This is a genomic window from Paenibacillus sp. 79R4, from assembly GCF_013393165.1.
Classification (GTDB): domain Bacteria; phylum Bacillota; class Bacilli; order Paenibacillales; family Paenibacillaceae; genus Fontibacillus.
Genome location: NZ_QJOT01000004.1, coordinates 230687 through 288240, shown reverse-complemented (window position 1 = coordinate 288240; position 57554 = coordinate 230687). Strand labels below are relative to the sequence as shown.

General features: G+C 48.7%; 65 protein-coding genes (2 of these 65 running past the window's edge). 59 read left to right on the top strand and 6 right to left on the bottom strand.

What is annotated here, in order from left to right:
• The 9 genes from yidD to DMN77_RS07295 all read left to right on the top strand — a co-directional run.
• On the top strand, positions 1–30 hold the final stretch of the coding sequence (yidD, locus tag DMN77_RS07335) for a membrane protein insertion efficiency factor YidD (RefSeq protein WP_179014194.1). Its footprint begins 234 nt before the window's first position; the window shows 30 of its 264 coding nt (coding positions 235–264); its start codon lies beyond the left edge, outside the window; its stop codon occupies positions 28–30.
• Positions 31–411: 381 nt separating this feature from the next.
• Positions 412–2418 carry a methionine--tRNA ligase gene (gene metG, locus DMN77_RS07330; protein ID WP_179014192.1) on the top strand — a complete coding sequence of 669 codons (2007 nt, stop codon included), beginning with the start codon at positions 412–414 and terminating at the stop codon, positions 2416–2418.
• Positions 2419–2736: 318 nt separating this feature from the next.
• The gene (locus tag DMN77_RS07325) at positions 2737–3738 is read left to right on the top strand and encodes a metal ABC transporter substrate-binding protein (RefSeq protein ID WP_068781865.1); all 1002 of its coding nucleotides are present in this window, start codon (positions 2737–2739) and stop codon (positions 3736–3738) included.
• A gap of 50 nt (positions 3739–3788) precedes the next feature.
• Positions 3789–4547: a metal ABC transporter ATP-binding protein gene (locus DMN77_RS07320; RefSeq protein WP_179014190.1), complete on the top strand. Its 759-nt coding sequence runs from the start codon at positions 3789–3791 to the stop codon at positions 4545–4547.
• Between the two features lie 71 nt (positions 4548–4618).
• On the top strand, positions 4619–5422 hold the full coding sequence (locus DMN77_RS07315; protein WP_068781864.1) for a metal ABC transporter permease: 804 nt from the start codon (positions 4619–4621) through the stop codon (positions 5420–5422).
• A gap of 94 nt (positions 5423–5516) precedes the next feature.
• Positions 5517–6230, top strand: coding sequence for a cytochrome c biogenesis CcdA family protein (locus tag DMN77_RS07310; RefSeq protein ID WP_179014189.1), 714 nt, complete (start codon positions 5517–5519; stop codon positions 6228–6230).
• 285 nt (positions 6231–6515) lie between these two features.
• Positions 6516–6941, top strand: coding sequence for a transcriptional regulator MntR (gene mntR, locus DMN77_RS07305; RefSeq protein ID WP_068781862.1), 426 nt, complete (start codon positions 6516–6518; stop codon positions 6939–6941).
• Positions 6942–7085: 144 nt separating this feature from the next.
• The gene (locus tag DMN77_RS07300) at positions 7086–8711 is read left to right on the top strand and encodes a family 10 glycosylhydrolase (protein ID WP_179014187.1); all 1626 of its coding nucleotides are present in this window, start codon (positions 7086–7088) and stop codon (positions 8709–8711) included.
• A 96-nt stretch (positions 8712–8807) separates the two neighbouring features.
• Positions 8808–9785 carry a patatin-like phospholipase family protein gene (locus DMN77_RS07295; RefSeq protein WP_179014185.1) on the top strand — a complete coding sequence of 326 codons (978 nt, stop codon included), beginning with the start codon at positions 8808–8810 and terminating at the stop codon, positions 9783–9785.
• A 216-nt stretch (positions 9786–10001) separates the two neighbouring features.
• On the opposite strand, the gene DMN77_RS07290 is transcribed toward DMN77_RS07295, so the two are convergent.
• Both DMN77_RS07290 and DMN77_RS07285 read right to left on the bottom strand, forming a co-directional pair.
• The gene (locus DMN77_RS07290; RefSeq protein ID WP_179014184.1) at positions 10002–10328 is read right to left on the bottom strand and encodes a hypothetical protein; all 327 of its coding nucleotides are present in this window, start codon (positions 10326–10328) and stop codon (positions 10002–10004) included.
• Between the two features lie 7 nt (positions 10329–10335).
• Positions 10336–11337 (bottom strand): DUF1385 domain-containing protein, encoded by a 1002-nt coding sequence (locus DMN77_RS07285; protein WP_179014182.1) that lies wholly within the window; start codon positions 11335–11337, stop codon positions 10336–10338.
• Positions 11338–11597: 260 nt separating this feature from the next.
• Between DMN77_RS07285 and DMN77_RS07280 the strand changes: the two genes are divergently transcribed.
• The 34 genes from DMN77_RS07280 (at position 11598) to DMN77_RS07115 (ending at position 40752) form a co-directional block, all read left to right on the top strand.
• Entirely contained in the window at positions 11598–12140 is a 543-nt protein-coding gene (locus DMN77_RS07280; protein WP_068781857.1) for a YqhR family membrane protein, read from the top strand.
• 127 nt (positions 12141–12267) lie between these two features.
• Positions 12268–12705, top strand: a complete 438-nt coding sequence (gene aroQ, locus DMN77_RS07275) for a type II 3-dehydroquinate dehydratase (protein ID WP_068781856.1) — start codon at positions 12268–12270, stop codon at positions 12703–12705.
• 57 nt (positions 12706–12762) lie between these two features.
• Positions 12763–13836, top strand: coding sequence for a M24 family metallopeptidase (locus DMN77_RS07270; protein ID WP_068781855.1), 1074 nt, complete (start codon positions 12763–12765; stop codon positions 13834–13836).
• A 35-nt stretch (positions 13837–13871) separates the two neighbouring features.
• Complete coding sequence (gene efp / locus DMN77_RS07265) at positions 13872–14429, top strand: elongation factor P (protein WP_068781854.1); 558 nt, start codon at positions 13872–13874, stop codon at positions 14427–14429.
• A gap of 260 nt (positions 14430–14689) precedes the next feature.
• Positions 14690–15943: an aspartate kinase gene (locus DMN77_RS07260; protein WP_179014181.1), complete on the top strand. Its 1254-nt coding sequence runs from the start codon at positions 14690–14692 to the stop codon at positions 15941–15943.
• Positions 15944–16105: 162 nt separating this feature from the next.
• Entirely contained in the window at positions 16106–16372 is a 267-nt protein-coding gene (locus DMN77_RS07255; RefSeq protein ID WP_068781852.1) for a YqhV family protein, read from the top strand.
• A 137-nt stretch (positions 16373–16509) separates the two neighbouring features.
• Positions 16510–17508 (top strand): stage III sporulation protein AA, encoded by a 999-nt coding sequence (spoIIIAA, locus tag DMN77_RS07250; protein WP_179014179.1) that lies wholly within the window; start codon positions 16510–16512, stop codon positions 17506–17508.
• Positions 17501–18019, top strand: a complete 519-nt coding sequence (gene spoIIIAB / locus DMN77_RS07245; protein ID WP_068781850.1) for a stage III sporulation protein SpoIIIAB — start codon at positions 17501–17503, stop codon at positions 18017–18019. The genes spoIIIAA and spoIIIAB overlap by 8 nt, the downstream gene beginning before the upstream one ends.
• Positions 18020–18076: 57 nt before the next feature.
• Positions 18077–18280 carry a stage III sporulation protein AC gene (spoIIIAC, locus tag DMN77_RS07240; RefSeq protein WP_036621734.1) on the top strand — a complete coding sequence of 68 codons (204 nt, stop codon included), beginning with the start codon at positions 18077–18079 and terminating at the stop codon, positions 18278–18280.
• 10 nt (positions 18281–18290) lie between these two features.
• Positions 18291–18680, top strand: a complete 390-nt coding sequence (spoIIIAD, locus tag DMN77_RS07235; RefSeq protein ID WP_068781849.1) for a stage III sporulation protein AD — start codon at positions 18291–18293, stop codon at positions 18678–18680.
• 17 nt (positions 18681–18697) lie between these two features.
• A complete protein-coding gene (spoIIIAE, locus tag DMN77_RS07230; protein ID WP_068781848.1) occupies positions 18698–19888 on the top strand; it encodes a stage III sporulation protein AE in 1191 nt (396 codons plus the stop codon).
• A 27-nt stretch (positions 19889–19915) separates the two neighbouring features.
• A complete protein-coding gene (spoIIIAF, locus tag DMN77_RS07225) occupies positions 19916–20701 on the top strand; it encodes a stage III sporulation protein AF (RefSeq protein WP_068781847.1) in 786 nt (261 codons plus the stop codon).
• A gap of 27 nt (positions 20702–20728) precedes the next feature.
• A complete protein-coding gene (spoIIIAG, locus tag DMN77_RS07220; RefSeq protein WP_179014177.1) occupies positions 20729–21367 on the top strand; it encodes a stage III sporulation protein AG in 639 nt (212 codons plus the stop codon).
• A 282-nt stretch (positions 21368–21649) separates the two neighbouring features.
• Entirely contained in the window at positions 21650–22459 is an 810-nt protein-coding gene (locus DMN77_RS07215; RefSeq protein WP_179014176.1) for a SpoIIIAH-like family protein, read from the top strand.
• Positions 22460–22665: 206 nt separating this feature from the next.
• Positions 22666–23157, top strand: coding sequence for an acetyl-CoA carboxylase biotin carboxyl carrier protein (accB, locus tag DMN77_RS07210; RefSeq protein WP_068781900.1), 492 nt, complete (start codon positions 22666–22668; stop codon positions 23155–23157).
• A 43-nt stretch (positions 23158–23200) separates the two neighbouring features.
• On the top strand, positions 23201–24544 hold the full coding sequence (gene accC / locus DMN77_RS07205) for an acetyl-CoA carboxylase biotin carboxylase subunit (RefSeq protein WP_179014174.1): 1344 nt from the start codon (positions 23201–23203) through the stop codon (positions 24542–24544).
• Positions 24545–24659: 115 nt separating this feature from the next.
• Positions 24660–25067 (top strand): Asp23/Gls24 family envelope stress response protein, encoded by a 408-nt coding sequence (locus tag DMN77_RS07200; RefSeq protein ID WP_068781843.1) that lies wholly within the window; start codon positions 24660–24662, stop codon positions 25065–25067.
• Positions 25068–25205: 138 nt separating this feature from the next.
• The gene (gene amaP, locus DMN77_RS07195; protein WP_068781842.1) at positions 25206–25745 is read left to right on the top strand and encodes an alkaline shock response membrane anchor protein AmaP; all 540 of its coding nucleotides are present in this window, start codon (positions 25206–25208) and stop codon (positions 25743–25745) included.
• 11 nt (positions 25746–25756) lie between these two features.
• A complete protein-coding gene (locus tag DMN77_RS07190; protein WP_068781841.1) occupies positions 25757–25990 on the top strand; it encodes a DUF2273 domain-containing protein in 234 nt (77 codons plus the stop codon).
• Between the two features lie 211 nt (positions 25991–26201).
• Complete coding sequence (gene nusB / locus DMN77_RS07185) at positions 26202–26654, top strand: transcription antitermination factor NusB (protein ID WP_068781840.1); 453 nt, start codon at positions 26202–26204, stop codon at positions 26652–26654.
• A gap of 509 nt (positions 26655–27163) precedes the next feature.
• Positions 27164–28021: a bifunctional methylenetetrahydrofolate dehydrogenase/methenyltetrahydrofolate cyclohydrolase FolD gene (folD, locus tag DMN77_RS07180; protein ID WP_179014173.1), complete on the top strand. Its 858-nt coding sequence runs from the start codon at positions 27164–27166 to the stop codon at positions 28019–28021.
• A 504-nt stretch (positions 28022–28525) separates the two neighbouring features.
• A complete protein-coding gene (gene xseA, locus DMN77_RS07175) occupies positions 28526–29893 on the top strand; it encodes an exodeoxyribonuclease VII large subunit (RefSeq protein ID WP_179014171.1) in 1368 nt (455 codons plus the stop codon).
• A complete protein-coding gene (gene xseB, locus DMN77_RS07170) occupies positions 29883–30137 on the top strand; it encodes an exodeoxyribonuclease VII small subunit (RefSeq protein ID WP_179014169.1) in 255 nt (84 codons plus the stop codon). The genes xseA and xseB overlap by 11 nt, the downstream gene beginning before the upstream one ends.
• Positions 30130–31032 (top strand): polyprenyl synthetase family protein, encoded by a 903-nt coding sequence (locus DMN77_RS07165; RefSeq protein WP_372775522.1) that lies wholly within the window; start codon positions 30130–30132, stop codon positions 31030–31032. The genes xseB and DMN77_RS07165 overlap by 8 nt, the downstream gene beginning before the upstream one ends.
• Before the next feature lie 94 nt (positions 31033–31126).
• Positions 31127–33031, top strand: coding sequence for a 1-deoxy-D-xylulose-5-phosphate synthase (dxs, locus tag DMN77_RS07160; protein WP_068781815.1), 1905 nt, complete (start codon positions 31127–31129; stop codon positions 33029–33031).
• A gap of 67 nt (positions 33032–33098) precedes the next feature.
• On the top strand, positions 33099–33941 hold the full coding sequence (locus DMN77_RS07155) for a TlyA family RNA methyltransferase (RefSeq protein ID WP_068781814.1): 843 nt from the start codon (positions 33099–33101) through the stop codon (positions 33939–33941).
• 144 nt (positions 33942–34085) lie between these two features.
• Positions 34086–34571, top strand: coding sequence for a hypothetical protein (locus DMN77_RS07150; protein WP_068781813.1), 486 nt, complete (start codon positions 34086–34088; stop codon positions 34569–34571).
• A gap of 14 nt (positions 34572–34585) precedes the next feature.
• Complete coding sequence (gene ahrC / locus DMN77_RS07145) at positions 34586–35035, top strand: transcriptional regulator AhrC/ArgR (protein WP_068781838.1); 450 nt, start codon at positions 34586–34588, stop codon at positions 35033–35035.
• A 40-nt stretch (positions 35036–35075) separates the two neighbouring features.
• Positions 35076–36818, top strand: coding sequence for a DNA repair protein RecN (gene recN / locus DMN77_RS07140; protein WP_179014167.1), 1743 nt, complete (start codon positions 35076–35078; stop codon positions 36816–36818).
• 95 nt (positions 36819–36913) lie between these two features.
• Entirely contained in the window at positions 36914–38242 is a 1329-nt protein-coding gene (gene spoIVB, locus DMN77_RS07135; RefSeq protein ID WP_068781811.1) for a SpoIVB peptidase, read from the top strand.
• 289 nt (positions 38243–38531) lie between these two features.
• Complete coding sequence (gene spo0A, locus DMN77_RS07130) at positions 38532–39338, top strand: sporulation transcription factor Spo0A (protein WP_068781810.1); 807 nt, start codon at positions 38532–38534, stop codon at positions 39336–39338.
• 189 nt (positions 39339–39527) lie between these two features.
• Positions 39528–39818 (top strand): MazG nucleotide pyrophosphohydrolase domain-containing protein, encoded by a 291-nt coding sequence (locus DMN77_RS07125; RefSeq protein ID WP_068781809.1) that lies wholly within the window; start codon positions 39528–39530, stop codon positions 39816–39818.
• Between the two features lie 168 nt (positions 39819–39986).
• A complete protein-coding gene (locus tag DMN77_RS07120) occupies positions 39987–40400 on the top strand; it encodes a hypothetical protein (RefSeq protein WP_068781808.1) in 414 nt (137 codons plus the stop codon).
• Positions 40401–40530: 130 nt separating this feature from the next.
• Positions 40531–40752, top strand: coding sequence for a hypothetical protein (locus tag DMN77_RS07115; protein ID WP_229521068.1), 222 nt, complete (start codon positions 40531–40533; stop codon positions 40750–40752).
• A gap of 121 nt (positions 40753–40873) precedes the next feature.
• Here DMN77_RS07115 and DMN77_RS07110 read toward each other — a convergent pair whose 3' ends face one another.
• On the bottom strand, positions 40874–41152 hold the full coding sequence (locus DMN77_RS07110; RefSeq protein WP_068781806.1) for a DUF2627 domain-containing protein: 279 nt from the start codon (positions 41150–41152) through the stop codon (positions 40874–40876).
• A 174-nt stretch (positions 41153–41326) separates the two neighbouring features.
• On the opposite strand from DMN77_RS07110, the gene lpdA reads away from it, so the two are divergent.
• The 5 genes from lpdA to lipB all read left to right on the top strand — a co-directional run bounded on the left by lpdA (position 41327) and on the right by lipB (position 47661).
• Complete coding sequence (gene lpdA / locus DMN77_RS07105) at positions 41327–42745, top strand: dihydrolipoyl dehydrogenase (protein WP_179014160.1); 1419 nt, start codon at positions 41327–41329, stop codon at positions 42743–42745.
• A gap of 442 nt (positions 42746–43187) precedes the next feature.
• Positions 43188–44213, top strand: a complete 1026-nt coding sequence (locus tag DMN77_RS07100) for a thiamine pyrophosphate-dependent dehydrogenase E1 component subunit alpha (protein ID WP_068781804.1) — start codon at positions 43188–43190, stop codon at positions 44211–44213.
• A 1-nt stretch (position 44214) separates the two neighbouring features.
• Positions 44215–45201 carry an alpha-ketoacid dehydrogenase subunit beta gene (locus DMN77_RS07095; protein ID WP_179014158.1) on the top strand — a complete coding sequence of 329 codons (987 nt, stop codon included), beginning with the start codon at positions 44215–44217 and terminating at the stop codon, positions 45199–45201.
• Between the two features lie 385 nt (positions 45202–45586).
• Positions 45587–46948 (top strand): dihydrolipoamide acetyltransferase family protein, encoded by a 1362-nt coding sequence (locus tag DMN77_RS07090; protein ID WP_068781802.1) that lies wholly within the window; start codon positions 45587–45589, stop codon positions 46946–46948.
• A gap of 20 nt (positions 46949–46968) precedes the next feature.
• Positions 46969–47661: a lipoyl(octanoyl) transferase LipB gene (gene lipB, locus DMN77_RS07085; RefSeq protein ID WP_068781801.1), complete on the top strand. Its 693-nt coding sequence runs from the start codon at positions 46969–46971 to the stop codon at positions 47659–47661.
• On the opposite strand, the gene prli42 is transcribed toward lipB, so the two are convergent.
• A complete protein-coding gene (gene prli42 / locus DMN77_RS07080; protein ID WP_082790156.1) occupies positions 47651–47749 on the bottom strand; it encodes a stressosome-associated protein Prli42 in 99 nt (32 codons plus the stop codon). The genes lipB and prli42 overlap by 11 nt on opposite strands.
• A gap of 82 nt (positions 47750–47831) precedes the next feature.
• On the opposite strand from prli42, the gene DMN77_RS07075 reads away from it, so the two are divergent.
• Positions 47832–48956, top strand: coding sequence for a M20/M25/M40 family metallo-hydrolase (locus tag DMN77_RS07075; RefSeq protein ID WP_068781800.1), 1125 nt, complete (start codon positions 47832–47834; stop codon positions 48954–48956).
• A gap of 47 nt (positions 48957–49003) precedes the next feature.
• Here the strand turns inward: DMN77_RS07075 and DMN77_RS07070 are convergent, their stop codons facing one another.
• Both DMN77_RS07070 and mciZ read right to left on the bottom strand, forming a co-directional pair.
• On the bottom strand, positions 49004–49675 hold the full coding sequence (locus DMN77_RS07070) for a tetratricopeptide repeat protein (RefSeq protein ID WP_068781799.1): 672 nt from the start codon (positions 49673–49675) through the stop codon (positions 49004–49006).
• A 26-nt stretch (positions 49676–49701) separates the two neighbouring features.
• A complete protein-coding gene (gene mciZ, locus DMN77_RS07065) occupies positions 49702–49842 on the bottom strand; it encodes a Z-ring formation inhibitor MciZ (protein WP_082790155.1) in 141 nt (46 codons plus the stop codon).
• 115 nt (positions 49843–49957) lie between these two features.
• Here mciZ and DMN77_RS07060 point away from each other — a divergent pair, with 115 nt between their 5' ends.
• The 10 genes from DMN77_RS07060 to spoIIAB all read left to right on the top strand — a co-directional run.
• Positions 49958–50512 (top strand): NUDIX domain-containing protein, encoded by a 555-nt coding sequence (locus DMN77_RS07060; protein ID WP_195714290.1) that lies wholly within the window; start codon positions 49958–49960, stop codon positions 50510–50512.
• A gap of 6 nt (positions 50513–50518) precedes the next feature.
• A complete protein-coding gene (locus DMN77_RS07055; protein WP_068781837.1) occupies positions 50519–51727 on the top strand; it encodes an endonuclease Q family protein in 1209 nt (402 codons plus the stop codon).
• A 122-nt stretch (positions 51728–51849) separates the two neighbouring features.
• Positions 51850–52476 (top strand): stage II sporulation protein M, encoded by a 627-nt coding sequence (gene spoIIM / locus DMN77_RS07050; RefSeq protein ID WP_179014156.1) that lies wholly within the window; start codon positions 51850–51852, stop codon positions 52474–52476.
• Between the two features lie 107 nt (positions 52477–52583).
• Positions 52584–53051, top strand: coding sequence for a ferric iron uptake transcriptional regulator (gene fur / locus DMN77_RS07045; protein ID WP_179014154.1), 468 nt, complete (start codon positions 52584–52586; stop codon positions 53049–53051).
• A gap of 243 nt (positions 53052–53294) precedes the next feature.
• Complete coding sequence (locus tag DMN77_RS07040; RefSeq protein ID WP_068781796.1) at positions 53295–53531, top strand: DUF4227 family protein; 237 nt, start codon at positions 53295–53297, stop codon at positions 53529–53531.
• Positions 53532–53561: 30 nt separating this feature from the next.
• On the top strand, positions 53562–54488 hold the full coding sequence (gene xerD / locus DMN77_RS07035) for a site-specific tyrosine recombinase XerD (RefSeq protein WP_256872273.1): 927 nt from the start codon (positions 53562–53564) through the stop codon (positions 54486–54488).
• Positions 54489–54525: 37 nt separating this feature from the next.
• Entirely contained in the window at positions 54526–55353 is an 828-nt protein-coding gene (locus DMN77_RS07030; protein ID WP_068781794.1) for a purine-nucleoside phosphorylase, read from the top strand.
• A 177-nt stretch (positions 55354–55530) separates the two neighbouring features.
• A complete protein-coding gene (locus DMN77_RS07025) occupies positions 55531–56718 on the top strand; it encodes a D-alanyl-D-alanine carboxypeptidase family protein (protein ID WP_068781793.1) in 1188 nt (395 codons plus the stop codon).
• Between the two features lie 92 nt (positions 56719–56810).
• A complete protein-coding gene (spoIIAA, locus tag DMN77_RS07020) occupies positions 56811–57164 on the top strand; it encodes an anti-sigma F factor antagonist (RefSeq protein WP_068781792.1) in 354 nt (117 codons plus the stop codon).
• Positions 57161–57554, top strand: the 5' portion of a protein-coding gene (gene spoIIAB, locus DMN77_RS07015; RefSeq protein WP_068781791.1) for an anti-sigma F factor. Its footprint extends 59 nt past the window's final position; 394 of the gene's 453 nt are visible here — the first part of the coding sequence; its start codon is at positions 57161–57163; its stop codon lies off the right edge, out of view. Before spoIIAA ends, spoIIAB begins: the two co-directional genes overlap by 4 nt.

Below are 57554 nucleotides of genomic sequence, written 5' to 3'. Positions count from 1 at the left end.
AAGTATAAAGATAAGGCAGGGCGGGTATAACTTGACAGCAGAGATGTCTTTTCTTAATATAATGCTATATGTATAGATTCAATGAGTATAAACTTATTGAACTATTACCTTTATAAATGTCCAGTGAAGGGATGAGTACAGAGCGTTGCGTCCAGCAGCAGAGAACCGGGGAAGCTGAGAACCGGTCTGGAACAGCTTTGGAATATGGTCCTGGAGGAATTGCTTTCGAGCCGGGTTTAACTAGACCGGTAAGGGAGCAGCGCGAATCCGGCGTTAATGGATGGTTGCGACAGCGACCAACTGAGCCCGTTCGTCTGTAAAGGCGCGGGGAATTTGGGTGGTAACACGTGAGAGATCTCTCGTCCCATGGTGGGGCGGGAGTTTTTTTATTTTTTTTAAGGAGATGACAGTATGTCTGACAAGAAAACCTTCTATATCACGACACCGATTTATTATCCGAGTGCTAAGCTGCATATCGGCCATGCTTATACGACCGTAGCCGGCGATGCTATAGCACGCTACAAACGGTTGCGCGGCTATGATGTTCGCTATTTGACAGGATCGGATGAACATGGGCAAAAAATCGAGCAAAAAGCTCAGGAGAGCGGGAAAACACCACAACAGTTCGTCGATGATATTGTTGTAGGCATTAAAGAGCTGTGGAAGAAGCTTGACATTTCTAATGATGACTACATCCGTACGACTGAACCACGCCATAAAGAGGTTGTTGCCGAAATTTTTGATCGTCTGTTGAAGAAGGGCGACATTTATAAGGGCGAATACGAAGGCTGGTACAGCATTCCCGATGAGACTTACTATACAGAGTCGCAATTGGTGGATGTCATCAAGAATGAAAAGGGGGAAGTTATCGGCGGCAAAAGCCCGGAGAGTGGCCACCCCGTAGAGCTGGTGAAGGAGGAATGTTATTTCTTCCGGATGAGCAATTATGTTGACCGCCTGCTGAAGTATTACGAGGAAAATCCTGAATTCATTCAACCCGAATCCCGTAAAAACGAAATGATCAACAATTTTATCAAGCCCGGTCTTGAGGACTTGGCTGTGTCCCGCACTACTTTTGATTGGGGCGTTAAAGTCAAGGGCGATCCGAAGCATGTCGTCTATGTGTGGATCGATGCGCTGACCAATTATATTACTGCGCTGGGTTATGGCAGTGATAACGAAGAGATGTTCAACCGTTATTGGCCTGCCGATGTGCATCTGGTGGGCAAGGAGATCGTTCGTTTCCATACTATTTATTGGCCGATCATGCTGATGGCGCTTGATCTGCCGCTGCCGAAAAAGGTATTCGGACATGGCTGGCTGCTGATGAAAGGCGGCAAAATGTCCAAGTCGAAAGGCAATGTCGTTGATCCGAACGTGCTGATCGATCGTTATGGCCTCGATGCTACACGTTACTATTTGCTGCGTGAGGTGCCGTTTGGCGCCGATGGCTCGTTCACCCCGGAGAGCTTCGTACAGCGGGTAAACTCTGATCTGGCTAACGATCTGGGCAATTTGCTGAATCGTACCGTGGCGATGGTAGGCAAATATTTTGAAGGCAGCGTACCTGCCTATCGTCCGAATGTAACGGCATATGATGCGGATCTGGCCGACATGGCGGTGCGTACGGTAGAGAAGGTAGAGGAAGTGATGGAAAATCTGGAATTCTCCGTTGCTTTGACCGCAATCAGCGCATTTATTAGCCGGACGAACAAGTATATCGATGAGACACAACCTTGGGCGCTTGCCAAGGATGAAGCCAAGCGCGATGAGCTTGCTTCTGTCATGGTGAATCTGGTGGAATCGCTGCGGATCATTTCGATTCTGCTGCAGCCTTTCCTGACGAAGGCTCCGGCGAAAATCTGGGAGCAATTAGGCATCACTCCAGGCGAATTGACAGCTTGGGACAGCGCCAAGAGCTTTGGCTTGATTCCGGCAGGCACAAAAATAGGCAAGGGCGAGCCGATCTTCCCACGTCTTGAAGTGGAGAAGGAGATCGAGTTTATTGATAACTCGATGACGGGAGGTGTGCCTGCGGCGGCGGAAGCTGCACCTGCTGCCCACACACCGGCCGTGGAACAGCCGGAATTGAAGGAAGAGATCGGCATTGATGATTTCGCTAAGGTGGAGCTGAGGGTAGCTGAGGTGCTTGCCTGCGAGCCGGTGCCAAAAGCGGATAAGCTTCTGAAGCTGCAGCTTGATCTTGGCTTCGAGCAGCGTCAGGTTGTATCGGGAATTGCGAAGTTTTACAAACCGGAGGAGCTTGTAGGGCGCAAGGTGATTTGTGTGACGAACCTGAAGCCGGTGAAACTGCGTGGTGAGCTGTCGCAGGGCATGATTCTTGCCGCATCGCAAGGGGATCAGTTGACGCTGGCAACCGTACCTAATTCGATGGCTAACGGTGCTGTCGTGAAGTAATAGCAAGTCATAATAATACCGCCGGGGCTTAACGCCTCTGGCGGTTTTTTCTGGGAAGATAAGATCTGGAGCCGGCTCCAGATCAGGCCTTCGAATAAAACGGGTACATCTTGTCAACAAATACTGATATAGAGCGGGATAGAGCGTCTAGCGGCTCATAGATTCAAAGGGGCAGAAGCAGTCAAGACTGGCATAGTTTTGGCTGCTCTTTGTTTCCACGGGGTTTATTATTATACACAATATAGTTGACAAGACTTTAAATTTGCACATATAATCCTAATTGTAATCATTACGATTAAGTGCGGAGGTTGTGAATTCATGGTTTTAACAAGACGTAAGTTAGGGACTGCAGGATTAATCCTGCTCATGTTGATATTTATCGTTATCTTGTCGGGCTGCGGCAAAAAGAGCAATGCTGAAATCGTTCCAGGCAAGGTAAATGTAGTTACAAGCTTCTATCCTATCTATGAATTTGCCAAGGAGATTGGCGGAGCTGAAGCGAATGTGACTAATTTGCTGCCGACCGGGGTCGAGCCGCATGACTGGACACCACGAAGTAAAGAGATTCTGAACACATCAAAGGCGCAGCTATTCCTATATCATGGTGCTGGTCTGGAAGGCTGGGTACCTAACTTTCTGAAGGGGCTTGGCAGCGATGCAGTCGTGAAGCCGGTGGAGGTTAGCCAGGGCGTATCCTTAATTACCGCTGAAGGTGATGATGGACATCACCATGGAGAAGAAGCGGTGGAGCACGAAGAACACGATGAAGGAAGCGAAGCAGAAGCGGAGAGCAGCCATCATATCGATCCTCATACTTGGGTCAGTCCGAAATCGGCTAAAATTATCGCAGAGAATATTAAAAATAGCTTCATCGAAGTCGATCCGGATCACCAAGCGGATTATGAGAGCAGATATGCGGAGCTTGCCAAAAAATTGGATGATCTCGATGCGAAGTTCTCCACTAAGCTCGCAGGCACGAACAAGAAAGAAATCGTCGTATCCCACCAAGCTTTCGGTTACCTCTGCCGTGATTATGGCTTGACACAACATGCCATTATGGGATTATCACCTGATGCTGAGCCTAGAGCGCAGGATATCGTAGCTTTGTCGAAGACGGTGCAGGAGGAAGGAATCCAATATATTTTCTTCGAAGAACTGGTATCCGACAGATTGGCGAAGACATTGGCTAACGAGGCCGGAGTTAAGACATTGGTGCTCAATCCGGTGGAAGGACTGACGAAGGAGCAAGAGAAGAACGGGGAGAATTATTTTACCTTGATGGAGAAGAACTTGCAAAATCTGCTGCTCGCTCTACAATAAGGAGAGTCAGATGGTTCGTACAGAGCAGGAAGCCAGAAAGGAAATTGTCTATGAAACCAGAAATATCAATGCCACAAGAATATTGTCATGATAATGTCATTGAACTCGATCATATCTCATTTGCTTATCAAAATCAGAAGGTCATTTCCGATTTCAGCTTTGTTGTCAAAGAACGGGATTTTGTGGGCCTAATCGGCGCGAATGGCGCGGGCAAGACAACCTTGATGCGCATGATGGTGGGGCTTCTCCAGCCCAATTCGGGCGAGATCAAGCTGTTCGGTCAGCCGATTCGCCAATTCCGGGATTGGGAGCGGGTCGGTTACGTGCCGCAGAAGAACTCTTTTAACCCATTGTTCCCGGCAACGGTGCGCGAGGTGGTGTTATCGGGTCTATATAGCAACAAGAAATTGTTCCGTCGCATCGGGGCGGCGGAGCAGAAGAAATGTGATGATGCGCTGGAAGTCATGAAGATTAGCGATCTTGCAAATAAACGGATTGGACAACTGTCCGGCGGGCAGCAGCAGCGCGTCTTTTTGGCCAGAGCGATGATTAATCATCCCGATCTGCTCGTCCTGGATGAGCCGACGGTCGGCATCGATGCCCAGACGCAAGCTGATTTCTTTGAATTGATTTGCCATTTGCATGCGCATCACCAAATGACTTTTCTCATGGTATCTCATGATCTTGATTTTATTCATGGGTACATGGGCGTTGAACCGCGGGCTCACTGCGGAGCTATCGGACTTTACGTCCGTCATTCCCATGATCTTGAATGTGCGATACCTGATTTGCAGCATTCCTTATTATAAGTGATTTAACGAATAATCCTAATCATTTGAGGCTGCTGTTGTATGATACGTAAATGAGGAGATGGATTTACTTGGAAATATTAACTGCGGATTTCTTTCTAAGAGCGCTGACAGGCGGGCTGCTGATCGGTCTTACCGCCCCCCTGATCGGCATTTTTCTTGTCTTGCGAAGATTGTCCATGATCGGTGATACCCTTGCCCATGTGACGATAGCGGGCGTTGCGCTTGGATTCCTGATTGAGGTGTATCCGATCGGAGTTGGTCTTCTCTTCGCCGTTGTAGCATCATTTGCAATTGAAAAGCTGCGTAAAGCCTATAAGGGGTATGCGGAACTGTCCATTGCCATTATCATGTCCGGGGGGGTAGCGCTAGCCTCATTGTTCTTTACCCTTGGAATGGGTTACAATACAGATGTTAACAGTTATTTATTCGGCAGCATCTATACGCTTGATCAAGTTGATCTATATGTTGTTGGTGCGGTTACGCTGATCGTCATTATCACTATATTCCTTCTATTTAAAGAATACTTCCTGTTAACATTTGAAGAGGATGCAGCATCTGTCAGCGGATTGCCTGTCAAGGTCTTGAATATGCTGCTGACTGTGCTTACTGCCCTTGTAATTAGTACTGCGATTAAGATTGTTGGAGCATTGCTTGTCTCCGCTTTGCTTACGATTCCGGCTGCGACGAGCCTGCTGATTGCCAGGAGCTTCAAACAATCGGTTGTGTTCTCAGTGGTTATCTCCGAGATTGCCGTCGTCGTTGGCCTTGTCATCGCGGGAGTCTGGAATCTGGCCCCGGGTGCAACGATTGTATTGTTCCTGATTGCTATGCTCATCCTGACGATTATGGGTAAGCGCGGCTTATCCGCCTAAGTTAGGGGTGTTCGGGGTATAGCAAGTTGAGAGATCATGATAGAGAAATACGGTAAGACACCAGGAATCAAGAAAATGGAATAGGGAGGCTGTTATGACCGATATTCATTTAGGAGTCGCCTTTGCGGCAGGAGTAGCCTCTTTCATATCTCCTTGCTGCTTGCCGCTGTACCCGTCTTACTTGTCCTATATTACAGGCATGTCGGTACAGACCTTGAAGACGGAACAGAATCGCAGAGAAGTCCGCTTCCGGACATTAACGCATACACTGGCCTTCATCCTCGGTTTTTCAGTTGTGTTTTATACCCTTGGCTTTGGGGCTGGGTTGTTCGGCGAGTTCTTTAATCAATATCGCGATCTGATTCGCCAGCTCTCCGCCTTGCTAATTATGGCGATGGGCTTGTTCTTGTTAGGGATCTTTCAACCGCAATTTCTATTAAAAGAGCGCAAAATGAATTTGAAGCTAAACAAGGCGGGATACATAGGTTCTTTCATATTTGGTATCGGTTTCTCAGCGGGCTGGTCCCCTTGCGTTGGCCCTATTCTAGCAGCGATCATCGCGATGGCTGTTAGTGAACCGGGTGCCTGGTTAGGTATGATCACGGCTTATACACTGGGGTTTGCTCTCCCGTTCTTTATATTAGCCTTCTTCATTGGACAGACGCGTTGGATAGTACGTTATTCTGCGGTCGTAATGAAGGTTGGCGGCGCTCTCATGCTATTGATGGGCGTGCTTCTGTTTACGAATAAAATGACGCAAATTACCATCTGGCTGCAGTCTATTACACCGGAATGGCTCAAATTCTAGTTATCCAAAGCTATGAAACAAACGAATAAATGCGAGTTTAAAAAGCACGGTTTTCAGCAGCGAGGCGGATACTTCCAATGTGTGTTTCTGCAAACCGCTGCAGTTGGACAGAGCCAGGGCCTACGGATGAAGCGTATCTTTTCGAGAAACGCGGCTGTGAAAGCGTTTATGAACTGCCTCTTAAGAGGTCCGGACTTGCCAATAGACAAGCATAACATGTATCATTAACAGAGTAACGGGCAGATATATTCTGCTTGTGTGAACTCATGGAAAAGAGGTAGTCAGATGCCAACGCCGAGCATGGAGGATTATTTGGAGCGTATCTATAAGCTCATTGATGAGAAAGGATATGCACGGGTTTCCGATATCGCGGAAGGTTTGGAGGTACATCCTTCATCCGTAACGAAGATGATACAGAAACTGGATAAAGACGAATATTTAATTTATGAGAAATACCGTGGTCTGGTCTTGACGAATAAGGGCAAAAAGGTAGGAAAGCGTCTTGTTGATCGTCACCAACTGCTTGAAGAATTCCTCGAATTGATTGGCGTTGATGATAGCAACATCTATAAGGATGTTGAAGGAATCGAGCATCATTTAAGCTGGGACTCGATCACCTGCATCGCTTCACTCGTAGAATATTTCAAACGGGATGAGTCCAATATCCGAGAATTGCGTGAAGTTCATCAGGAGCTTCTGGGCGAATCATAACTTTAGCATCTGTCTCATTTAGGCAGATGTCTTTTGTTTCTTTAGTACCATTTTTTCGTCTGACCGCAACTCCGATCATATGATAAGCGTTAGAATTAAGAGCGGTTATTCGCAAACGACTATCATATCAATCGGAGGTAACAGATGAAATTTCGAACATGGTTTATTCCGCTGCTTATTCTATTGATCGCCTGGCCTTTTGCCGGGCCGGTACGGACGGAAGCAGCATCCGCCAGCCCGATCCAAATCTATCTAAATGGGGAGCTGCTCCCAAGCGATACTGCGCCTTATTTAAAGCCTAAAGAGAATGTCACTATGGTTCCGCTTCGCATCATTAGCGAAGGCCTGGGAGCTAGCGTGCTTTGGTCACAGGCAACAAAGACGGCGACCATTCAGAAGAATGGCAACAAGCTGGTGCTAATCACTGGTCAGCGTGTTGCCGAGGTGAACGGACGCTCGGTTACGCTCGACGTATCGGTTGAGAACATCCAGGGCCGCACCATGGTACCGATTCGCTTCGTCAGTGAGCAGCTTGGACTCGATGTAGTCTGGAGTCAGTCCCTCAAGACGGTATCGCTAACTTCCCGGGATGGAGATCCTCAGCTGCCCGGAGAGGAAGGACAGAACCCGCAGCCGCCTGTGAATCCGCCTCAGGTCAGTAATGAGCTTCGCGGCGCATGGGTCTCCACGGTGTATAATCTGGATTGGCCAAGCAGTACTTCTAACGGGAAGGCAGAATCGCAGAAGCAGGATTATGTGAAGCTGCTTGATGATCTGCAAGGAATGGGGATCAATGCCGTATTCGTTCAGGTGCGGCCATCCGGAGATGCCTTCTACCCATCGGATCTTGTGCCGTGGAGCACTTATCTGACAGGCGTCTCAGGCCAAGATCCTGGTTATGATCCGCTACAGTTCATGATTGAGGAGACTCATCGCCGCGGGATGGAATTCCACGCCTGGTTCAACCCGTTCCGGGCTAGTGTGGATACCAATACGGCCAAGCTGGCAGACAACCATGTGGCTAACGCTCACCCGGAATGGATCGTCAAGTTTGCTAATAAGTTGTATATCAATCCAGGGATACCGGATGCTCGCCAACATGTAATGGATACGATCATGGAAGTCGTGAACCGTTACGATATTGACGGTGTTCATCTGGATGATTACTTCTACCCGACAGGGGAGACAAAGACGAGCTATTTTGAGGATGACAGCACTTATAAACAGTACAATTCCAAGCAGTTGAACAACAAGGGAGACTGGCGGCGCGACAATATCAACGATTTCGTGAACGATTTGGGCAGAAGTATTCATCAGGTGAAGCCCGGTGTATCCTTTGGCATCAGTCCTTTTGGAGTCTGGCGCAACAAGAGTACAGACCCGACAGGTTCAGATACGAAGGCCGGCATCACCGCTTATGATAGTACGTATGCGGATGTAAGAGCCTGGATCCAGAATGGCTGGGTTGATTATGTAGCCCCGCAAATCTATTGGAGTATGAGCTTCAGTGTCGCCAAGTATGACACGCTGGTGGATTGGTGGGCGAAGGAGGTCGCAGGCAGCCGCGTCAAGCTGTATATCGGCCACGCGCCTTACAAGCTGGGAACCTCTGAAGCAGGCTGGAACAGCGCCCAGGAAATTATCAATCAGCTGACCTATAACCGCAGCGTACCTGAAGTTAGCGGCAGCATCTTCTTCAGCGCCAAGGAGCTGAGAAAGAATCCATTAGGACTTATACCTCTTTTGCAATCATATTATTATAATTTATAAGTTTTTAATTTCCCGATTAAAAGCAGTAGTCATAGAAACAGCCCCTATCATCATACATAAGCATTAGACTTGTGTATGGGATGGGGGCTTTTTTATATGCTGATAAACGGTGTATTTGAAGGAGGAGGCGTCAGGGGCATCTCGCTTGCAGGGGCGGTCCGGGCAGCAGAGCTCCATGGCGGGAAATTCCATAAAGTTGCAGGAACTTCGGCGGGCTCTATTGTAGCTTCCTTGATTGCGGCAGGTTATGATGCCGAAGAGATGAAGGATATTATTATGACGACGTCGTTCAGCAAATTTTTGAAACGGGCGCCCATTTTTAATATTGCGCTGATCGGACCAGCAATGAGAGTGCTATTGAAAAAGGGCCTATACTCAGGTGAAGCCCTGGAGCAATGGATCAGACAAATATTGCTTAAAAAGGGAGTGCGAACCTTTGGTGATCTGGAGAAGGGACGGCTGAGAATTATCGCTTCGGATATTACCAGCGGTAGGATTCTGGTTCTGCCGGATGATCTGGAGAAGCTCGGCATTAAGGCGGAAGGGTTTGAAGTAGCGCGCGCCGTGAGGATGAGCTGCAGTATTCCCTATTTCTTCGACCCGGTCCTGCTAAGGCTGCCTCCCAAGGCAGCGAAGGGCAAGAAGTTTGCGGAGCAATTCCTGCATATCGTTGATGGCGGTCTGCTGAGCAATTTCCCACTATGGCTGTTCGACCGCGAGACTCTCAGGAGGGGGGAGAAGCGGATTCCGACGGTTGGCTTTCAGATGGTTGGCAAGAACAGCAATCAGCCCCATCTCATCCGCGGCCCGTTCTCCATGCTGGAGGCTATGGTAGCTACGATGCTGTCTGCTCATGATGAGCGGTATATCGAGCAGACCAATCGTTACCGGACCATCAAAATCCCTACCCTCGGCATTGGCACTACCCAATTCGATATTACTCAAGAAGAAAGCCTGCTGCTTTATGAATCCGGACTCAGATCCGGAGAGCGCTTCTTCAAAGATTGGAATGACCAATATTATGAGGCGCAATTCAAAAAGTATCAGCAGGCTAATGAAATTTATAAAGATTGATTTTGATCACGAAATAAATCAAGAAGCAGTCTCGACATCGAATCTTGAATTCAACCGGTCCGAAGCAGAGGCTTACGAAGTCATGTTCCCTTACGGCAACATCTCAGTTGCTCACGTACCAACTACGTACGCTCCGCTCCTCAGTCCCTAGTTCCATCCAACCTTCACGGTGCTGAAAATCGAACTTGCTAAAATTATATTAAAGTTAATACATCCTTAATGGTACCTCGGCAAGTCGTCATCGTTTTTGCCCTTTTGACCATCGATCACTTGAAAAGGATAAGCTTTGCGCTTCTGTCCGGTTGAGGTCGAGCGGCGTTCTGCCGCTAATTTGGACATCGTCCGGGCGGAAGGCTTTACTTTGGGATTCTGTTTTCTATACTTACGCGGAGGATACTTATAGAGCAGGAATACGATTCCTACGACCAGGGCCGGGATTAAAATTCCGGTCCAATTTATTGATCCTCTGCCAAACAGTCCATCTACAATACCAAAAGCTGCGAGTGCGATCAGTGCCCAAAATATGATGGCCTGTTTCTTCATATCTACATCATCCTTTCACGGGATCCAGAGCCGGGTGATTCGGTGCTGGCTGGAGGGCTCCCTCTTGTTCAACCTGCGCATCCAGTTCGCGCATCCGGTTAAAGGAAGCGATCGATACTTCAAGCTGCTCCAGATTCGGTTCCTTGGTCGTTAACAGCTGCAGCCATAATCCGGGATAACCGAGATAACGAAGGATGGGGATATCTCTCATCGCGTTCGTAATCCGCAGCATTTCAAAGGATACGCCGATAACTACAGGCAACAGGAGAAGACGGATATAAACCCGCTCCCATAGTGTATCCCAACTAAAGATAGGCAAGGAGTAAATAACCACTCCAATAATAACCGTCAAAATAATGAAGCTGCTGCCACAGCGATAATGCAGGCGGCTGTATTTCTGTACTTTTTCTGGGATCAGCTCTTCACCCGCCTCATAGGCGCTAATGACTTTATGTTCAGCCCCGTGATATTGAAATAACCTCTTGATCACAGGGGTCTGGGACATGATCCATAAATAGGCGAGCAGAAGGACGATCTTGATAGCTCCTTCAACCAGCGTATGCAGGGCCTGATTATCAAATGCGTGCTGGAACAGAAATTGCTCGACAATCGCAGGGACAAGCGTAAAGATTATCTTCCCGACGATAAAGGAAAGTACTCCGGCGACAGCAACGCCAAAAATCATTCCCATTGACCATCCGGACTCCTCTTTCTCCTTCTGCTTGGCGCGTTCTTCTGGTTCCAGCTCGTCGTCAGCCATTGCCTCTGCCGAATAATTCAGGTGTTTAGAGCCTTTGGCACTGGAATCGATAATACTGACCAGTCCGCGAATGAGCGGGATTCTACGCAGCCGCTTCACCCAGTTCTTATCTTGTTTGGGGACTTCGAGAAATGTGATTTCTCCATCCTTACGGCGTACTGCCGTGACGTTAACGTGTTTACCGCCGAACATAACTCCTTCAATGACGGCTTGACCGCCGTAAATCGCGGGTTTTGATTCCTCAGGCAAATATTTCACCTTCCCTAAAGTATTAATTGATATTTAGTGATTCTCTCGATTCCGGCGGACGAAAAAGTATAGGTCTAACTGGAATGATTCCATTGTATCGAAATTCGCGGTCAAATTCTAGTTTGTTTAGATTAGTGCCTTTTAAATTGCGCATACTAATCCATAAACTAGGAATAAGTGTTCAAAAAGGTCGATTTCCAGCACGGTAATCAAAAGCGGGACCTTTTGAATTACCTTGTTAAGAGAAGGGAAGATGCTGTATGGACCCGCAAGGTCATAACCCTAAAAATGGGACGAATATTTGGATGTTTACATTAGAGATCGGTTTGTTTGGTGGGCTAATCTGGGGGGGAATCAAGGGAGTTTTTTATTTTATGCGCTTAACGACGGTCGTTCCCGGATTTATGGTGGAGCCTTTTTTCAAAAGCCAATTCTTGAAAAGCCAACCTGGATATTATGTCGGCTGGGGGGCTTTTATCGTCTTTTCGCTTCTGGCCACTCTGATCTACGTGCTTCTTTTCCGCAAGTTTAGCGGTCCGCTGCCGGGCATTCTCTATGGTATTGTCTGGTGGGTAATTCTGTTTGTTCTGGCCGGCCCGGCCTTGCATTTAATGGATCCGCTCCGCAAGCTGTCTATGAATACGATCATTAGTGAATTTTGTCTCTATTTGCTATGGGGGCTCTTTGTAGGATATTCTGCAGCGCATGAATACACGGATGAGAGAAAGCGTGAGCCGGAGGAAGTGATGGATAAGTCGCGCAAGAATCCTCTTAAGAAGCCTACGGAGAATCCCCAGCATTAGGGACAAAAAGCTTCTCAATTGACTCCTTCCTATGTTAAAATTACTTTTGGTTCATGTTCGAAAAGTACGGATAATCTCTTTTTGAACGGTATCGTTACTGGTTATATCAAAGGAAGGGTGATCAGCGATGTATAACATCCTGGTGCTGAACGGGCCTAACCTGAATATGCTTGGTGTTCGTGAGCCTGGAATCTACGGCTCCGAAAGTTTAAGCGATATCGAGGTCAAGCTGAGTAAGCTGGCAGAAACCGAGGGGTTGTCCCTCACGTTCTTTCAATCGAATCATGAGGGTGAACTCATCGATAAGATTCATGCGGCTTACGGGTCATGCGACGGCATTTTGATTAACCCGGGGGCGCTTACCCACTACAGTTACGCGCTGCATGATGCGCTGACTACGGTGAAGCTTCCGGTGGTTGAAGTGCATTTATCCAACATTCATGCACGTGAAGCCTTTCGCCATCATTCTGTCATTGCGCCGATAGCCATTGGACAGATTTCCGGCTTTGGATCGTTCGGATATGAGATGGGCCTGTTGGCATTGAAACGTCATCTGAGCAAGTAATGAATGCAGGATGCGCATGGATTTGCAAGAGAAAGCTGATATTAAGGAGAGTTAATTATGGTGAGCACACGTGTTACTCGGCTCCGCGAAGCGATGGCCAGCCATCAAGTGGAAGCCGTTTTAGTTACCGGTGATGTGAACCGCCGCTATTTGACGGGCTTTACCGGAACTTCTGGTTATGTCCTGGTTACGCAGCAGAAGGCTTACTTGCTGACGGATTTCCGCTACACTACGCAGGCCGCAGAGCAGGCCAAAGGGTTCGAAATCGTGAAGCATGCCCCGGTCGTTACGGATACGGTCAAGGAACTGCTTGCGACAGAGCGGATCAACCGGCTTGGATTCGAGGAGGACAATGTTGTCTTCTCGACCTACCGCAGCTATGAGAGCGGACTTGCGCCTTGCGAGCTGGTTCCTGTCAAGGGATTGGTTGAAGGTTTGCGGACGTTCAAAGATGAAGGTGAACTGGCGATTATGAAGCAGGCAGCCGATTTGGCTGATCGCACCTTCCTGCATATGCTGGATGTAATCAAGCCAGGGGTTACCGAGCAGGACATGGCGCTTGAGATGGAAATGTTCATGCGCAAGAATGGAGCGACTTCAAGCTCATTTGATACGATCGTTGCCTCCGGAGTGCGGTCGTCTCTACCTCATGGCGTTGCCAGCGGCAAGGTTATTGAGAGTGGAGATCTGGTTACTTTGGATTTCGGGGCGCTGCTGGGTGGATATTGCTCGGATATTACCCGCACGGTGATGGTGGGTACGCCGGATGCCAAACAACGTGAAATATATGACATTGTTCTTGAAGCTCAGCTGCATACGCTTGAGCATCTGCGTCCCGGTATGACCGGACGCGAAGCGGACGCTCTTGCCCGCGATATCATCACTCGCTATGGCTATGGTGAACAATTCGGGCACAGTACAGGGCATGGACTTGGGATGGAGGTTCACGAAGCCCCTAACCTGTCCATGAGAAGCGATACCGTTCTGCAGCCAGGTATGGTTGTGACGGTTGAACCGGGAATATATATTCCGGGATTCGGCGGAGTACGGATTGAAGATGACGTCGTCATGACGGAGAAGGGCAACCGTCGTTTGACGGAATCGAGCAAAGACTTTACGATTATTTCGTAGATTAATTCTTTAAGCTATTTGAGGAGGTTCTTTTAGTGATTTCAGTTAACGATTTTAAAACAGGCTTGACCGTCGAGGTTGACGGCGATATTTATACGGTGCTTGATTTCCAGCACGTTAAACCTGGTAAGGGCGCAGCATTCGTTCGCTCTAAATTGAAAAACCTCCGCAACGGAAACACCGTGGAAAAAACATTCCGTGCCGGTGAGACGATTGGACGAGCTTTGATCGAAAACCGCGATGTGCAATATTTGTATGCTAGCGGTCAAGATCATGTATTTATGGATAACGAGACTTACGATCAATTCAGTTTGTCTGAAGAGCAATTGAAATGGGAACTCAACTTCCTGAAAGAGAATATGAACGTGAAGATTGTCAGCTATCAAGGTGAGATTCTTGGGATTAACCTGCCGAACAGCGTCGAGCTGAAAGTCGTTGAGACGGAGCCTGGCATCAAAGGAAATACGGCGACCGGCGCAACCAAGAATGCGAAGGTTGAGACTGGCCTGAACGTTCAAGTGCCTTTGTTCATCAATGAAGACGACGTACTGCTCATCGATACTCGCGAAGGCAAATATATTTCCCGCGCGTAGTTTTCTGGCGTCAAGAACGGCGAAATGCTGTGGAACGATAATTTATCTCTCCATCTATTATTAGGTGGAGAGTTTTTTGTGCATATACGGATGTAAATGCAACCTTTGAATAGGAAATTCTTAAATATCTCTACAAAAAGCATTGACTTCATTCGGGTTTTCCGTATTATACTGTTTTAAAGCATTACTGAAGCAATAGAAACTAAAATGTAATGAGACAACGAAGCAAAAGAGTGTTGGATATCAGGGAGGGAGTTAGTTTGGCAGTATATGTTATGAAGTTCGGGGGCAGCTCGGTAGGAGATGCTGAGCGCATGAAACGTGTCGCCCGGCGGATTATTGAGAAGCAGGACGAAGGCCATCAGGTGATGGTTGTCGTATCGGCTATGGGAGATACAACCGATGATTTGATTGATCAAGCGAATATGCTTAGCGATAATCCGCCACAACGTGAGATGGATATGCTGCTGACGACAGGGGAACAAATATCGATCGCTTTGTTGTCGATCGCGATCCATGAGCTGGGCCGTAAGGCGGTATCCTTTACGGGGTGGCAAGCCGGATTCCGCACAGAAGCGGAGCATGGCAGAGCGCGTATTACGGATATTCGACCTGAACGTGTGCAGCGGGCTCTGAACGAGGGCAATATTGTCATCGTTGCCGGTTTCCAAGGGATGACCGAAGAGGGAGAGATTACGACCTTTGGACGCGGCGGTTCCGACACTACGGCAGTGGCGCTGGCTGCAGCGACAGCTGCAGATTATTGTGAAATATATACGGATGTGGATGGAATTTATTCGACAGATCCGAGAATCGTAAAAAATGCTCGCAAGTTAAAAGAAATCTCGTATGACGAGATGCTGGAGCTGGCCAATCTAGGCGCAGCCGTATTGCATCCGCGCGCTGTTGAATACGCCAAGCAGTTCCAGGTTCGTCTCGTCGTTCGTTCGAGCTTTAATCATAATGAAGGCACAGTCGTGAAGGAGGAAGCTACAATGGAACAAGGTGTAGTGGTGAGCGGAATTGCTTATGATAAAAATGTAGCAAGAATCAGTATTTTGGGAGTCTCCCATGTTCCAGGAGTGCTTGCTAAGGTATTTGGCTCTCTGGCCGATGCGAAGATTAACGTAGATATTATCGTACAGAGCGGCGTAGAAGACGGCAAAGCCGATTTCTCCTTTACAGTTGGCCTGGATGACCGTGAGAATGCCCTGAAAGTACTAAGTACGATTCGATCGGAAATTCCTTACGATGACGTTACTTCGGAAGACGGGCTGGTCAAAATTTCAATCGTAGGAGCCGGTATGGTTAGCCACCCGGGTGTTGCTGCTGAAATGTTCGAAGTCATCTCGCAGCAGGGTGTGAACATCAAGATGGTCAGCACCTCGGAGATCAAGGTATCCTGTGTGATCGAAGGCACGAAGCTGAATGAAGTGATTAAGGCCCTTCATACCGCTTACGGCTTGGATACGGAGAGTCAGGTATTCGTCGGAGGTCCGCAAGATCGCCGCTAGGCTCTGATAGAAGCGATTCAATATAATAAGACGAGAAATGAAGTAGAAGTCGTATGACCGAGTGATCGGTTATACGGCTTCTTTCTTTTTGAACAACCTCTAATAAAAGAAGATATTTGGGCATATGGATAAGAGAGTGCGATGGGACGAGAGGAGGTTCATATGCTTGATAAATTTGTAACCAGTATGTCGTTGATCCGGATTCTATCAGGAACGATCGAAATTATGGCAGCTTTGCTTATGCTAAGGCTAGGGCGCGTTGATAAGGCGCTGGCCGTCAACTCGGCCCTGGCTCTTGTTGGGCCAACCGTGCTGATTGTAACGACTTCCATTGGGCTCGCAGGAATGGCGGATAAGCTGTCATGGGGCAAAATGCTATGGATTGCTATAGGTGTTGGTTGTCTCTTAATCGGTATTTTAAAAAAATGATAGATTCCCCGTCATAATCATCGAGTACAAGCATACACATGAGATATGAATATTCTTCACTAGAAGCAAAGCTAGTTCTAGAGAAAATACTAAAAGCGCATGTTTAAAAAAGAAGAGCAGGCTTTGGGGGTACGAGAATGAACCCGAATTGGTTGATGGTATTTCCCGACAAACTCCGACATCTGCTGCTTAAGCTGCCTCCCTCGATCTTTGCAAAATTGGAGGAGATTCGCATTCGCGAGGGGCGCCCGCTGGAAGTCAACACGGGGGGGCGATTCTACTTCCTTACGGCGGAAGGTGGAATGACCCGGGATGCCGGCGCTGCATTCAGAACAGACAAGCAGGATAGCAAGCACCTGCTCGATCTAATTACCAACCACTCGATGTATACGATGGAAGAGGAACTGCGGCGTGGATTTATCACGATTGCAGGCGGTCATCGAATCGGACTTGCAGGGAGGACAGTGCTTAGCGGCGGCAAGGTGGAGTATATCCGCGATATTAGCGGATTTAACATCCGGATTGCCCGTGAGGTGTGCGGAGCTGCCGATCCGGTATTACCTCAGCTGCTGGATTTCAAGCAGAACAGCGTGCTCCATACTCTGATTCTGTCGCCACCCCAGCACGGGAAGACAACTTTGATCCGCGATCTTGCCAGACAAATTAGCAGCGGAACCTGGGGCCATCCGGAGGCGAGGTGGCCGGGATTAAAGGTGGCGATCGTCGATGAGCGATCGGAGATTGCCGGCAGCATGAACGGTGTTCCAAGTTATGATGTGGGACCACGTACCGATGTGATGGACGGATGTCCGAAGGCGGAAGGAATGATGATGATGATACGCTCCATGTCGCCAGAGGTGATGGTGGTTGATGAAATCGGCAGGCCGGAGGATGCTGAGGCTTTGGCGGAGGCGCTGCACGCAGGAGTTCGCGTGATAGCTACCGCGCACGGGTCGGGCATGGATGACCTGAACTCTCGACCAGCGCTCTCCAGGCTGCTTCAATCAGGTTTCTTCCAAATGTATGTGGTCTTGAGGCGCAGCGATCAAGGCTTGTCATTTCGGCTCTGGGATGGCAAGCGAAGAGGGGTTCCGCTCTATAATCCGGGAATGAAAGGCAGGGAAGCGGATGCTTAAGATGCTGGGAGCTGTACTTGTCATAGCCGCTACAACGCTGGCCGGATGGGTGCAGGCAAGGCAATACGCCAACCGTCCACAGCAGATCAGGCGCCTAATTCTCGCGCTTAAACGGTTGGAGACCGAGATCATGTATGGTTTCACGCCGCTGCCGGAAGCACTTATCAGAATTGGCGAGCAGAGCGGTGGAGCCGTCGGAGCCGTCTTCCTCAGGGCGGCGCAGAATATGAAGCCGCCGGATAACAGTACAGCGCAGGAAGCGCTGCAGCTCGCGATCGATGCAGGCTGGAAGTCGACAGCCATGAAGACGGCAGAGCAGGAGATTATGAGGCAGTTCAGTTATACGCTCGGGACAAGCGATCGTAAGGACCAGCTTGGACATATCGCCACAGCGGTCCGTCAGTTGGAAAGCGAGGAGCATGAGGCGCGTGAAGAGCAGAGCCGCTACGAGAAGATGTTCAGAAGCTTGGGACTGCTGTTCGGGGCATTTATCGTCATTGTGATGTATTGAGATCAAGTCTCCTTGTCCAATTGTCACCGGTGAAACTAATTGTGAGGTGCCATATCAATGAACATAGAAGTGAACGCAATCTTTCAAATTGCAGGCATCGGAATCATTATCGCCATGATCCATACGGTACTGAAGCAGATGGGGAAAGAAGACATGGCCCATTGGGTGACGTTGATCGGATTTGTTGTCGTGCTGTTCATGGTCATCCGCCTGCTAGACAATTTGTTCCAGGAGATCAAATCGATCTTCTTGTTCCAGTAGGTGAGCGGCTGTGGAAATGATTCAGATTGTAGGAATCGGGTTATTAGCAACAGTGCTGATCCTCGTTATAAAAGAACAAAAACCGATGTTTGCCTTCCTGATCGGAGCAAGCACGGGTATATATATCTTCTTGTATCTGATTGGCAAGATTGGCGGAATCATCGATGTATTAGAGGAACTGGCAGCCTCCTCTGGTGTGCAAATGATCTATCTGAAGACGATTCTCAAGATTATAGGCATCGCCTACATCGCTGAGTTTGGAGCACAGATTGTCAGGGATGCCGGCCAGGAGGGGATTGCTTCAAAGATTGAATTGGCGGGCAAAGTCATGATTATGGTCCTGGCCATTCCGATTATCAGCATCATCATCGAGACCGTCATCAAGCTGCTGCCGACATAGCTAAGGTGGGACCTGAGATGAGATCAATACAATTGAGCTTTGCACATAGGACGCTGATCCTGCTCGTCCTGGGCTTTTTAATCCTGTGGCCGATCCGAGTCATGGCAGAAGGGCCAGACAACAGCTGGATTGAACGACAGGCCGAACAATTGCCGACGGATGAAGTGGAATCTTATTGGCAGAAGCTGATGAAGGAGTATGGCGGTTTTTTTCCCGATCAGAAGGTTCCCTCTTTTATGGACATGTTGGTCCAGGAAGATCAGGGATTTTCCTTAAAGACAGGCTTCCTAGGTCTGATGCGATATATGTGGCATGAAGTGCTGTACAACGGACATATCCTGGTCACCATCGTACTTCTGTCGATCTTCAGCATGATACTGGAGACGCTGCAATCCGCATTTGAGCGAAAGCAAGTGAGCAAGGTCGCGTACTCGATCTGCTTCATGGTCATCCTGGTGCTGGCGATCAATAGCTTCCATGTAGCGATTAATTACGCCACGGAGGCGATTACCGGGATGATTGACTTTATGATGGCGATGGTCCCGCTGCTCTTCACCTTACTTGCTTCCATGGGAAATGTGGCAACCGTGTCGGTGACTCATCCGCTTGTTGTATTTATGGTTCATACCGTAGGCACGTTGGTTCATACCGTGGTATTTCCATTATTGTTCTTCTCGGCGGTTTTGCATATCGTCAGCACTTTATCAGACAAGTATAAGCTGACCCAACTTGGCAATTTGCTGCGAACGATCAGCATGAGCTTGCTGGGCATCCTGCTAACCGTATTCCTTGGCGTCATATCGATCAAAGGGATCGCGGGCTCCGTCGTCGATGGCGTAACGCTGCGGACGGCGAAGTACTTAACCGGAAACTTCGTTCCGGTCGTTGGGAAGGTGTTCGCTGATGCCACCGACACCGTGATCTCAGCTTCGCTGCTTGTCAAAAATTCAATCGGTCTGGTTGGGGTAATCATCCTGTTATTCTTATGTGCCTTTCCAGCCATTAAAATATTGGTTCTCGCATTAATCTTCAATCTATCTGCAGCGGTGATGCAGCCGCTTGGAGATGCGCCGATTGTGACTTGTCTCGATACGATCGGCAAGAGCATGATATACGTATTCGCGGCCTTGGCCGCAGTGGGACTGATGTTCTTCCTGGCGATCACAATTATGCTGACTGCGGGAAATGTGACGGTGATGATGAGATGAGGAACTGAGGTAAGGCGGTGAGGCAATATGGACTTCCTGGGGGAGTGGCTGAAGCAAATCATTATTATTGTTCTGTTCGCGGTCTTCATTGACCTGCTCCTGCCGAATCGGGCGATGGAACGTTATGTCCGCTTTGTGGTCAGCCTGTTGATTCTGCTAACGCTAATTGCTCCTGTAGTTCGCATCTTTACACCGGAAGCCAAGCAGAAGTTAGAGATCGCGCTTGCGGATAACCTGAACGATTCAAACAGCAGTAACACGCAGCAGAGTACGCTGGCAATCTTGCGCCAAGGCGAGGAGATGAGACAGAAGCAGGAAGCCGAAGTTCTCCAATGGACGGCGGAGGAGGCAGCCCGACAGATGAAGCAGTCGATAGAACAGGAGACAGGCCATCCCGTTAGCCGCGTTACCGTCAAGCTCGTCAATGAAACTCAGGATTCCCGCAATTCATCTGAGTTCCCTGCCCAGTCGAAGCAATTAGTCTACTCTTTAGTTGAGGTGGTCATGGCTTCGGAGAGTGAAGCAGCAAAGGGGGACGAGGAGGGGCAGTCCGATAAGAAAATTACGGTCCCGCCAGTCCATCAAGTGGAGATCGATGTTGATTTGAAATCCTCATCTTCGACTGATCGATCGGAGAACCCCAATCTGGATGACCAGACGCAGGCCGTTATGGCCGACAAGGAGGGGGCCGTCTCTGAGACTCCTGAAGCGGATCTGAAGAAGAGCGGTTCTGGACTGGAAAAACAGATCGAAGACCTGCTAGGCGAGAGGTGGGGGGTCCCTCGCGAATCAGTGACGGTAATGACGCAATAATGAACATTTATTTGTGGAGGTGAAGTGATGCCTGGATGGTTGAAGAAGCTGGAGCAATGGATCGGCAAAGGAGAAGACGGCAAAAGAGCGCAATCCTTCCGCCTCGTATTAATTCTCGGCCTTGTCGGTCTGGCGCTAATGATCATATATTCCTTTGTCAACGTGAAGCAGATTGATTCCGGCGGGGATGGGAGAGAGCCACCGGTGATGCAGAATGTCTCGGCTCCGGCTACACCGGGAGCAGAAGGGGAGGGGCCTTTTGCCGAGATCGAATATTCTCTGGAGAGCAAGACCAAAGAGATATTGGAAAAAATCGTTGGGGTGGGCGCCGTTGATGTGATGGTCACTGTGGACTCTACAGAAGAGGTTGTTGTACAGCGCAATATGAAGGATACACAGGAATTAACGGATGAGACGGATAAGGACGGCGGCAAACGCCATGTTACGCAATATACTCGTGACGGTCAGATCGTCACTTACGAATCCTCCGGCAATGAACAGCCGATTATTACGAAGAAAATCAAGCCCAAGGTTCGCGGTGTCCTGGTCGTAGCGAAGGGGGCCGAGAACAAGACGGTCAAAGGATTAATTGTAGATGCTGTGGAGAAAGGACTGAATGTTCCGGCCTACCGGATATCGGTCGTACCCCGCAAGCAATCACAATAGAAAAGGTATTCAAAAAGGCCACTTTTGATCGGAAAACCAATTGAAGCTGTTCATGGATGAGCAACCGCGACTCAAAAGCAGGTTTCCTTGCAACGCACGCTGCGCTTCTCAGACTATAGCTTTTATCGAACCTTCTGGTTACTGAAAATTGACCTTTTTGAACCTGATTGCAATGAGGAAATTTTAGAAAGTCTGGTTTTGATTATGAAGTTATTCAGGAAGTGAATTCAACATCAAATCTTGAAACACTCACTTTTAAAAATGATTAGGAGGAATTACACAATGAAATCGAAAAGACAGACAATTTGGCTCGTATCTATGCTCAGCTTGATGGTAATCTTGTCAGCTTATTATTTGTTCACAGAGGATAGCTCGACCAAAGGGAAGAGCACCGATGGCCAGGTAGCCACGATGGATCAGAATGGAGGGGCCTTAAATGGTCTTGATACTTTAAATAGTCAGGATGACATGGTTATCAATGAAGTAGAGGCAGGGCAAGCACAGGATGATAGCCTGGCTACTGATGACAATGCTGCAGGAGTGAGTGCTGATGAAGGAACCAAGGGCGGGGCTGCTGATGATGGCAAAGAACCGGCCGGGCAAGGCAAGGATAACCAAGGCAAGGATGACAAAAACAAACAGCCGGACAACGCGGGCGATAAATCGACGAAAGACAGCTCGGCCACGGAAAATACAAACGATGAAGATGTTTTGAAGCAGTTGGAGTCGCAAGGTATTTCAGGTTTGGATAATTTGACAGCCTACCAAGCAGAGCGTTCCAATAACAACAATAAGAAGTACGACGAACTGATGAAAACCATGAGTGATGAATCCAAGACCTTGGAAGAAGCAGCAATGGCTCAAAAAGAATTAAGCGCCCTGGAAGAGAAAGAAGATAAAATTTATGATATTGAAGAGAAGCTTCAGCAGCAATATTCCAATGCGATTGTTAAAGAGAATGGAGATAATTACCAGGTGCTTGTAGTCAGCGAGAAGCTCGAAGCCAAAGATGCTGTCAGTATTATGGACCTGGTCATTAAGGAATTGGGCGTATCCCAGGATAAGGTCAGCGTCCAATATGTGACCCAATAAGGGAATTGTAACCGCTAGAAATCGACTTTTTGAACCGGCATAATAAATGAAAATACGTCAAAATAGCTGAAATTACGGGAAATAATCTGGAGAGTCCAACAAAGCTTGGACTCTTTCCATTTTGATTGATTGTGATATAATACATAAAGTTATAATGCTGAATAAGGCCAAGGCTTTGCGAAGCTGAAGGAGTGATCATGAAGATGATGTTTAATTTGGATGAAATCAAAGAGTTAATTGAATTGGTGGACAAGACGTCCGTACATGAATTAGAGCTTGAGAATGAGGGCTCCAGACTTTGTATCCGTAAACCGGGCAAGACTGAAGTGGTGCATGTTCAGCCATCAGTTGAATCTGCCGTGGTTCAATCTGTAGGACCTATGTCTATTAGCGCTGCTGCAGGGATACCAGCTGCTGCCGAGCCTGCGCCTGCACGTCCAACCGAACAGGATTCGAACCTACATACCATTGTATCGCCTATGGTAGGGACGTTCTATCGCGCTTCATCTCCGGATGCCAATTCTTTTGTTAATGTTGGCGATCGGGTTGGAGAGAAGACAGTCGTCTGTATTATCGAAGCGATGAAGCTGATGAACGAGCTGGAGGCCGAAGTCAAAGGACAGATCACCGAAGTATTAGTCGAGAACGGCCAATTGGTGGAATATGGACAGCCTCTCTTTTTGGTGAAGCCTGAGTAATCGCGGCTGTATCATCTAGCTTTTCCAAGGAGGATGGAAGACTGTGAAATTTAACAAAATATTAATAGCTAACCGCGGTGAAATCGCGGTTCGAATTATTCGCGCCTGCCGCGAATTAGGAATCTCAACAGTTGCCGTATACTCTGAGGCAGACAAGGATTCTCTGCATGTACGCATGGCGGATGAAGCTTACTGCATCGGGCCAACGGCTTCGAAAGACAGTTATTTGAATCTAACGAATCTGATGAGCGTTGCAACGCTTACTGAATGCGACGCCATTCACCCGGGCTATGGGTTCCTGGCGGAGAATGCGGATTTCGCCGAGATCTGCAGCTCATGCAATTTGTCCTTTATCGGTCCTTCTCCCGAAGCGATCACGAAGATGGGCGATAAATCGGTGGCTAAGCAGACGATGAAGCTCGCTAACGTACCGGTTATTCCAGGCTCGGAAGGTCTGATCGAGGACGTGGAAGAAGCCGTTATGATCGCTCGCGATATCGGTTATCCGGTCATCATTAAAGCAACCGCCGGAGGCGGCGGCAAAGGGATTCGCATTGCCGAGGATGAATCGTCCCTGATCCAGCAGATTACGACAGCACAGCAGGAAGCGGAGAAGGCGTTTGGTAATGCGGGTGTGTACCTTGAGAAATATTTGACGGGCATGAAGCATGTCGAGATACAGATCATGGCTGACAAGCATGGCCATGCTGTGTATCTAGGGGGGCGTGACTGTTCGGTACAGCGCCGTCGCCAGAAGCTGGTCGAGGAAGCGCCTTGTCCGGTATTGTCCCCTGAGAAGCGTCAAGAAATGGGAGAGGCCGCGGTAAGAGCGGCGCTTGCTGTAGACTATTCCGGGGCAGGTACTCTGGAATTTCTGCTTGGTCCGGATGGACAGTTCTATTTCATGGAAATGAATACGCGAATTCAGGTTGAGCATCCTGTGACGGAAATGATCACGGGCGTCGATTTGATCCAGGAAATGATCTCTGTGGCAGAGGGGAATCCGCTCTCCTTTACCCAGGAGGATATCCAATTGAATGGCTGGGCGATGGAATGTCGGATTAATGCCGAGGACCCTTCGCGTAATTTCATGCCATCTCCGGGCAAGATCGGCTTCTATCTTCCTCCGGGTGGTCCTGGAGTACGGGTTGATAGCGCTGCTTATCCCGGCTATATGATCTCACCGTATTATGACTCCATGATCGCCAAGCTGATCGTCTGGGCTCCTACTCGTGAGGAAGCCATAGCCAAGATGAAGCGGGCGCTGTCCGAGTTTGTGATTGAGGGAATTCATACAACGATTCCGTTCCATCAGAAGCTTCTTGAACATCCGGTCTTTATTCGTGGTGACTTCGATATCAAATTCCTTGAAGAACACGAGGTTTAAGGTTGGACGGCTAGTTTGTCATAATGTGCTTGAAATGATATAGTATGTATAATAAGTGCGCGGTTTCTAAGACTTGGAACATAGCGTAAGACTTATTGAGAGGTGGATGAATAGAATGAGTGCATTGCCTACGGAGTTCGAACGGACTGAGATTGGCGAGATTCAGATTGCACCAGAGGTCCTTGAAGTGATTGCGGGACTTGCTACAGTGGAAGTAAAGGGCGTTGCCGGTATGAGCGGTGGATTCGCTGGAGGCATTGCTGAATTGCTTGGCAAGAAAAATTTATCCAAAGGCGTTAAGGTGGAAGTAGGCCAGCGTGAAGCGGCCGTTGACGTATCCGTGATTGTGGAATATGGCAACCGCCTGCCAGAGGTAGCTACCGAAATTCAACGCAATGTGAAGCGTTCGATCGAGACGATGACGGGTTTGACCGTAATCGAAGTAAATGTACAGATTCACGACGTTATTTTCAAGGCTGCCGAGAAGATTGAAGAAGTGGAACCTAGCCATAGGGTGAAATAATATGAAGTAACAAACCCCCGACCGTATGCGTCAGGGGTTTACTATAATTTTTGTATAAGAGAGAGCTCATCGAGCAGGTTTATTGACTCTCTCTATAAAACCTTAGTACTACCACCCGTGAAGGAGGCTATCCCTGTCGTGGCCAAAATTTTGGACAGAATCCTATTACTCATATACAGTTTATGTGTTGGAGTATTATCAATTCTAGCTATTCTACTAATGACGGGCTCGTACACGCTAACGCTTAATAAAGAGCAGGGGCACACCCTGTTGATCTCTTCGATCGTAGCGGCTTCCGTGCTGATCTTGCTTAGCATCCGTTTCTTCTACATCTCCGTTCGTCGCGAGCGCCATACGCAGTCCTCAATCGATCAGCGCACGGATTATGGTGACATCCAGATTTCCGTCGACACGATCGAGAACTTGTCCTACAAGGCGGCATCCCGAGTTCGTGGAGTGAAAGAGGTTAAGACAAGAATTAAGATTACTGAATCGGGTCTGGAGATCATGATTCGGGCTGTCGTTGACGGCGAATCATCGATTCCTGCAATGACCGAGGAAGTACAGAAGCAAGTCCACGATCACGTGGAGGAGATCACGGGTATCCCGGTAGCCTATGTTTCAGTATATATAGCTAACCTCGTCCATTCGCCTGTCATTAAAAGTCGGGTTGAATAGGAGGAGTGGCCGTGTTCTGGAAGCAATTATGGGAGAGTCATAAAGGAAGACTGTTAGGTGTAGCTTCGGCTATATTCCTGTGCCCGATCTATCTGTTTTTCGGATTTTGGAATATGATGTTCTGTGCCCTCCTGCTGTTTGTGGGTTATACGGTAGGCAAGAACAGAGATCTGGATCAAGGTCCGCTCGTTCCGTGGAAAGAGCTGAGAGAATGGCTGGCTACGCGCTGGCGCCCTTTTAAATGATTCCTGTGATATGTTTTCTCCGGAAAAGAGTTTGGTTTGTTATTTTTGTGGAGAAAACATGTTACAGGTTTTTTTTGTTTGAATGCAAGGATTATAAGAAATATAATGAGAATCGGTCGTATTTTAGTTCATAATAGATATATGGATCTGTAGCGATATGAGGCTGAACGGCTTAAGCAAGGGCCCGGGCCATTAATCAAGGAGGAAATACATGAAACGGCGGTTAGCAAGAGAAATAGCAGTACAAAGTCTGTATCATATGGAAATGAACGAGGTTGAGGCTCAGGAGGCGGTGCGGATGTTGATCGCTGAGGCTACCGGAGAGAACGAAAGTGAAGTAGAAATCAAGAATGTTGATCAGGCTGAGGAGTTCGTACTGGAGCTGGTGAATGGTACGTGGAGCCGCAAAGAAGAGATCGACCGCGTTCTGTCGGACTATTTGAAGGGCTGGCAAATCAGCCGTCTGTCCAAGGTAGATCGTCAAGTGCTCCGTCTTGCTGTTTATGAGATGGTGTACCGCGAAGATGTGCCGGGCAAAGTAGCTGTGAACGAAGCGATTGAGGTAGCCAAGCATTTTGGTACCGGCGAATCCGGCAAGTTTGTTAATGGCGTACTCGGCAAGATGGTCCATGAAATCGATCAGGTCAAAGAGAAAATGTCGTAATCAGGGCGACAGCCATAGCGATGTCATGTATCTTTGGAAAATAGGATGGCCCAGTCTAGCGCACTTTTGATGCAGTTTTCAAAACGCTTTTTGGACAACTTTAAATGCGTGAATCAAAGCTGGCTTTCAGTACCGAAGCTTAGAGTTCCGATGTGAGTTTTAAGAAACTTCATTTGAATGAAGTTAGGAATTGAGGAGCAGGGTCACACGTTTTGGGGAACACGACCTCGGAAGCTTGTGTTTGCAATGAGTGCCTGGGAAGTTTCGTAGGAACAAGAGTCCGTAAGCATCTGCCTGGCCGGCTGAATTCAAGATTCGATGGGAATAGCTTTCTGTGTTATTTCCTGTTAGATATAGAAATGTATTCGTTATTAAGGCTTTGATTGAAAGGCTATATCGCGAAAAAACCAACAATTGGATCGAGCTCGCTCATCCTTGAATGATCTCGATCGGTTTTCTTATCGCAAGCGGACTTATTGAGCAATTTCATGGGAAAAGGGGATAGATGAATGACAGCACCTATTATTAGCGGTAAACAAGTGTCTGAGGAAATTCGTGCGGGATTGCGCGCGGAGGTAGAGGCTCTGGTGAAGCAAGGACTGACGCCAGGTCTGGCCGTAGTTCTTGTTGGTGAAGACCCGGCATCACAAGTGTATGTCCGCAATAAAGAGAAGGCGTGCCATGATCTGGGCTATTACTCTGAGGTTCATCGCCTGTCTGCTTCTACTTCCCAGGAAGAACTGTTAGCGCTCGTCGATCGGTTGAACCGGCAAGCGAATATTCACGGGATTCTCGTGCAGCTGCCGCTTCCGCGGCACATCGACGAGAAGTCAGTGATCGATGCGATTGCTGTGGAGAAGGATGTGGATGGCTTCCACCCGGTTAATGTCGGCAATCTCGTCATCGGCGATGATAGTTTGCTTCCTTGCACGCCTGCTGGCGTCATCGAGCTGATCAAGCGCACCGGGATCGAGATGTCAGGCAAGCATGCGGTAGTCATCGGACGCAGCAATATTGTCGGGAAACCGGTATCCTTGCTGCTGCAGCGTGAGAATGCCACTGTGACAATGTGTCATTCGCGCACCACGAATATGAAGGAACTGACGAAACAGGCTGATATCCTCGTTGTAGCGATCGGCAAAGCAAACTTCGTGGATGCCTCTTATGTCAAACCAGGTGCAGTTGTCATTGACGTAGGTATGAACCGCCTCGATAACGGCAAGCTGGCTGGAGATGTAGATTTCGAAAGCGTGAAGGAAGTTTCCGGTCCAATTACTCCGGTTCCCGGCGGAGTTGGCCCAATGACGATCACGATGTTGATGAACAATACCCTAATTGCCGCCAAGCGGTTAGGCGGTTTGGCTTAGTAACGGCATGAAGAGCTGCCGTTGGGTTGGTAAGGATGTAGTGTCGGCATGAAGCGCGGCGTCTGAGTAGTACTATGCAGTGCTGGCATGGAGTGCCGCTATGGCGTAGTGCTATGGAGTAGTGCTATGGAGTGCCGCTACGGCGTGAGGTGTCGCTGTAGAGTGGCACAATGGCGTGGTGGTATGAAGTAGCGTTATAGAGTGGTAGTGTGGAGTACGGTATGAACTGTGCTGTAGAGAGGTACCATGATGTGCCGCAACATTTCTAACGAAACTACAGATCGTTATTTCACCAAAATCAACAGCAAAAAAATTTTAACGAAACACCATATCGTTATTCGCCCGAAATTTGGGCTTAAGACCCCAAATATGCTCAAATAGCGATACCCAGTTTCGTTAAAATTTTTGGGAGCGCTTTTGGGCTCGAATAGCGATACCACGTTTCGTTAGAATTTGTTTAGGTATCTTATTGGCTTATGGGATGGCTGGAAAGGGGGAGGCCCCATGGAGCAGCGTATTTTATCGATTAAGGAATTGAATCGTTATATTCGTATGAAGCTGGAATCGGACTCCTTACTGCAGGACGTGTGGATTCGCGGGGAAATATCGAATTTCACCCATCATTCCAGCGGACATATGTATTTTACTCTAAAGGATAAAGACAGTCGGATTAAGACGATTATGTTCGCTTCCCATAATCAGCGCTTGCCGTTTATTCCGAAGGAGGGCGCGCGGGTGATCGCTCGCGGCAATGTCTCCGTCTATGAACGGGACGGGCAGTATCAGTTCTATGCGACACATATGCAGCCTGACGGAATCGGCAGCCTGTATTTGGCTTTTGAACAGCTAAAAGGCAAGCTGGAAGCGGAGGGGCTATTTGCACCGGAACGCAAGCGGCCGATTCCTCGTTATCCGAATGTGATCGGCGTGATCACCTCTCCGACGGGAGCGGCAGTGCGGGATATTATAACGACGTTGGCGCGACGCTATCCGCAGGCAGCGGTTGTGTTGTACCCGGTGCTTGTGCAGGGCAAAGCAGCGGCTCCTTCAATCGTGAAAGCGATACGCAGGCTGAACCAAATGGGCGAGGCCGACGTCTTGATCGTCGGCCGGGGCGGCGGCTCGCTTGAGGAGCTGTGGGCGTTCAACGAAGAGCAGGTCGCGCGGGCGATCTATCAGTCGGAAATCCCGGTCATATCGGCCGTAGGCCATGAGACGGATTTCACGATCGCCGACTTTGTCAGCGACCTGCGAGCGGCTACGCCCACCGCGGCGGCAGAGCTCGCTGTGCCGCACCGCCCCGAGCTGAAAGCCCAGCTCGGCCAATGCGAGCGCCTGCTGCAGCGCAGCCTGCAGCACCAGCTGGCCCAGGCGCGCGACATCTTGCGCCGCCGGGCCAATTCGCCGGCGCTGCGGCAGCCGCGCCGCAGTTTGTTCCAGCACGCGGAGCGGCTGGATATGTTGACGACGCGCCTCAAGGCGCGCGCGTCGGCCCGCAGGGAGCTGGCGGTCAGCTCGCATGGCCGCCTGAGCGCCCGTCTCCTGCGGCATCATCCGCAGGAGACCCTGCTTTATGCGAAGCGCAGGCAGGGCGAGATGGAGCGGCAGCTGAAGCAGGCGATGACAGGAATGCTCAAGGAGAATTCTCAGCGGCTGCATTCCAGCATACGTCAGCTGGATGCCCTGAGTCCGCTTAAGGTCATGGCCCGGGGGTACAGCCTTGTCTATGATGAACAGCATAAATCGTTAATCAAATCATTAAATGATGTTGAACCAGGGGATATGGTCAAGATCAAAGTTACGGATGGCGAGTTGGATTGTCAGGTATGGGGCATGAGACGGGAAGGAGATGAGAACAATCATGACAGATAAACAGGAAATGAGCTTCGAGGAAGCGATGAATCAATTGGAGACGATCGTAAATCAACTGGAGCATGGAGATGTTCCGCTGGAGAAAGCGATCGATCTGTTCCAGCAAGGCATGCAGCTGTCGCAGCTGTGTGGTGAGAAGCTGGGACAGGTGGAGCGCAAGGTCGAGATGATTGTGGAGGAGGACGGCGAGATCCGAAAGCAGCCGTTCATTCCGCAGACAGAGGAGAGCGAGACGCTTGGGTGATACATTGATAGCACATTATATCGAAGAAATTTCCGGCTTGGTCACTTCTCATCTGCGCACCATCTTCCCTGCAGATTGGGGGATTCCCACCAATCTGCATGAATCCATGCAGTATTCCTTAATGGCGGGAGGCAAACGCCTTCGTCCGCTGCTGGTAATTGCCACCGCGGAATCGCTGGGCGGCAGCCGCGAGGCTGCTTTGCCTGTGGCCTGCGCCGTGGAAATGGTACATACCTATTCGCTGATCCATGACGACTTGCCGGCGATGGATGATGATGATTTTCGGCGCGGCAAACCGACCAATCATAAAGTATTCGGCGAAGCCATGGCAATACTCGGCGGTGATGGGCTGTTGACCCACGCCTTCTATAGCGTTGTTGAAGCGCATCGCAAACACGGAGTTCCGGCGGAAGCTGTGCTCTCCATCGTAGAGGAACTGTCGCAATTCTCAGGTCCGGCCGGTATGGTCGGGGGACAAGCTGCGGATATGGAAGGTGAACAAGGGATAACCGGCCTGGAACAGCTTCAATATATTCATAAGCATAAAACTGGAGATTTGATCGTATTCTGTCTCAAGGCTGGGGGGCGGATTGCCGGAGCTTCGGCAGCACAACTGGAAGCGCTTGAAACCTATGGACGAAATATAGGGCTCGCTTTTCAAATCCAGGATGATATTCTTGATCTGGTTGGCGATGAGAGCAAGCTGGGCAAGAAAACTCAGAGCGATGTGAAGCAGCAGAAGGTAACCTATCCTTATTTTATTGGACTGGATGCCTCTAGAGCTGAAATGGAGCGACTTACGGCCGAAGCCAGACGGATTGTGTCGACGGGCTTGATCGGCGAACCGGACAGATTGCTGCAGATTGCTGATTATCTGCTGCGCAGAGACCATTAAATTGCAGGATAATTTCATGAATTTGAGATTCCTATGGTATAATGTAGACTATTATCAACAATGAGAAATCCAGTTTAGGAAGCGGGGAAAAATAATGCTGCTTTCGCAAATAAATGATCCGTGCGATCTGAAGAAATTATCTGTCGATCAACTGCCGACTCTTGCTGAAGAGGTGCGGCAATTTCTGATCGAGAAATTGTCGGTGACCGGCGGACATTTGGCATCCAATTTGGGTGTAGTTGAGTTGACGATTGCTCTTCATTATTGCTATAACAGTCCAAAAGATAAATTTATATTTGACGTTGGCCATCAGGCGTATGTGCATAAAATATTGACCGGCCGGATGGATCGCTTCGACAGTCTGCGCCAGCACAATGGCTTATGTGGCTTTGTCAAGCGCAACGAAAGTGAGCATGACGTATGGGAAGCAGGACATAGCAGCACTTCGTTATCCGCTGCCATGGGGATGGCGCTGGCCAGAGATCTCAAAGGCGCGGACAATAAAGTCGTAGCCATTATCGGTGACGGTGCTCTGACCGGGGGAATGGCTTTTGAAGCATTGAACCATATCGGTCATGAGAAGAAAGACATGATGGTTATTTTAAACGATAACGAGATGTCGATCGCTCCGAATGTCGGTGCGGTTCATAATTATTTAACGAAAATCCGCTCGGACCGTAATTACTTGCGGGCCAAGGATGAAGTTGAACAGCTGCTTAAGAAAATTCCCGCCATCGGTGGCAAATTAGCCAAGACGGTGGAGAAATTTAAAGACAGCCTGAAATATATGATGTTATCGGGCATTTTGTTCGAAGAGCTTGGATTTAAATATTTGGGGCCGGTGGATGGTCATGATGTCGAAGGTTTGATTGAGGCCTTTACCCAGGCTAATAATGTAAAAGGCCCTGTGCTTGTCCATGTCTTGACGACTAAGGGCAAGGGTTATTCTCCGGCGGAGAAGGACTCCTTTAAATGGCATGGAATTAGCCCATACAAAATCGAGTCCGGTCAACTTCTGAAAGCGGTTGGCAATCCGACTTATACCGATGTCTTTGGTCAGACCCTGATTGAACTTGGCGAACAGGATGAACGGATTGTAGCCGTCACTCCAGCAATGCCAGGCGGCTCGGGACTAGTTAAGTTTGCCGAACGGTTCCCGGACCGAATGATAGATGTCGGCATAGCTGAGCAGCATGCGGCCACGATGTGTGCGGCCTTGGCCATGGAAGGCATGAAGCCTGTATATGCTGTCTATTCGACGTTTATGCAGCGAGCTTACGACCAGATTGTACATGACATTTGCCGCCATAACGCTAACGTGATGTTTGCGATTGACCGCGCAGGCTTTGTCGGGGCAGATGGTGAGACGCATCAAGGTGTATTTGACATCGCATTTTTGCGCCATGTGCCAAATATCGTACTGATGATGCCAAAAGATGAGAATGAACTGCGTCATATGATGAAGACGGCGCTTGAATATAATGACGGGCCCATTGCTTACCGTTATCCGCGAAGCGGGGTTCCGGGAGTACAGCTTGATGAGGTATTGACTCCGATTCCAATCGGAACCTGGGAGACCGTGCGAGAAGGAGATGGACCGATCATAATTGCTGTAGGTCCGATGATTCAAATCGCTGAGGAAGCGGCAAACACATTGAAGCGCGATGGGATTTATTTGAATATCGTCAACGCGCGCTTCATTAAGCCGCTCGATGAGACCATGCTGCTGCAATTGGCGAAGTATAACAGACAGATGATTGTGATGGAGGAAGCCTGCGATGCAGGAAGTCTGGGCAGCGCTGTACTGGAGTTCTACGCTAAGCAGGGGATCGCAGGCCTGGATATTAGCCTCATGGGCATCCCTGATCGCTTCATCGAGCACGGCAGTGTGAAGGATCAGCTTCAGGAGGTTGGTCTGACGGCGGATAAGCTGGTTGAGAAGGTCCGCAGCTATCGGGCCGGACAGAAGTTTGCTTTTACCCAAAAAGCGAATCAATAACTGACTAAGCTCTATCCGGTTAATAAACCTCGCGAGAGATGATTTTTGTATCAGTCAGGAGAATTACATGTCAGTATCCAAGGAAAGATTAGATGTCCTGCTTGTAGAGCAGGGGTATTTTGACAGTAGGGAAAAAGCAAAAGCGGCCATTATGGCCGGGTTAGTCTATAGCGGGACACAACAGCTAGAAAAGGCTGGAACGAAGATTCCGCGAGATACGGCGTTATCGGTTAAAGGAGCTGTCCATCCTTATGTTGGTCGAGGCGGCTTGAAGCTGGAGAAGGCGCTGAAATGGTTCCAGATCGAGATGACCGGCCGTGTCATGCTTGATATCGGTTCTTCGACAGGCGGGTTCACGGACTGCGCCTTGCAGCATGGAGCCAGCTATGTCTATGCTATTGATGTTGGCTACAATCAGCTCGATTGGTCGCTGCGTAATGACGAGAGGGTGAATGTGAAGGAGCGGACCAACTTCAGGTATATGACCCCTGAGGATCTGGACGGTCCAATCCCGAATTTTGCCAGCATTGACGTTTCTTTTATATCGCTCAAGATTATTCTTCCGCCGCTTCTCGAACTGCTGCAGCGTCCCGCTGATGTCGTCGCACTGATTAAGCCGCAATTCGAAGCCGGGCGTGAGAAGGTGGGCAAGTCCGGTGTCGTTCGGGACCCGAAGGTCCACATCGAAGTGCTGGAGCAGGTCCTTGAAGAGGCGCTCGGCCTTGGATATGCGCTGCAGGGACTGACTTACTCGCCGATTACTGGCGGGGAGGGGAATGTTGAATTTTTGGCGCATCTGCGCCTGACTGAAAATTCAGTCCAGGAGGCTGATTCCGAAGCAATCTTGAAGCTTGCCCGTCAGGTGGTTGAGGAAGCTGGAGCAGTGTTCAGTGTGAACCCGTCGAAATGACGGGTTTTCATTTTTTTGTGGATTAGCGGAGGATTATATTGAAAACAGAACAGATGTTCCCTATAATAGGAGGTAAATAAAATGTTGCCTTCATGACAGGAGCTGGCCTTCATTTCGTCGAATTAATCTCTGAGGTGATTTCGGATGGGAGATTACTCTGACGGTTTATTGATGCTGCTGATTACGGGAATTATTCTGTTCTTGATTTACCGGACTTTTCGTTCCTGGGTACGCAAGCCTTTTACACTCAGATCCGGCATCGGATTTGAGATGAACGAGGAGATTCTGGATCATCCGGCGGTAAATATGCTGGAACAGGCAGGTTATGAGGTCCTCAGCGACAAGCTGAAGGTTCCATTAACCTTTAAGGTGGATGAACAAGTTTTTCACAGCCGTCTGTTTATCGACTATATTGTCGTCAAGAATAGGGAATTCTATATTGTTAGAACCTCCCGAGAACGATTGCCCATCGAGTGGACAGGCAGCGGCATGCGTAAGGATTTTCTGAGCTTCCTGCTGCTGTATCCGGATTGCGCCGGGGTCTTGTATATTGATTTGGAGCAAGAGACCATCCGGGAGATCGTCTTGACAGCAGGAGAATCCGAAGAGGATGAAATAGCCAATGAATGAACATGGAGGATGTTATGAAAGGTCAACGACATATTAAAATAAGAGAAATTATTTCAAATCGGGAAGTTGAAACACAGGATGAATTGGTCGAAGCGCTTAGGGAATCCGGCTTTCAGGTTACCCAGGCTACAGTATCCCGCGACATCAAAGAATTGATGCTGATTAAGGTTCCTACAGATGACGGTCGTTATAAATATTCGTTGCCGACGGCACAGCGTTATAATCCGATCCAGAAGCTGCAGCGCGCGCTGGTCGATAGCTTCGTAAGCATCGATCATACCGGCAATCTGGTGGTCATCAAATGCTTGCCGGGGACGGCCAATTCGGTTGCGGTTCTGCTCGATAATATGGAATGGCCGGATCTTCTTGGAACGATCTGCGGAGACGATACAATTTTAATGATCTGTCGGGACGAAGCGTACAGCCATTTTGTAATCGACCAAATTATGGGTTTTATTTCCTGATTTGTGATATTGCCTTAATTGGGAAAGGGGTTGTCGTGCGTTGTTAGTCCATTTATCGATCCGGAATTTGGCGGTTGTGGAGGCAGTAGACGTCAAATTTCATAATGGATTTCATGTTCTTACCGGTGAGACAGGTGCAGGTAAATCGATCATTATCGATGCTCTGGGTCTTTTAGCTGGAGGCCGCGGCTCTGCGGATTTGATTCGCTATGGCTGCGAGCGAGCGGAGATGGAGGCTTCCTTTGACCTGCCGCCAGCTCATTCGGTATGGACCACACTTGCGGATTTCGGCATTAGTGCAAGTTCAGAGGAGCTATTGATCATTCGTCGTGAGATCAGTGCCCAGGGCAAGAGTACTGCACGAATCAATGGTCAGCTTGTCAATTTGTCCATGCTGCGCGAGGTCGGGGAGCAATTAATCAATTTACATGGACAACATGAGCATGGAACCCTGCTTCGACCGGAGCTGCATCTGGGACTGCTGGATGCTTATGGGGCTGAGGCAATCCGTCCTGTTAAGGCGAAATACCAGGATACATACTCTGCCTATGCTAAAGTCGATAAGGAATATAATGATCTTCGCAATACCAGTCAGCAAGCGCTGCAAATGCTCGATTTGTATCGCTTTCAAATTGAAGAGATCGCAGCGGCTGGATTAAAAGCTGGTGAAGATGAATTATTACTGGAGGAAAAGAACAAGCTATCCCATAGTGAGAAAATGATGGACTCGATATCTCTGGCTTATGATCTGCTTTATGGGTCCCAAGGATTGGAAGCTGTTGCGAAGGCATTAGCCAAACTGAATGACGTTGCAGGCTTCGATCAACGCGGTATCGGCCCGATGCTGGAGCAACTGCAAAGCGCTTATTATCAGCTTGAGGATGCCTCCTATAGTCTGCGTAATTACAGGGATAATATTGAATTTAATCCCGAGCGCCTGGAGGAAGTGGAGGATCGGCTTGATCTGCTGTCTTCCCTGAAGCGCAAGTATGGTGACAATGCCGAGGATATTTTGGCTTATTATAATAAGATTCTCCAAGAGACGGAGACGCTGGAGAATAAGGATGAATTGCTGGATAAGCTTGAAGCCAAACGTGAAGAGCTGCTGAAGCAGCTGCTTGATGAGGGCGAGCAGCTGAGCACTGTGCGGCGCCGGATGGCGGAGGAGCTTGCTGCTCAGATCGAAATAGAGCTTAAGGAACTGCAGATGGAGCGGACTTCATTTAAGGTGAAGCTGGATTGGAATGAAGACACTCAGGGCGTAGATTGGCTGGGCAGAAAGATCCGTCCTGGCCGTCATGGTATCGATGTTGCCGAGTTTCTAATATCGCCCAATCCGGGGGAACCCTTGCGTCCTTTGAGCAAGATTGCTTCCGGCGGGGAATTGTCGCGGATTATGCTAGCGATGAAGAGCATCTTCGCTCGTCATGATAATGTTCCTGTACTTATATTTGATGAAGTGGATACAGGGGTGAGCGGGCGTGCCGCCCAGTCGATCGCCGAGAAGCTGTTCCGCTTATCGAGAACATGCCAGGTCTTCTCCATTACGCACTTGCCCCAGGTAGCGTGTATGGCGGATCAGCAATATTTAATCGAGAAGATCGTAGCGGATGGGCGGACCATGACTCAGATCGAGGAGCTTAGCGAGGAAGGGCGCGTAAATGAATTGGCCCGCATGCTTGGGGGTGTCGAGATTACTGAGAAGACGCAGCATCATGCCCAGGAAATGCTTAAGCTGGCTGCGGCTCAAAAGGATTCAATTTGGGGCCGGAACAATGATTGACAGTAATAAAAGACCTGCCCCAGGGTATCTTATAGGTACGCAATTGGCGACCACCTTTTCGTCAAGCGAAGAAGCTAAAGGGAGTGTGACAGCCATTGAACCCGAACCTAACCAAGAGATTACTCGGTCTTTTATTTGCCTTTTTCTTATGTTTTCTCGGTTCAACCGCGGTAAATGGACAATCCTTCAATTTGCCGGATGAGCTGCGCTTGTTCCAGGGGCAGGGTACACAGCTAAATTTAGCTTTGCCCGTACAAGCATCTGTTAGCGTTGATCGACCCGATGTACTTACGCTAAATGGGCAGGCAGTTCCAACGATGACAGTCTCCCTAGGCGAACCGCTCAAGCTGGATAGTGTCGGCAGCGGTGAAGCCAATATCCGCATGAAATTATTCGGACAAATTCCTCTCAAGACCGTGAAAGTTAATGTAATCCCTGACTTGAAGGTCATCCCCGGAGGGCAGACGATCGGAGTGAAAGTGAAATCCGCAGGCATCCTTGTCGTAGGTCATCATCAGGTAGCAACGAACCATGACAAGTTATCCCCTGGTGAAGTGGCTGGACTGAAGACAGGTGATTTAATTACCCATTTGAATGGCGTCGAATTAAAGGATGTCAAAGATGTTGCGATTATTGCAGACCAAGCGGGCAAGAAAAACCAGCCGATTAAAGTTACTTACAAGCGCGGCGGAAGAACTTATACGACATTGCTTACTCCCGCTTTTGACAATCAGGATCGTTCCTGGAGGATTGGGTTGTATATCCGCGACTCAGCTGCAGGTGTTGGAACATTAACTTTCTACGCGCCCAAGCATGGGGTATATGGAGCTCTGGGACATGTCATTACCGATATGAATACCCAGACCCCGATTGTCGTAGGCAGTGGGCAGATTTTGCAATCCAGCGTAACGTCGATTTCCAAGAGCGAGAGTGGAGAGCCTGGAGAGAAGCGAGCTCATTTTATTAAAGAAGGAAAAACTCTTGGAACCATTGAACGGAATACTCCATTTGGCATCTTCGGTAAAATGGGCGAAAATCCTGAACATAGTGTCTATAAAGACGGGATCCCTGTTGCTTTTTCTGAAGAAGTAAAGGAAGGACCGGCAGAAATTTTAACCGTTGTTGAAGGGCAGAAGGTGGAGAGGTTTAAAGTCGAAATCATTCATGTATCCCGGCAAAATGCTCCGGAGACCAAAGGATTGGTGCTGCGTATTACAGATTCGCGCCTGATCGAGAAGACCGGAGGAATTGTACAAGGAATGAGCGGCAGCCCTATAATCCAGAATGGCAAGCTAATCGGTGCAGTAACCCATGTCTTTGTGAACGATCCGCGTTCGGGTTATGGTTGCTTCATCGAATGGATGCTGCAGGATGCAGGAGTTCTTAAGCATAAACCAACTTACCAGGATCTTAAGGCTAGTTAGCCTTAGGATCTTTTCTTTAGAGGAAAATTGTGTTGTTGGACAGGGATAATACAGCTCCGGGGCGATAAATATTTTGTCGCTGGCGAGAGGTGTTTTATGCAAAGCTTTGTCGAAATTAATAAAAAGTTATCGCAATCTGTAAATAAATAATATATTATATCTTAAACGAATAAAAAATTAAAGAAAAAAATTTTTCGACAGAAGGAATTTACTTTCGCATGTCGAATCCTTAATCTGGAAGAGAAAGTAAGTTAATAATTTATTCAAGTACTTAAGGAGGACGTCGTCAGTGCAGAAAATTGAAGTGTTGTTGGCGGATGATAATCGGGAATTTACGAATTTGCTCGGGGAGTACATCTCGGAGCAGGACGATATGATCGTCTCGGGAATTGCTTATAATGGCGAAGAAGTGCTGGAGATGATCGACAACGCTTCTAAAATTCCGGACGTGTTGATTCTGGATATTATCATGCCGCATCTGGACGGTCTGGGCGTATTGGAACGGTTACGCGAAATGAATTTGACTCCGCAGCCCAAAATTATTATGTTGACCGCTTTTGGTCAGGAGAACATTACGCAACGTGCTGTACAGCTTGGAGCATCATACTACATCCTTAAGCCTTTCGATATGGAGGTTCTCGTCAATCGTATTCGTCAATTGGTGGGCGTATCGGCGGTAACAATGGGGACAACGCCATCCTCATCCTTCAGCAAATCGAATGTTGTTCCAATTGGCAAAGGCAAAAACTTGGACGCGAACATAACAACTATCATACATGAGATCGGGGTGCCTGCGCATATTAAGGGATATCAGTATCTGCGCGAGGCCATTACAATGGTTTACAATAACATTGAAATCCTGGGAGCCATTACGAAAACTCTGTATCCAGCGATCGCTGAGAAATTCAAGACGACACCTTCCCGTGTGGAACGCGCCATCCGTCATGCCATCGAAGTTGCTTGGACGCGCGGCAACCTTGACTCCATCAGCCACCTGTTTGGCTACACCGTTAACATCAGCAAATCGAAACCAACTAACAGCGAATTCATCGCGATGGTAGCAGATAAGCTGCGGATTGAGCATAAGGTGTCTTGAAAGGGTAAAGAATAGGAAATACCGCTCTTTATCGGCTCCTTCGGAAACCGATAAAGAGCGGTATTTTTATGACGAATTCGATCTAAGAATAGGCGAACATGGAGTTGTCTTGCCAATCCCACCCTGCCGTTCTATACTGACTCATATACTTTATAACATCGTTTTTTATACAAAGGTAGGGATTGGGATATGAATACAGCGCAGTTTCAGCAGTATGTTAGAGAGTACAGCAAGGAGAAGGGCTTTGAGTCGAGCAGTATTGAACAGCGGATGCTTTATTTGATGACCGAAGTAGGGGAGCTGTCGAAAGAAGTTCTTGAGGTGTCCTTCGATCCAGCAGCAGAGAAGAAAGAGAACCTTGGCTTTGAGATGTATGATGTCGTCTGGAATATATTCGATTTGGCCAACAAGCTGGGAATCGATCTGGATCAAGCTTTTAAGAAGAAGATGAAGATTAACGAACAGAGGACTTGGGGGTAGCTACGGCTAGCTATGGCTAACCGGGTGAATCGGTATCTGTGTCCGAAATACATAACGTCAAGAGGCCGGTAGTGGAGCTTGGCGTTTTTTTTATTTTTATGAGGTCGGGTGACTTGCTTAAGATTTGCATGTTATGATAAATGGAAATATTAAACAGAGGAGATGTCGGTGGCTTTTTATGTGAAGTATAGGGATCAGGAAACCGATAGCGAGAAGGAGATCCGGTATATTGTCAGGTCGTCGGCTGAATCAGAGGCTGAACGGTTGCGAGAAGAAGGGCAATTGGACGTTATCGTAATGGATGAGATGCGTAGAAATATTAAAAAGTATGAACCACGCAATTTGGTTTCGATGATTTTATTCGCGTTTGGAATTGTGTTGATTATTTTGTCGCTAGTGATCGGAATGATTATAGGTATTATGGACAGTCGTCTAAGCAAGGGTCTCAGCTTATGGAATGCGCTTGTTTATTGGATTTATGGTGGGGCTGCCGGCTTTTTATTCATTGGCATCGCTGAGATTATTACATGGCTGCAGCGGATCCACGCCGCTATTCAGAAGTCTGAGGGGAAGCCGGAGTAATACACTGGACCAGGTGGAAATGTAACTGATCTTTCAGCGCTCTTTTATCTCTTATGCTACAATAAATAAGTGAAATCTCGTCAGCATCATATGAATAGCTATATTAGTGTAAATGGGAGGACGAAGGACGTTGGAAGAGACAAAGGAGATTCAAGCGAGGCTTGAACAATATAGAGATAGATTGGAACAGTTGGATGAAAAAGTTCATAACAAGCAGTGGATTGGAGAATTAATCGATCAGCTGCAGCAGTTGGAAGAGGAAAATAAGCGATTGAAGAAGACGATTCTTCGTCTCTCGGCCAAGCATAATCCAAGGATGTCTACCAAGTTGAAGGATGCTTTGTATGAGTGATCGATTTTTATGCAAGCTGTTTATTAGACTATAAAAAACTCTTTCCCAATGCGTACATAAATTACAGCAGGGAGAGAGTTTTTTGTTTAAGTCCGGGTCGCAATGGGAGCAGAGTGATCGGTTACTCCGTGACGGTACCCTTCTTGTGGCGCTTGCCATAGCCGCGTTTGCGGTCGCGAAAATAAATCCAGCCCGCCAAGAAGCTGATGCCAGCTGCAAATAGCAATAACCCCACAATAAAATTCAACCAGTCGAAGGTAGGGGCGGCCAAGGCGTCATTGCCATGCTGGGAATAATAAAGGAAAACAGCATCCTTGATTTTCAAAAAGCCGATCATAGCTGCGATGCCGGGAATGACCAGAATAACAATCGCAATAAAACGGGAGATCATCAGCTTCATCGTATATGTATCCCTTTCCTTTCGCGAACAGTAATGAATTGGAATTATTCTAATCATACCTTCTTCTTAGGATTCTGTCTATTTACAAGCCTGATTTGTAATCATTCAAAAACGAGGTAAAATGTAGAATATAGCAAATGTAATTATTCGAAATAGAATGGTGGAGATATATTTATGGCGATAACATGTGACGTAGCTGTGCTTGGTGGAGGGACGGGCGGATATATTGCCGCAATTCGTGCCGCGCAACTGGGTAAAGAGGTCGTAATTATAGAGCAGGACAAGCTGGGGGGAACTTGCCTTCATCGCGGTTGTATTCCTAGCAAGGCGCTCCTCCGCAGCGCGGAACTATATTCGCAAATGAAGGATAGCGCCAGCTACGGCATCGAGACGAGCGGCTTGTCGCTGGTATTCCCGAAGGTGCAGGAGCGGAAGCTGGCGATTGTAGATCAATTATATAAAGGTGTTCAGTATTTGATGAAAAAAAATAAGATCACCGTCATCCAAGGGAAAGGCCGGGTGATCGGTCCTTCTATTTTCTCGCCAAAGAGCGGCGCTGTTGCGGTCGAGTTGAATGATGGAGAAATGGAGACAGTTGTTCCGACGAATCTGATTATTGCGACCGGATCGCGTCCGCGCAGCCTGCCAGGGCTTGTTCCTGATGGAGAGCATATTCTGAGCAGCGATGAGGCGCTCCTGCTGGAGGATTTGCCTGAATCCATGATCATCGTAGGCGGCGGCGTCATTGGCGTTGAATGGGCTTCTTTGCTTCAGGATTTCGGTGTCCATGTTACTGTAGTTGAAGCGGCGGGACAACTGCTGCCTGCCGAAGACGAAGAGGTGGCCCGCGAGCTGCAGAAACATTTGCTTAAGCGGGGAATTAAAGTGCTGACAGGTGTCAAGGTATCGCCGGATACCTATGCTGTGATGGACGGCCAGGTACATATCTCGGCCCAGCAAGGGGAACAGACGATTGAATTACAAGCGGACAAGCTGCTCATTTCGGTTGGAAGACAAGCTAATGTCGAGAATATCGGCCTGGAAAATACGGATATTGCGTTGAGCAACGGGTTTATCCGCGTCAATGAGCATATGCAAACAACGGAGCCGCATATTTATGCGATCGGCGACTGCATCGGCGGTTTGCAGTTGGCTCATGCAGCCAGCCATGAAGGTTTGGTTGCCGTGCATCACATGGCCGAAGAAGAGTTACATTATGATGAGAACCAAGTCCCACGCTGTGTGTACAGTCGACCGGAAGTGGCATCTGTGGGTCTAAGCGAGAAGGAAGCTAAAGCTAAGGGCCATGAGGTTAAGATTGGCAAAGCTCCATTCTCGGTGATCGGCAAAGCGCTGGTACACGGTGATAAAGAGGGCTTTGTAAAAATCGTGACCGATGCGAACAGCCAGGATATTCTTGGTGTTCAAATGATCGGGAATCATGTTACAGAGCTGATTAACCAGACTGCAATGGCGGCCATCCTGGATGCTACACCTTGGGAACTGGGGCAAGTGGCCTTTGCTCATCCTTCGCTGTCCGAAATTATCGGGGAAGCGGCGCTGGTTGTAGACGGCCAAAATATCAACTTTTAATTTCCCCTAACGAAACATGGTATCGCTATTTGGTTCCAAATAAGCTGCAAAACATTTTAACGAAACGCGGTATCGTTATTTTGGCTATTTGGAGCTTAATGCCTGAAATTCTCGCTAATAACGATATGGTGTTTCGTTAGATTTTATTTGCCGCTGTTTTTGAGGTAATAACGATCTGTAGTTTCGTTAAAATCTGCCCCACTTGGCACCCTGATTCCATATCGCGCACTAACAGGCTTTAGGTTCATCTAATCTAATTGCATGGTATTGTTCTGAGTATCAGAAGGGTGGAAACCGGCTTTTCGAACTAGTGCTTTTAAATGTTTTCTTTTTGCCGGGAAAAGGTTTATAATAAGGTTAACCCAAGTCTTAGTACCAGGTTTTAAGATAAGGCAACATAAGACGTTATAAGATACGGGAACCATATGAAGGAGGTAACTCCATGAACGCAAAAAATTCAGTTCAAACGAAGCCAAGACATGAGCAGCTCGGATTATCAGAAACCGCAGTAGTAGACATGTATAAATATATGGTGCTCGCTCGTAAATTCGATGAGCGCTGCTTATTGCTCCAGCGAGCAGGCAAGATTAATTTTCATGTTTCCGGCATTGGCCAGGAGAGCACACAGATTGCTGCAGCGTTTGCGCTTGATCGTGAACGCGACTATTTTCTTCCGTATTATCGGGACTACGGATTTGTACTTTCCGTCGGCATGACCTTAAAGGAATTAATGCTGTCAGCCTTTGCCAAGGCGGATGACCCGAACAGCGGCGGTCGGCAAATGCCGGGCCATTTTGGCAGCAAACGGCTGCGTATCGTAACTGGCTCCAGTCCTGTAACGACACAGGTTCCGCATGCGGTTGGTGTAGCATTATCGGCGAAAATGCAGAAGAAGGATATCGTCTCCTTCGTAACCTTTGGCGAAGGCTCCAGCAACCAGGGGGATTTCCACGAAGGGCTTAACTTCGCTGGTGTGCAGAAGCTGCCGGTTATTTTTCTGTGTGAGAACAACCAGTATGCGATCTCTGTACCGATCAAGAAACAGCTTGGTGGCAAGGTAAGCGATCGTGCGCTTGGCTACGGATTCCCGGGAATTCGTGTGGATGGCAATGATCCCCTTGAAGTATACCGGGTTGTGAAGGAAGCGCGTGAGCGTGCAGTCCGCGGCGAGGGGCCAACCTTGATTGAAGCGATGATGTACAGACTCTCTCCGCACTCGACCTCGGATAACGATCTGGCTTATCGTACCAAAGAGGAAGTCGATGAGAATTGGAAGAAAGACGGCCTCCCAAGAATGAAAACTTATTTAATGGAATGCGGCTTATGGAGCGAGGAGCAGGAAGCAGCGCTAGCGGAGGAAATCAAGCAAGAGCTTAAATTAGCCATTGATGAAGCTGAGCGCGCTTCGTTCCCGAACCCCGAGGATACGCTGCTGCATGTATACGCGAACGATGGGGAGGGACAATGAGATGCCGGTAATGGAATATGTGGATGCGCTTCGCCTGGCTATGCAGGAAGAGATGGAGCGCGATGAACGAGTCTTTGTACTGGGGGAAGATGTTGGCGTCAAAGGCGGCGTGTTCACTACGACGAAAGGGCTGCAGCAGCAGTTCGGCGAAGAGCGGGTTATCGATACGCCGCTGGCTGAATCCGCGATTGCTGGTGTAGCGATTGGAGCGGCGATGTACGGTATGAGACCGATCGCCGAGATGCAATATTCCGACTTCATGCTGCCTGCTACGAACCAGATTATTAGTGAGGCTGCTAAAATTCGGTATCGCTCGAACAATGACTGGGATTGTCCGCTCGTGGTTCGCGCACCGATCGGCGGCGGTATTTTCGGCGGATTGTATCACTCCCAATGTCCGGAATCGATCTTCTTCGGTACACCGGGACTGAAAATTGTAGCTCCTTATTCAGCGTATGATGCGAAAGGGCTGCTGAAGGCTGCAATCCGCGACCCTGATCCGGTGCTGTTCTTCGAGAATAAGAAATGCTACAAGCTGATCAAGGGCGATGTTCCGGAAGAGGATTATACGGTTCCACTGGGCAAAGCCAACCTGCTTCGCGAAGGCGAGGACATTACAGTGATCAGCTACAGCCTGCCGCTTCATTTCGCCATGCAGGCTGCGGAGGAGCTGGAGGCTGAGCAAGGCATCACTTCGCATATCCTGGATTTGCGTACCCTTCAGCCATTGGACCGAGAAGCGATTATCGCTGCGGTCAAGAAGACCGGGAAAGTGCTGATCGTTCACGAAGACAACAAGACAGGCGGCATTGGGGCTGAAGTATCGGCGATTATTGCTGAGGAATGTTTATATGATCTCGATGCTCCGATCCAGCGGTTGTGCGGGCCGGACGTGCCAGCGATGCCGATTAATCCGCCGATGGAGAAGTTCTTCATGCTGAACAAAGACAAGTTAAAGGAAGCAATGCTTCAATTAGCGCTATATTAAAATATGCTGTTCAAAAAGGCCGATTTTTCTGCGCCAGAAGGTTGGATGAAGCTAAACGAATGGGCCGAGCTGCAGTTTCGGAGAAATGACTTCGTAAGGATAGGCTTGCAGGATGATGTGAGCCTCTGTGATATTTCCGAAGGAGACATATTACTTCGACTTGCACTGGCTTAGCCTAGGCTGAACTTAAAGATCCGATGCCGAATAGCCTCCCGATTTTCTTCGTGTTAGATATAGATTTATAGGCTTTCAGCGGAAGCTGACAAGAATTCTATATCGCAAAGAAAACAAACTTAAAGTCGCGGTCAGCTCATTCTAGAGTTACTTCGGTACTTTTTCTTAACCAATCGGACTTTTTGAACAACCTCTAAATGGGAGTGAGAGCATGTTCAAGAAAGTAATGAATGATATTGTGATGCCGCAATTGGCAGAATCGCTCGTATCGGCTACGGTCGGCAAATGGCTTAAGAAGCCGGGCGATCCTGTAGAGCAATATGAACCAATCTGCGAAGTCATTACCGATAAAGTGAATGCTGAGATTCCGTCGACTCTGGACGGGATTATGGGTGAGCTTCTCGTACAGGAAGGCGAGGAGATTGCTGTAGGAACGATCATCTGCCGGATTGAGACAGAGCAAGCCGTGTCTGCTGCGGAGCAGGAGTCGCAAGCGGCTGAATCTGTACAAGCTACCGCAGGCGCTTCCGTAGATAACGGCGATTCACAGCGAGCCAGATACTCGCCTGCAGTTCAGACCTTAGCGGCTGAACATGGTATAAATCTTCAAGCGGTTCCAGGCACAGGGCTGGGCGGCAGAGTGACGCGCAAGGATGTATTGCATTACATCGAGAACCAGGGCTCTGCTAATGCGGCCACCGCGGCTCCGGCGGCCTCGCAATCGGTACCTGCAACGCAGCCTCAGACTGCACCTGTACAAGCTGTAGTAACGCCAGGTATTATTCCTGCGGCTCCCGCTTCAGAGCCTGTACGTCATTCAGGCCTGCACCTAACCGAGACCCCGCGCATTCCGACGATCGAAGTAGAGGGCGGACGCTCCGAATACTTCATTGATGTTACGCCGATTCGCAATACGATTGCGACCCGGATGCGTCAGAGCGTATCGGAGATTCCGCATGGTTGGATGATGATCGAGGTCGATGTAACCAGCCTTGTACAGCTTCGCAATAAGCTGAAGAACGAATTTAAGCAAAAGGAAGGCATCAACCTGACTTATTTGGCCTTTGTTCTTAAAGCCGTTGTTGGTGCGATTAAAGACTATCCGATTATGAATTCCGTCTGGGCGGTCGACAAGATTATCGTCAAGCGGGACATCAATCTGTCTCTGGCCGTTGGTACTGAAGACTCTGTGTTAACTCCAGTCATCAAAAATGCCGATCAGAAGAGCATCGCCGGTCTTGCCCGGGAGATCGATGAGTTGGCTTCCAAGGTTCGCGCAGGCAAATTGAAACTGGACGATATGCAGGGCGGGACTTTTACCGTGAACAATACCGGTTCCTTCGGTTCAATCCTGACACAGCCGATTATCAATTATCCGCAAGCCGCCATCCTGACCTTCGAATCCATTGTGAAGCGTCCGGTGGTGATCAATGATATGATTGCGGTTCGTTCAATGGCGAATCTGTGTCTGTCACTGGATCATCGTATTTTGGATGGCGTCATCTGCGGCCGGTTCATGCAGCGCGTGAAGGACAATATCGAAGGCTTTACGCTGGATACGCAAGTTTATTGATTCTTCTGGGGGACACCATCATGAACAAACCATTATTAGCAAGCTATACTCCGATGATTGAATACAGGGAAGCTTGGGATAAGCAAAAAGAATTAGTAAAAGCGATCAGCGATGGACAGCAGCAGGAGCACCTGCTGCTTCTTCAGCATCCGCCGACTTATACGATTGGCTCTCAGCAGCATCCTGAGCACTTGCTGCTCAGTCCAGAGCAGTTGCAGGAGCAGGGGATCTCACTGGTCCAAATCGACCGTGGCGGGGACATTACCTATCATGGACCGGGCCAATTAGTGGGGTATCCGCTATTGCTGCTCGATGGTGAGAATGGCCTTGATCTCCACGGTTATTTGCGTAATCTCGAACAGGTGATTATTAATTATTTGGCCCAGTTTGGAATCGAAGGGTCTAGAAAGCCGGAATATACCGGTGTCTGGGCCGGAAATGTCAAGATTACAGCGATTGGCGTCAAGTTCAATAAATGCCGTCATCGTCGCGGCTTTGTTACGAGTCACGGCTTTGCTTTTAATATCAAATCCGGCATTCAGAACGAGGGCTTCCAGGGGATAATTCCGTGCGGAATTCAGGAATTCGGGGTCACTTCGCTGGAAGATGTCACGGGCCAGACCTTTACGGTTGAACAAGTGGCCCATGACATCATTCCTTATTTTAATGAAGTCTTCGGTTATGAGGCGATATGGGAAGATGCTAACGCATGAGCAGAGGTTCAAGCAGTGCAAACAGTGTAGAACCTACCATGGCAAACAACATCAGATAGACTACGATTTTTAACCATTTTTTAGACATACCTTAACTCCTTTTAAATATAGATTTGTTAAAGTTGGTTTACCTTCTATAATATCGTAAACGCGAAAGAGAGGAAAGTCCAATGATCAATAAGGAAAGATTGATTCAACTCTTCCTGGAATTGGTCCGCATTGACAGCGAGACGAAGCATGAGCGGGAAATTGCCGATGTTCTGATTCATAAATTTACGGAACTGGGACTTGAAGTTGTTGAGGACGATTCTATGGCCAAAACGGGACATGGTGCCGGAAATCTGATCGCGACTTTGAAGCCGAGCGTTCAGACCAATGCCGAGCCATTTTTGTTCACGAGTCATATGGATACGGTCGCTCCCGGAGCAGGAATTAATCCTATCGTTGGGGAGGATGGCTGGATCCGCAGTGACGGTACGACGATTCTTGGCTCTGATGATAAGGCTGGTGTAGCCTCGTTGCTGGAGGTCATTCAAGTGCTGCGCGAGCGCAATTTACCGCATGGGCAAATCCAGTTCGTTATCACCGTAGGTGAGGAAATGGGCATGACAGGCTCTCGGGCGCTGGATACTGGCTTGCTTGATGCCAAATTTGGCTTTGCCTTTGATTCCAACGGGGATGTAGGCACGATCTGTGTAGCTTCTCCTTCCCGTGCCCTCATTACGATCGATATCTATGGGAAATCGGCTCATGCCGGGGTGAATCCGGAGGATGGCATCAGTGCGATCCAAGTGGCAGGCAAGACGATTGCGCGTATGACGCTTGGACGGATTGATGAGGAGACTACAGCGAATATCGGCAAGTTCGAAGGCGGGGGAGAGACGAATATCGTCCCTGATCATGTGAAGCTATATGCCGAGGCGCGCAGCACCTCGCAGGCGAAGCTGGAGCGACAAATTGCCGGAATGAAGGAAGCGGTGGAATCGACCTGTCGGGATTATCATACCAAGGGAGTCTTTAACAGTACGATCGTATATCCTTCCTTTCACCTCTCCGAGCAGGAGCCAGTGGTTGTTCTGGCGCAGCAAGCAGCAGGGAAGCTGGGACTGTCAGGCACAACATTTATGTCGGGTGGCGGCAGCGACGCCAATATCTTCAATGGACTGGGCATTCCAACTGTAAATCTGGCTGTTGGCTATGAGGACATTCATACGACACGTGAACGGATCAAGGCTGAGGATATTGTGAAGACTGCTGAGTTGGCTTTGGAGATCATTGCACAGACCGTAAAATAAAAATAGTAATCAACGACAAAGAAAACCGTTCAACAGCCGTTAAGGGCTTATGAGCGGTTTTGTTTGATGTTGGCGTTTAAATGCTCCGGCAGATTACTTCTTTGTTTGTCAGTCCCTGTCGAATGCCAATGCGTTTGCTCGACTAAAGCCAGCGTGTCCAAAAATCCGTGAATATACTTCTCGATTTTAAGCCGTTCATCCTGATCCGGGTGGTACAATTCCATCCGCCTTCTCAGTCGCAGAACCTTCTCCTGGAGACGGCAGGCGGCTGCGCCATAACGCAATGAAGCCATGGAAGGGCAGGTTTCAGCCAAGGCGGTAAAGATCGCAGCGGCTTCTTCATAACGGGTTTGATCATACAGAATTTCTCCGTATATCCTGGCGGCCTCCTGATAAGGAGCCTTAGGGGGAAGCAGCTTATGCTCTATTTCGAGGAGGTGCTGCTCCGCCAGTTCTCTATAACCTGCCTCATAGAGGCTGGAAATCAGGACGCATTGTAACACCGGGTCGCTGTTACCGGTCAGCTTAGCGGCTGCATTCAACATGCCGGATGACACGGAGTACTGAATAAGCTCGGAGCGGTCAAAATAATTATATTCAGGCACCTCTGCAGAATCGCTAGTGCTTTCCAAGCGGGTAAGCATTGAATTTAGTTCTTCTGTGCGCTCCAAATCCGGAATATCAGACGTGCTATCTAATTGCGGCGGTCTGTGTGCCATTATTCATTCACCTCTTTTATATTCTACTATTTGTTGGCCCGCGTTCGAATAAAATCTCTAACTTTGGCGGATTTTCCTGCTTCTTTTTGCCATTGGTTGAGCATAATACGAACTTGCCAGGCTTTGCCTTGAACACGAACTGATTTTTTTGAAAAATAGCTTTTCATGAGCGCTGCTCCTTTACATGGAGGTTTGGTATAATAACACCATATGTCCGAAGCGGACAAGTTATGAGTGACTTAATGAAGGATCGAATATTTCATGAGGAGGATCATAGATCATATGACAGATAAACTGATGGAGAAGACCATTTCGACTGAGCCGGTTTTTAAGGGGAAGGTAATTTCATTACAGGTGGATACAGTAGAACTACCGGACGGAAGCACAGCTACGAGGGAGATTGTGAAGCATCCCGGAGCAGTGGCCGTGCTCGCTTTTCACAATGAAAGGCTGCTGATGGTTGATCAATTCCGCCAAGCGATGGGCCGCTGTGAGCTGGAAATTCCAGCAGGTAAGCTGGAGAAAGGTGAAGAACCGATGGAGGCTGCTGCCCGTGAGCTTCAAGAGGAAACCGGCTATCGCTGCGAGCGTATGACGCATCTGCATTCCTTCTATACGGCTCCAGGCTTCTCAGATGAGATAATTCATCTGTATTTAGCCGAGGAGTTAACGAGCGGGGAGATGTCGCCCGATGAGGATGAATTCCTTGAGGTCTACGAGGTTAGCTTTGAAGAAGCTCAGCAATATCTCGCTGAGGGGCGAATTGCTGATGCCAAGACGATGGTAGCCTTTTATATCTGGCAGCAGCGCAGGCTGACTCAGCAGGCAGGGAAGTAGATGGCAATGAATAGCTCAAATGAAATGAACCACGCAAACCTCTCCTCATATTTTGCTGATTTGCATATTCATATTGGCAGAACCGAAGCGGGGGATCCGGTGAAAATCAGCGGCAGCCGTAACCTCACGTTTGCCAATATTGCTAAAGAAGCTGCCGAGCGCAAAGGAATTCAACTGGTCGGCATCATCGATTGTCATTCACCTGGTGTTCAAGCGGATATCATAACCAGCCTGGAGCAGGGGCAAATGCAGGAGCTTGCAGATGGTGGCATCGCATACGAAGGGACGACTCTGCTGCTCGGCAGTGAATTGGAAATCAGGGAGCCAGGCATGGGGCCGGCCCATCTGCTCGTATTTTTTCCGTATTTCGAGACGATGCGTTCCTTCACAGAATGGTTGAAGCCAAGGATGAAGAATGTCCAGCTTAGCTCGCAGCGGGTATATGTGCCTGCGCGCGAACTGCAGGAAGAAGTGTATCGGCGGGGCGGATTGGTCATCCCTGCGCATATTTTCACACCGCATCGGAGTATATACGGAAGCTGTGCTCCGCGAATTTCAGATGTGCTCGATCCCGGATTGATCAGTGCGGTTGAGCTGGGCCTGAGCGCAGATTCAGAGATGGCCGGGTTGATCAGCGAGCTGGATCAATACACGATACTAACAAACTCGGACGCACATTCCTTGGGCAAGATTGGCAGGGAGTACAATAAAATGATGTTGCAGGCCCCGACTTATCGGGAGTTTGAATTTGCCCTCCGCGGCAAGGACGGAAGAAAGGTTGCCGGCAATTACGGTCTCAACCCGCGGCTTGGGAAGTATCATCGCACATACTGCGGCAGCTGCAACTACATCATTGATGAAGCGGAAGTATCGGTGGATCGTTGTCCATATTGCGGAAGTACCAAGCTTGTACGGGGGGTTCTGGACCGAATTCAATCGATCGCCGACCGTAGAGAATCGAGTATACCGGAGTTCAGGCCGCCGTATCATTATCAGGTCCCGCTGGAATTTATCCCGGGCCTGGGGCCGTCGAAGCTTAATCAGCTATTGGCGGTGTTTGGTACGGAAATGAATATTTTGCATCATGTCTCCAAGGAGCAGTTGTCGGAGGTCGTTGGTGAAGAATTGGCAGACAAAATATGCGCTGCCCGCGCCGGTACATTGCATCTTCAGGCTGGAGGCGGCGGGATATACGGCAAGGTTGTGCAAGAATAGCAGGACATGCTGGAACTTAAGCATAAGGGAGCGGACTTCTTCATAGCTTGTATTATCAGGATAATCAAGGTTACATCTTGAATCCTCAGAGATATTGAAGCTGGATTAGAAGGGGGCTCCCAATGCTGCAACCAATTCGTCACTCCTTACGGGATCAGACACCGTTATATGTATTTGTCAGTGTATTATTTTTGATGGGGGTTGTGTTCGGCGCACTGATGGTCAATGCCTTAACATTAGAGCAGCAACAGGATTTGTCTCGCTATTTGGGGGACTTTTTCGTATCGGTGAACGATGGAGGAACTTCATTCCAGACCTTATCCTTCTGGGCAGTAGCAAGCCTGCATTTGAAGTGGCTGGGCTTGATCTGGCTACTGGGTCTTTCGGTTATCGGATTGCCGGGAATTCTTATTCTTGATTTTCTTAAGGGAGTTCTGATCGGCTTTACGGTAGGATGTCTGGTCGGACAGTTCACATGGAAAGGTCTGCTGTTCGCCATTGTGTCCGTCGCCCCGCATAATTTGATCGTTATCCCGGCACTGCTGATCGCGAGCGTAGCCGCGGTGGGATTTTCATTAAGCATTATTCGCAATCGGGTGCTTTTGCATCGCAGCGGAAGTGCGGCCAGGCCCTTCTTTTCGTATACTTCGCTAACGCTGGCTATGGCGGCGATCCTGCTGGCTATTTCCACCTTTGAGACCTGGATATCTCCCGAGCTCATGAGCTGGGTGACCCCGCTATTGATATAGGTTCTCACTCTAGCAAAATGTTTGACTTTGTTGATTAACTCCCCCTATAATGAAAGAAGCGAATTATTAAAGCAGCTTAATGTCGGCGATGCTTGGGGAGGGAGAACGTGGAAGTGAAAGTCGAGAAAATCAAACAAGAGTTACAATCCCATGGCTATAAATTGACGCCCCAGCGGGAAGCCACGGTTCGCGTATTGCTCGAGAATGAAGAAGATCATCTTAGTGCTGAAGATGTATTCATGCTCGTTAAAGATAAAGCTCCTGAGATAGGTTTGGCTACCGTATACCGGACCCTGGAGTTACTTAGTGAACTTCATGTCGTTGAGAAGATCAACTTCGGCGACGGTGTAGCCAGATATGATTTGCGAACCGATACGAACAAGCATCACCACCACCATTTGATCTGCGTTCAATGTGGGGCAATGGATGAGATACGTGAGGATTGGCTTGGGCCATTAGAAGAACGTCTGGAGAAAGAATATAATTTTACGGTTCTTGATCATCGTCTTGACTTCCAGGGGATCTGTCATCGTTGTAAGGATAAGGCAGATAAAACGGAAAAGACGGAAGAGTAATAGCCGGAAGATGGCCATTATAATTAAGTAAATGACAATAAGGCAGAGCTGATTAACCGCTCTGTCTTATTTTTGTCTTCGGTTGTACGATAGTCGAATCTGTTATTTGCTTGCTTTTGCATGTACAATAAAAGGGGTAGAAGCTCTCATAAACCTGGCGGATTAGATATATACTTGTACAAATGCGGTTCTCGTTCCATGGCGGAACAGGTCGGCAATCCGTGGCAAAGGTAGGGGAGAGCGATGGTCATTTCTTTGCGCAAGAGTCTACGTCTATTGAAGTATGTAGTTGTATTTATTATGCTTGCTTATGCTTTATACAAAGCGTTTAGCTACCTGGATGTAGCTTTGCTCCCGATGGATAAATATCGCATTCCGGAGGGCTCAGCGGTGAAGGCCTTTCATGCAGGAAGTATGGAGGCGGTAGATCCGGAGACCCCGCTGCAAAGGTTGAAGTTATTTTTTTGGTATGGTGAATAATGATAGATTAGGATGAGAGAGGGCGATGAATTGCAACAGGTTATTGCCTCTTTTATATCGCAATTGGCGGATCGTAAAGGTCTGAGTGAGCGAACGCAGGAAGCATACACCCGCGATTTACAGCAGTTTGCAGCTTATTTGCAGAGCCGTGGAATCGATGATTTTAATGAGGTCACCCGGGCCGGGATTTTGCTCTATTTCTCCGCTCTGAAGGAGAAGGGCAAGTCGCCAGCGACCATCGCCAGGGTCACTGTGACTCTACGGTCTTTTATACATTACTTGCTGCAGGAGCGGATGATGGATCATGATCCGTTCCTGATGATTATGTCTCCGAGAATGGACAGGACTCCACCTGAGACGTTAACCATTGAAGAGACGGAAGCTTTGCTGGACATGCCTGATCCGGATACCCCCTTGGGATTAAGGGACAAGGCGATGCTTGAATTATTGTATGCTACAGGAATTCGAGTAAGCGAGCTGATCTCTCTGGAGGTAAGCGACATTCATTTGCAGCTGCAATTTCTGCGCTGTGCAGGGGAGAATGGTAAAGAGCGAATTATTCCTGTTGGGCCCATAACGATAGAATGGCTGGGCCGTTATTTGAAGGATTGCCGTCCAAGATGGGTGAAGGAAGCGGGCCAAGGCCCCTTGTTCTCAAATCGTCAGGGAGGAATGCTGAGCCGTCAAGGGTTTTGGAAGATCGTGAAGAAATACGGGGCGGAGGCCGGGATCAACAAGCCGATTACTCCACACACTTTACGACATTCCTTCGCTGTGCATTTACTTCAGGGTGGGGCGGATGTGCGTGCTGTGCAAGAGATGTTAGGCAATCAGAGCGCTTCGACTCTACAGCTCTATTTGAATAAATCGGGAGGAAATCTAAAAGCGGTGTACGATTCCTTTCATCCCCGGGCAAAGCGGCAAATAGAAGATCGATCCGACCGTACCAAGGAGTAAAAGATGCGTAAGGCCCTTTAATATAACTTAAGGAGAAATGATAATGACACTTACTAAAGAAATGATTGTAGAGGCGGCCGATTATATTTCGTCCGTGGCCCAGATGAAGCCGGAGGTCGGGCTGATTCTCGGCTCTGGTCTTGGAATTCTTGCCGACCACATGGAACAGGCGGTCAGCATTTCCTATGCGGATATTCCTCACTTCCCGCAGTCCACGGTAGAAGGACATGCTGGTGAGTTGTTAATCGGTCAAGTGCAGGGCAAGCCGATCGCTATGATGAAGGGCCGCTTCCATATGTATGAGGGTTACGGTCCTGAATTGACGGCATTCCCTGTGCGGGTCATGAAAGAACTGGGCGTAAAGACGCTGCTCGTTACCAATGCGGCCGGTGGTGTTAATACCTCCTTCACTCCAGGCGATCTGATGCTTATTTCCGATCATCTCAATATGACAGGGAAGAACCCGCTGATCGGTGCCAATGACGATGAGCTTGGACCGCGTTTCCCGGATATGTCGCAGGCTTACAGTCGCAGATTGCGCGAGCTGGCCCGGTCTGCTGCGGACAAGCTGGGGTTCTCGCTCCAGGAAGGCGTGTATGCTGGATTGCTTGGGCCGTCCTATGAGACCCCGGCAGAGATTCGCATGCTGCGTACACTGGGCGCGGACGCTGTCGGCATGTCCACTGTCTCAGAAGTCATTGTAGCGAGCCATGCGGGGCTTGAGGTGCTTGGTATCTCCTGTATCAGCAACATGGCGGCGGGGATTTTGGATCAGCCTTTATCCCATGCCGAAGTCATGGAGACGACGGATCGTGTACGCGAGCAGTTCCTTCGTCTGGTACAGACGATCATACCGCAGCTCTGATTAGGAGATCAAGTATAATAAAACTTTAACCAAAGCGACGTTCCTGTACAAGGCATAAGCCTCAGGGGAACGTCGCTTTTTTTATTGATGACACGTCATGCAGGAATATAATGCCATGAAATGGAGCATACTAGGTTAGCAGAATCCAGACTTTTAGTATAAAGGGGGAACAACCGCTTGAAGAAACTGCTAATCAGTGGGCTAATGGCTCTTATATTGACAGTATCTGCAGGGCCTATCGCGGCTTTGGCAGAGGACGGAGGGGCGCGCGATAACGCAGAAGTACTGACGCTGGCGGAGAATGCTCGTTCCGCTATCCTGATAGATGCGGACACCGGGACGGTTATTTATGAGAAACATAGTCATGAGAAGCTGCCGCCTGCCAGTATAACGAAAATTATGACGATGCTGCTGACGATGGAAGCGATCGATGAGGGTCGCTTGAAGCTGACAGATAAGGTGACGACGAGTGAGCATGCTTCATCGATGGGCGGCTCGCAAATTTTCCTCGAGGTCGGGGAAGAAATGACGGTCGACGATCTATTGAAGGGAATAGCAATGGCCTCCGGCAATGACGCTTCCGTGGCGTTGGCAGAGAAGATCGCAGGCTCGGAACAGGGCTTTGTCAAGCTGATGAATGAGCGGGCTCAAGAGCTTGGGCTCAAGGACACCCATTTTGCCAACTGCAATGGATTACCGGTAGCCGATCACTACAGCTCTGCTCATGATATCGCCATGATGAGTCGCGAATTGCTGAAATATGAGGGGATTACGAAGTACACAGGTTCCTATCAGGATTACTTGCGCAAGGATTCCCCTAAGCCATTCTGGCTCGTGAATACGAACAAGCTGGTCCGCTTCTACAGCGGGGCAGATGGCCTTAAGACGGGCTATACCTCAGAAGCCAAGTTCTGTCTGGCAGCGACAGCGAAGCGCGATGGAATGCGTTTGATTGCGGTCGTGCTTGGAGAGCCGAATACAAAGACGCGTAACAGTGAAGTATCCGCGATGTTTGACTATGCATTTTCGCAATATGCGCTGCAACCGATCTATAAATCCGGCGAGGTGATCGGCAAAGTTAAGGTTCAGAAGGGGGAGGCCGCGCAGCTTGAACTGACCGCTACCAAGACGATGAGCGTTCTGGTCAAGAAGGGCTCCAAGCTGGAAAATATTACGCAAAAGCTGGTTGTTCCCGAGAAGATTGCCGCCCCTGTCAAGGAAGGGCAATTGATTGGCCAACTGCTGATTGTCCAGGATGGACGGACGCTGGCTGAGTTCGATCTGAATGCGGCTACCGCGATTAACAAGGCGGGCTTTTGGACCTTATTTAAACGAACGGCCGCACATATGTTTTTTGTAGATTAATAGGTTTTTTCTTCTAGTTTTGTCATAGAGCAGGATTCGTTCGAAGTCATGTAGAATTGTTGTGTTCATGTCAGGGAGGAGAGTGAACAGACGTGAATTTGCAAATGGAAACTGTTAGGCATCGTGAGACGCTGATTGTACGTTTATCCGGTGAACTGGATCACCATACAGCGGATTTGGTGCGTATGCGTATGGATGAGGAGATTGGCCGAGAAGGCTGCCGTAATCTCCTGCTCAGTCTCAAATCGCTGCAATTCATGGACAGCTCAGGGCTTGGAGTTATACTCGGACGTTATAAGCTGATTAAGCAAAAGGGCGGAAAGATGGTTGTCAGCGATGTGAATCCTCCGGTATACCGCTTACTGGAGATGTCAGGCTTGTTCAAGATTATGTCTATTTATGAAAATGAGAGCAATGCGCTCTCGGAGTTGGAGGTCGCTTTATGATGGAGAACAACCGTAACTTTATGACCTTGCAATTCGCGGCAAAATCGGAGAATGAGTCCTTCGCCAGAGTAACGGTAGCCGCTTTTGTCTCTCAGCTGGATCCGACGATGGATGAGATTACAGATTTGAAGACCGTAGTGTCTGAAGCGGTCACAAACTCTATAATCCATGGTTATGAGGAAAATTCGGAAGGGGTCGTCACGATTTCCGCCTGGATTGAGGAGGATACGATTACCCTGCTCATCGAAGACAAAGGCCGCGGGATCGAAGACCTGGAGCTGGCCAAGCAGCCGCTATACACTTCCAAGCCGGAGCTGGAACGGTCCGGGATGGGTTTTACCATCATGGAGAATTTTATGGATGAGTTCGACGTCGCGAGCGAGGTTGGCG

What these genes read in the sequence shown, in the direction of transcription:
- metG (WP_179014192.1), top strand. Translation starts at nt 412, where the DNA reads ATGTCTGACAAGAAAACCTTCTATATCACGACACCGATTTATTATCCG.
- DMN77_RS07325 (WP_068781865.1), top strand. Translation starts at nt 2,737, where the DNA reads ATGGTTTTAACAAGACGTAAGTTAGGGACTGCAGGATTAATCCTGCTC.
- DMN77_RS07320 (WP_179014190.1), top strand. Translation starts at nt 3,789, where the DNA reads ATGAAACCAGAAATATCAATGCCACAAGAATATTGTCATGATAATGTC.
- DMN77_RS07310 (WP_179014189.1), top strand. Translation starts at nt 5,517, where the DNA reads ATGACCGATATTCATTTAGGAGTCGCCTTTGCGGCAGGAGTAGCCTCT.
- mntR (WP_068781862.1), top strand. Translation starts at nt 6,516, where the DNA reads ATGCCAACGCCGAGCATGGAGGATTATTTGGAGCGTATCTATAAGCTC.
- DMN77_RS07300 (WP_179014187.1), top strand. Translation starts at nt 7,086, where the DNA reads ATGAAATTTCGAACATGGTTTATTCCGCTGCTTATTCTATTGATCGCC.
- DMN77_RS07295 (WP_179014185.1), top strand. Translation starts at nt 8,808, where the DNA reads ATGCTGATAAACGGTGTATTTGAAGGAGGAGGCGTCAGGGGCATCTCG.
- DMN77_RS07290 (WP_179014184.1), bottom strand. Translation starts at nt 10,328, where the DNA reads ATGAAGAAACAGGCCATCATATTTTGGGCACTGATCGCACTCGCAGCT.
- DMN77_RS07280 (WP_068781857.1), top strand. Translation starts at nt 11,598, where the DNA reads ATGGACCCGCAAGGTCATAACCCTAAAAATGGGACGAATATTTGGATG.
- aroQ (WP_068781856.1), top strand. Translation starts at nt 12,268, where the DNA reads ATGTATAACATCCTGGTGCTGAACGGGCCTAACCTGAATATGCTTGGT.
- DMN77_RS07270 (WP_068781855.1), top strand. Translation starts at nt 12,763, where the DNA reads ATGGTGAGCACACGTGTTACTCGGCTCCGCGAAGCGATGGCCAGCCAT.
- DMN77_RS07255 (WP_068781852.1), top strand. Translation starts at nt 16,106, where the DNA reads ATGCTTGATAAATTTGTAACCAGTATGTCGTTGATCCGGATTCTATCA.
- spoIIIAA (WP_179014179.1), top strand. Translation starts at nt 16,510, where the DNA reads ATGAACCCGAATTGGTTGATGGTATTTCCCGACAAACTCCGACATCTG.
- spoIIIAB (WP_068781850.1), top strand. Translation starts at nt 17,501, where the DNA reads ATGCTTAAGATGCTGGGAGCTGTACTTGTCATAGCCGCTACAACGCTG.
- spoIIIAC (WP_036621734.1), top strand. Translation starts at nt 18,077, where the DNA reads ATGAACATAGAAGTGAACGCAATCTTTCAAATTGCAGGCATCGGAATC.
- spoIIIAE (WP_068781848.1), top strand. Translation starts at nt 18,698, where the DNA reads ATGAGATCAATACAATTGAGCTTTGCACATAGGACGCTGATCCTGCTC.
- spoIIIAF (WP_068781847.1), top strand. Translation starts at nt 19,916, where the DNA reads ATGGACTTCCTGGGGGAGTGGCTGAAGCAAATCATTATTATTGTTCTG.
- spoIIIAG (WP_179014177.1), top strand. Translation starts at nt 20,729, where the DNA reads ATGCCTGGATGGTTGAAGAAGCTGGAGCAATGGATCGGCAAAGGAGAA.
- DMN77_RS07215 (WP_179014176.1), top strand. Translation starts at nt 21,650, where the DNA reads ATGAAATCGAAAAGACAGACAATTTGGCTCGTATCTATGCTCAGCTTG.
- accB (WP_068781900.1), top strand. Translation starts at nt 22,666, where the DNA reads ATGTTTAATTTGGATGAAATCAAAGAGTTAATTGAATTGGTGGACAAG.
- DMN77_RS07200 (WP_068781843.1), top strand. Translation starts at nt 24,660, where the DNA reads ATGAGTGCATTGCCTACGGAGTTCGAACGGACTGAGATTGGCGAGATT.
- nusB (WP_068781840.1), top strand. Translation starts at nt 26,202, where the DNA reads ATGAAACGGCGGTTAGCAAGAGAAATAGCAGTACAAAGTCTGTATCAT.
- folD (WP_179014173.1), top strand. Translation starts at nt 27,164, where the DNA reads ATGACAGCACCTATTATTAGCGGTAAACAAGTGTCTGAGGAAATTCGT.
- xseA (WP_179014171.1), top strand. Translation starts at nt 28,526, where the DNA reads ATGGAGCAGCGTATTTTATCGATTAAGGAATTGAATCGTTATATTCGT.
- xseB (WP_179014169.1), top strand. Translation starts at nt 29,883, where the DNA reads ATGACAGATAAACAGGAAATGAGCTTCGAGGAAGCGATGAATCAATTG.
- dxs (WP_068781815.1), top strand. Translation starts at nt 31,127, where the DNA reads ATGCTGCTTTCGCAAATAAATGATCCGTGCGATCTGAAGAAATTATCT.
- DMN77_RS07155 (WP_068781814.1), top strand. Translation starts at nt 33,099, where the DNA reads ATGTCAGTATCCAAGGAAAGATTAGATGTCCTGCTTGTAGAGCAGGGG.
- DMN77_RS07150 (WP_068781813.1), top strand. Translation starts at nt 34,086, where the DNA reads ATGGGAGATTACTCTGACGGTTTATTGATGCTGCTGATTACGGGAATT.
- ahrC (WP_068781838.1), top strand. Translation starts at nt 34,586, where the DNA reads ATGAAAGGTCAACGACATATTAAAATAAGAGAAATTATTTCAAATCGG.
- DMN77_RS07125 (WP_068781809.1), top strand. Translation starts at nt 39,528, where the DNA reads ATGAATACAGCGCAGTTTCAGCAGTATGTTAGAGAGTACAGCAAGGAG.
- DMN77_RS07110 (WP_068781806.1), bottom strand. Translation starts at nt 41,152, where the DNA reads ATGAAGCTGATGATCTCCCGTTTTATTGCGATTGTTATTCTGGTCATT.
- lpdA (WP_179014160.1), top strand. Translation starts at nt 41,327, where the DNA reads ATGGCGATAACATGTGACGTAGCTGTGCTTGGTGGAGGGACGGGCGGA.
- DMN77_RS07100 (WP_068781804.1), top strand. Translation starts at nt 43,188, where the DNA reads ATGAACGCAAAAAATTCAGTTCAAACGAAGCCAAGACATGAGCAGCTC.
- DMN77_RS07095 (WP_179014158.1), top strand. Translation starts at nt 44,215, where the DNA reads ATGCCGGTAATGGAATATGTGGATGCGCTTCGCCTGGCTATGCAGGAA.
- DMN77_RS07090 (WP_068781802.1), top strand. Translation starts at nt 45,587, where the DNA reads ATGTTCAAGAAAGTAATGAATGATATTGTGATGCCGCAATTGGCAGAA.
- lipB (WP_068781801.1), top strand. Translation starts at nt 46,969, where the DNA reads ATGAACAAACCATTATTAGCAAGCTATACTCCGATGATTGAATACAGG.
- prli42 (WP_082790156.1), bottom strand. Translation starts at nt 47,749, where the DNA reads ATGTCTAAAAAATGGTTAAAAATCGTAGTCTATCTGATGTTGTTTGCC.
- DMN77_RS07075 (WP_068781800.1), top strand. Translation starts at nt 47,832, where the DNA reads ATGATCAATAAGGAAAGATTGATTCAACTCTTCCTGGAATTGGTCCGC.
- DMN77_RS07070 (WP_068781799.1), bottom strand. Translation starts at nt 49,675, where the DNA reads ATGGCACACAGACCGCCGCAATTAGATAGCACGTCTGATATTCCGGAT.
- mciZ (WP_082790155.1), bottom strand. Translation starts at nt 49,842, where the DNA reads ATGAAAAGCTATTTTTCAAAAAAATCAGTTCGTGTTCAAGGCAAAGCC.
- DMN77_RS07060 (WP_195714290.1), top strand. Translation starts at nt 49,958, where the DNA reads ATGACAGATAAACTGATGGAGAAGACCATTTCGACTGAGCCGGTTTTT.
- DMN77_RS07055 (WP_068781837.1), top strand. Translation starts at nt 50,519, where the DNA reads ATGAATAGCTCAAATGAAATGAACCACGCAAACCTCTCCTCATATTTT.
- spoIIM (WP_179014156.1), top strand. Translation starts at nt 51,850, where the DNA reads ATGCTGCAACCAATTCGTCACTCCTTACGGGATCAGACACCGTTATAT.
- DMN77_RS07040 (WP_068781796.1), top strand. Translation starts at nt 53,295, where the DNA reads ATGGTCATTTCTTTGCGCAAGAGTCTACGTCTATTGAAGTATGTAGTT.
- DMN77_RS07030 (WP_068781794.1), top strand. Translation starts at nt 54,526, where the DNA reads ATGATAATGACACTTACTAAAGAAATGATTGTAGAGGCGGCCGATTAT.